Origin of the sequence: Streptomyces milbemycinicus (assembly GCF_002154605.1) — a bacterium.
Lineage (GTDB): Bacteria > Actinomycetota > Actinomycetes > Streptomycetales > Streptomycetaceae > Streptomyces > Streptomyces milbemycinicus.
Window position 1 is genome coordinate 1 of record NZ_MUNE01000227.1, and the last position, 43,906, is coordinate 43,906.

The following is a 43,906-nucleotide window of genomic DNA, read 5'->3' on the forward strand; positions in this document are numbered from 1 at the left end:
CCATGGCGCGGCCCTGGCCCGCCGAGCAGAACACCCCGGGCCAGGGCCGCGCCATGGTGCGCGCCTCCGGCGAGTCCGCCGCCGTGATCCACGCGACGGTCGGCCCCGGCCCCAACTGGTTCACCATCAGCGGCGTCAGCTACGAGCGGGAGACCATGGACCGCATCCGCGCGGCCATCATCAACGGCGGCTACGACTGGCCCACCGGCCGCGTCACGGTCACCGTCGAGACCGTCACCGGCCGCCCCCTGGACAGCACGCACGACCTCGCCATCGCCTGCGCGATCCTCGGCGCGGCCGGACACTACAGCCCGAACGCCATGACCGAGGTCGCGTTCATCGGCGAACTCGGCCTCGACGGCCAGGTGCGGCCCGTGCCCGACGTCAACGGAGCCGCCCGCTCCGCCATCGCCGCCGGTTGCATGACCGCGCTCATCCCCGACGCCAACATGAGCGACATCGATGCTGCCGACATCGGCATCTACAGCGTCGAGAACGTCGACCAGGCCGTGCGGGTCCTTCAGGCCTTCGACCGCGCCAACTCCTGACCACCATCCGGGGCCGGGGGCAGGCAGCGCCCCCGGCCCCACACCCCGACCACCCCACCAGCGGAAGGAACCACCCCACATGACCAGCAAAGCCTTCTGGAGCGAGTACTTCGAGGACGCCTACCGAGAGGCCGGCCTGAAGCGGCGCGAGGTCCTCGACCGCGGCCTGCTCCTCATCGCCCACGTGATCCGCGAAGAACTGCCCACCGCCACGGCCGTCAGCGTCAGGGCAGCCGACCTGACCGCCGTGCACGACGCCGAGAGCACGATCTGGCGCTTCAACGACGAGGCCACGAACGGCAAGCTGAGCGGCCACACCCGTGCCCTTGTACGGGACACGCTCCTCGACATGCGTTCCTTCGCCCACACGGGTGCCCCGCTCCTCGCGGCCGACTGGAAGCAGGCCCTCGACGATCCCCACACGCTCCGCGTCGCCCTGCCCGCCGACCTCAACAAGGACCAGGACCAGGAGCAGGGGGCCCCGGCGGCCGAGGAACGGCCGCACGGAACACCGGGGGAGGACGCCGGAACCTGCGCCCAGTGCCACCGGCTGCTGATCTGGGACGGGACCGGTAAGCGCGTGAACGACGAGTGGGGCGAGTACATCTGCTCCGGCCCCCGCCCGGGAGGCACCGAGTCCAACGTTCACATCCTGGCCGCACCGGAGACGCGCGCAGACCAGCCGACGGTGCAGAGCTGACCGCCATCCGTCCAGCAGCGGGCCGGGGAACAGGCAGCGTTCCCCGGCCCTGCCCCGATCCAACCAGATCCACCCGGAAGGCATCCCATGACCACCAGCGAGACCGCCACCCCGTACGCGGTGGAGACCACCGGCAGCGTCACCCTCGTCATCGCCCCGACCGTGATCGCCGTCCTGGACCGCATCGAGCCCGCCGAGGGCGACGGCCCGGACAGCTACCACGTGCGCGACACCGACGGCGGAGAGCCGTACGTGATCCGAGAGGCCGACGGGGTCACCCTCCGCACCACCAGGATCGGCGTTCTCCACCACCAGTGCGACCACGACATCGAGGGCGCCGCACAGTTCGAGAACGAGGCGGGCGCCCTCATCTACGCCAAGCACGGGCTGACCGCGTGCTGGCCGTGCGACTTGGTTCCCCAGGACTGACCAGCAGCAGACACCCACGAGGCTCAAGGCGCTCTGTCCTGGGCCTCACCTGCATCCAGAGAGAGAACCCCGATGCGCCCCTTCCGCCTGCCCGACGCCCACCTCCCGAGCATCGCCGACGGCTGGACCTGCCGGGCCTGCTCCGCGCCCTGGCCGTGCCCGACGGCCGCCGACTACCTCACCCAGAACCAGTGCCATTGCGGCGCCCCCAGCTACTGGGAGAAGAACGGGCCCCGGAACTGGCACGTCGGCCCGAGCTGCTACACCGCGGCCGACGTCGTCCGTCAGCAGGCCGCCGACCTACGCACCTACCGCGACGCCTACCCGCGCTACCCGCCGAGCCACTACTACCCGAAGAAGCCGCGCCGCCCGAAGTGGCCGCAGCCGGCGTACCAGCACACCCCGGCCGGGCCCGGCGACATCCAGCCCGGCACCTGGACGTGGGTCGAGCCCGGCGGCCTCTACCCCGGTTGGGGCGACATCCACCACCTCGCCATGGTCACCCGGCCCGGCCTCCCCAAGTCCGAGGTGTGGCTGATCCTCGACGGCACCGTGCACGACGTCCGCGCCGACCACCTCATCCTGTCCGGCCAGCCCCGGAAGGCCCCCGCGGACTGGTGGCAGTGGACGGCCGCCCAGCACCTCGAACAGCAGCCGCAGCCTGACCGGCAGACCGAGGACCGTACGGCGGAGCAACTCGACCTGTTCCCCGGCCTCCAGCCCGTCTAAGCCGCTCAACCCCCCGAGCCCTCCACCACCCCAAGCCTCGGCAACGAGGCGGTCACAGGCGAAACTACGGCCCTCCCGTCGGCTCCCAAGGGTTGCTTTCCGTCTCACTCGCGAGGCGGCTTGGGGCGCGGTCAGGCGGGGAGGCCCGCTCGCCCACCGGTCGCCGAGCCTCCGCCAACGGGAACCCCCCTCCTGGGGTCACGCCAGTCTGGCCTGTGTAACTCGGAGGACGCCAACTCGGCGGGCAACCGTCGCCATGTGGCCTTGCTCGAACGGGAGTTGGATGCCGACGGACTCGACCGATCGCTTCCGCCCATGGATCATGGGCTCATGAGGCGACGTAAGGCAGCCCAGGGTGCCGCAAACCAGGTTGCACAGCTGCACGAGTCCTTCTTCGAGGACCTCACCAAAGAAGAGCGTGCAGCCCCAAGCGCTACGGCCATGAAATACGCGCTCGCTGTTTATGGGGACGGTAGCAGGCCCTTGGCTGATGCCAAACAGAAGGACAGAAGTAGATTCTATATCGGCCTTAACGTCGACCCACTGGAATTTGTCGCCATCACCAAGAAGGCGATTCTGGTGTCCGACACGCTCATGCTGTCCCAAGACAGTACTGGGGAATATGTAAAACTGGGAGAATACACTGAGGCCCACCGTATTGCAGATGGTGCAAGCTATGGTGTCCCGATAACTCATCATGCGGAGTACGGAATGCGCTGCACCGATCTAGAAGGTTTGGGCAGGTGGATTCTGGACTCCGAACAACTCATGAAGGCCGGTCTGCTCTGGTTTTTACCACCCTATGTCAGGAGTACGTCATCGGGCACGCTCGGGTGGACTACACAGTCGTCCTTCCGGAGTCCGGTTGACTATCTCGTCAAGGACAGACGGGCTGTTGACGCTTCCGGAGCGACGCCCGTGAAAAGCAAGGTGATCCGACCGATCCTCGAAATGGAGATCCCCTACATCGACGGCGTTTCGTTGCGAGATTTCAGTAAGATTACGACGAATGAGTTTGACTCCTATTCTGCGTTCAAGAATCACCTGCGTCAGAAGCTCCTGGAGATGGACGATGCTATCGAGAATACGCAGTCAGCGACCAGGCTAGCCGCCTTGGAGGAGGAGATTAAGGGCGGAGTGGCAGAGGTCGACGCGAAGATGGGTGTTGCCTCTCGTGCGAGATGGTGGGCCAGTTCCGGCGCTACTCTATGCACGGTCACGGTTGCGCTCACGGCAGTGCAGGACCCCAAATTGCTCCCCCTTGTGGCTGCCACAGGAATGAGCAATCAAGGGATCGGGAACCTATATGAGAGGTATCGCGAGACGAGGAGGAAGCAGTTTCGCGGAGAAAAGTGGTACTACATGTGGACCATCATGAAGGACGGGCGTCCGCTCTAGTTCTAGAGAAGTTCTCCTTCGGGCAAGTGATGTACGCTCTTGATCGTCGACCAGTTGCCCTGAGCAGCAGCGATGACCGGCAGGCGCCGGAGGTGTAACCGCCGCACGGCCCCCATTCCAGGGGGCAGGACCACGTTCAAGTCGTGGCCGACGCTCCAAGTGAAGGCCCTCGCCCACCCCAGGGCGGGGGCCTTCCGCATGCCCGCCGATCCTTGGTCCCGGGAGAAAGCCGCAGCTCGGCTACCATCTCCGCCCGCCTCAGACGGACGACCAAGGAGCGGTCTCATGTTCCACGGCTCGATACCCGCGCCCCTCCGCTCGATCATCTACGAGCACGCCGGGACCTGGCTCGGAGAGGACATCTACGTCGGCTGCTCCGGGAACTTCACGATCGAGCGCGTGCTGCACGCCCGGTTCGGCAACGAGCGGCGCGTCCACGGCAACGACATCCAGGCCTACAGCTGCGCCCTCGGCTGGTACCTCGCAGGGGACGACCTCAGCTACACCCTGCGCGAGGAGTACGAGGAGTCCCTGGGCTGGCTCAAGCCGTATCTGGAGGACCGTACGGACCTCCTCGCCACCCTGATGCTCGGCACCCGCTTCCTTCAGTACGTCGGCAAGGACGGCGCGTACTACCGGCGGATGATGGACGCGACCCGCGACCAGTGGGAGCGGATGCACGACAAGACCGCCACCAAGCTGCGGAACCTGGAAACCCGCCTCGGCTCGTTCTCCCCGGGCGACGTCCGCGACTACCTCGACCACGAGGTGCCCGCCGATGCCCCCGTGGTGATGTTCCCGCCGTTCTACGCTTCGGATTATCAGGCCCAGTTCGCGCCGATTGACGCCGCCTTCGACTGGCCCGAGCCGTCGTTCGACGAGCTGACCGAGGACGGCAAGGAACGCATCATCGAGCAGGTCCAGGACCGGCCCAACTGGGTGCTCGGCCTGCACATCGAACGCCCCGAGCTGCGCCACAAGCTGGCCGGCGTCGTCCAGACCGCGAACCGCGGCCTCCCGATCTACGTGTACGCCGCCTCCGGGCCGCGCCGCATCGTCCGGCCCCGCCAGCCCGTCGAGCCGATCCCCATGCCGAAGATCGGGCAGGGCGAGGAACTCGGCGACCGCATGACGATCCACATGCTCACCGGCGGCCAGTTCGCCGCGATTCGCTCCCAGTTCATGTCGAAGACGATCAAGCCCGGCAGCCCGCTCATCGCGTGTGGGGTCGCCGTCGACGGCAAGCTGATCGGCGCCTTCGCCTATCTGCCGCCGAAGTTCGACCCGAACACCGCCTACCTGATGTCGGACTTCCCGGTGTCGTGGACCCGCTACCGGCGCCTGGCGAAGCTCATCGTCATGGCGGCCTCCACGAAGGAGGCGCAGCTTCTCATCCAGCGCTCGCTGTCCAAGCGGATCGACGGCTGGGCGACAACGGCGTTCACTGACCGGCCCAACAGCGCGAAGTACGGGCGTGGCATCCCCGGCGTGAGGCTCCAGAAGCGCACCGAGGCGAGCAGCAAGGACCCTGGCGACGGCATCCACCGCTACCAGCTCCAGTACGGCGGACCCCTCGGCACCTACGACCTGAACGAAGCCCTGACCCTGTGGAAGACCAAGCACGGCAAGGACATGCGATGACCACCAGCACCAGCGACAAGCGCATCCGGCCCCGCCTCGTCCAGCGCGACCCCCGCACGCTCACCCGCCTCGCCGTCAACGCGCACTACCAGACCAAGGAGGAGTACGACCGGCTCGTAGCGAACATCCGGGAGGACGGCTGCCTCACCAGCGTCCCCCTCATCTACGGGGCCGGCGAATACGCCGAGGGCGCCGAGCTCATCGTCTCCGGCAACCACCGCTGCGACGCGGCCGTGGAAGCCGGCCTCGAAGAGATCACCTGCCTGCTCATCGACGACCCGCAGGAGAAAGACCAGCTCATCGCCCGGCAGCTGTCGCACAACGCCATCACCGGCAAGGACGACCCGGCCACCCTCCAGCAGCTGTACGACCAGATCGAGGACGTGGACTGGCGGGCCTACTCCGGCCTGGACGACGCGCAGCTCCAGCTCCTCGCCGAAGTCAGCCCCGAAGGCCTCTCCGAAGCGAACCTCGACTTCGCCACGGTCTCGCTGATCTTCCTGCCCATGGAGCTGGAAGCCGCCCGCGAAGCCTTCGAGCAGGCCCGCCTCGGCCAGAACGAGAGCTGGCTCGCCGCACGCGCCGACTACAACCAGACCCTGGACACGCTCGCCTCCACCCACGCCGCCCACAAGGTCGGCAACGTCGCCACCGCCCTCCACGCCATCCTCGCGATCGTCGAACGCCACCTTGACGAGCTCCAAGAGGGCTACACGGCACCCGACGGCACCCACCTCCACACCGGGCACGTGGGACTCGAGACCGTCCTCGGTGTCCGCACACTCCCAGCACCCGCCGCCGTCACCATCAACAAAGCCATCGCAGCCGCAGAAGGACGCGGAGAGATCGAGCAGGGGCAGGGCTGGCGCCTCCTCGAACGCCTGGCAGGTGAGTACCTCTCCGGCCCCAACCACGTCCCCAGTGAAGCGGCATGAGCACCCGCCCACCCATCACCCTCGCCCCGGACCTGGACCCGTGGGAACGTCAGCCCAACGAGACCCCCCACAAACACGGCCAGTTCGTCACCTACCGGGACATCGGCAGGACCCGCACCCTGACCGAAGCCGCGCAGAGGCTGACACTCGCGTACGGGCACGTGAGGAACCTGGCCGCCCAGTACCGGTGGCGTGAGCGGGTCGAGGCGTACGACCGGCACCTGGACCGGCAGTACGAGGCGATGTGGCTGGAGGAGCGCCGGAAGGCGGCCGAGACCGACGCCAAGATCCTCGGCGCGGCCATCGGCAAGCTCGCCCAGCGGCTCGGCAGCCTGCGCGCCGATGAGCTATCGGCCGGCGACTTCATCCGGCTGATGGACGTCGCCATGCGGCACCGGCGCGTCCTGTTCGGCGACCCCACGGAAACGATCGCCGTTACCGGGCAGGGCACAGGTGCGCTGGCGCAGCACTTCGCCGACTTCGCACAGATGTCGCCGGAGCAGCGGCGTGCCCGCCTCGGGGAACTGGCGGCATCGGTGAACCAGCGGATCAAGGCTGTCGACGGCAGAGACGACGAGGACGAGGAGGGATAGCCCGTGACGGTGGCCGTGGACGAACTGGAGCACCTGGACGACCAGGAGGTCTACCGGCAACTGGAGGCGGCGCGGCGCGCCATGAGCGCGGACCTGCTGCGTGATCCGGTGACGCTCGCTCGCGGCCTCGACCGCAACTTCCGGATGCGCCCGCACCTGAAGATCATCGGTGAGGCTCTCGCCGAGGTAGGGCGCGGTGAACAGGACCGGCTGCTGATCCTGACCCCGCCCCAGGTCGGCAAGTCCACCACCGTGGCCGAGTGGTTCCCGTTCTGGTGGCTGTGCACCTACCCCATGGACCGGGTGGCAGTCACGTCGTACGGCGATGACCTGGCGCTGCGCCGTGGCAAGAAGATCCGCTCGTACGTCGAGGAGTTCGGCGACGAGTGGGAGCTGTACCTGCGCGCCGGATCGGGGGCGATGCAGGACTGGGAAGTCACCAAGGCCGGCGGCGTCCGCTCGGTGTCGGTCGGTAAGGGCCTCACCGGCCACACGGTGAACCTGCTGATCATCGACGACCCGCACAAGGACCGCGCCGACGCCGAGTCGGAGGCATCCCGCCGGGCGCTGCACGACTGGTACTCGTCGGCCGCCCTGTCGCGTCTCCAGCCGGACCGCAGCGCCGTCGTGGTGATCCAGACCAGGTGGCACCCCGACGACTTCGCGGGGCGCCGCATCCAGGAAGAGGGCCGCATCGAGGACGGCGGCCGGTGGAAGGTGATCCACCTCCCCGCGGTCGCCGACCCGAAGTTCGGGCCCGATCCGCTCGGCCGCGAACCTGGCGAGCCGCTGCCCCACCCGAAGATCGCCAGCCGAAACGTGGCAAGGCTGCGCGGGTGGTGGGCGAACAAGAAGGCAACATCGATCGTCCGTGACTGGCACGCCCTCTACCAGGGGGACCCCCAGCCCGCAGAAGGAGCGCTCGTGTCGGAGGAACTGCTGCGCCTGCTGCGGGACACCACGACCGTCGTGGAGCCGCAGAAGATCGCCGTCGCCATCGACCCCTCCGGTGGCGGCCGGGACGTCGCCGGCGTCATCGGCGGATTCCTCGGCGACGACGGCCGCGTATGGATCACCGACGACGTCTCCGCAGCTATGTCCTCGGCCGACTGGTCCACTGCGGCGTGCCGGCTCGCGCACCGCACGAACGCGTCGATCATCTACGTCGAGTGGAACTTCGGCCGCGACATGTGCGTCCTCGCCATCCAGACGTCATGGGAGAAGCTCCAGAACGACGGGGAGATCCCCAAGAACGTCCTGATGCCCGCCATCGCCCCCGTCCGCGCCAAGCAGGGCAAGCTGCTCCGCGCGGAGCCGATCGCCCAGCAGATGGTTCAGGACAAGGTCCGCTTCCGGGGCGTGTTCACCGACATGGAACGCGAGTGGAGCACCTGGCAGTCCACGGACCCCGACAGCCCCGGCCGTATCGACGCCTCCTGCATCCTCGTGTACGGCCTGATCCCCGAGGCCAACGCAGGCGCCATCGTCCACGCCCCGCTGCCCACCGCCCCGCAGCCGGGCGGCCAGGCGGGCGGCCGGCCGGGCGGTGCGGCGTCGGCGTACGGGCGCCGCATCGGCTGACCACACACCAACGCGCACTACGCACGCAGTTGTGCGCAGTATCCTTACCGCCGTTCCTGACCTGGGATCTTGACGGAGGCGGCCTGTGATCTCTCTGCCCGTGCTTGCACTACTCGGCTTCGCCTCATACCGGGCGACCCAGCTCGGGGTCCATGACTCGCTCCTCGACGGCCCGCGCGAGCGCGGCGCCGCCTGGCACGCAAACAACCTCGGCTCGAAGCCCCGTGCGTTCGTGATGCAGCTGATCAGCTGCATCTACTGTCTCGGGTTTTGGCTTTCCGGCGTGACCCTCCTCGTCTACCTCCTCGCCACCGACAGCTGGGGGAACGCGTCGTGGCTCGTCCACGGCATCGAATGGTTCGCGGTGGCCGGCGTGCAGGCCCTCCTGAACCGCCGCGACGACACGTTCAGCGGGTGACCGTGTCTCCTCGTCAGCTCACCGCGGCGGCCTCCCGCTACAGCGTCAAGACCACCAACAGCAGGGCCGGACGAACCGACACCTCATGGCAGCAAGAGGCGTGGCGGTTCTTCAAAGAGGTGCCCGAGGTCCGCTTCGCCGGTACGTGGGTGGGCAACGCCATGTCCGGCGTCACCCTGTACGCAGGGCGCCGCGCCGACGACGGCACGATCGAACGGGCCCCCGACAACCACCCGGCCAGTGAGATCGTCCGCGAGATCGCAGGCGGCCCCGACGGGCAGTCCAACCTCCTCGGCGACTTCGGCCCCCACCTGGTCGTCGCGGGTGAGGGCTGGATCGTCGTCCGGCCCACCGCCGACGACACGAACGCGATCGACGGCTACGACTGGCGGGTCCTGTCCACGCGTGAGGTGAAGCAGCAGGGCGGCGGGAAGCTGACCGCTGAGGTCGACGGCGAAGACATACCGATCCCGCCGTACGACCCGAACGCCGAACCCGACCCGATGGCGCCGATCGCGATACGCGTGTGGAAGCCGTCCCCGGACCGGCACATTGAGGCCGACAGCCCCGTCCGCTCCAGCCTCGTCCTCCTCGAAGAGCTCCAGCTGCTCAACGCGGCCGTCGCCGCCATCGCCCGGTCCCGCATCACCGGCCGGGGCGTCCTCCTCGTACCCAAGGGCACCAGGTTCCCCACCTCGCCCGGCACGGCCGGCGACGCCGAGGATGACCTGCTTGAAGTGTTCCTCGAGGTCGCCTCCACCGCGATCCGTGAACCCGACAGCGCGGCGGCGACAGTGCCGATCATCCTCGAGGTCCCGGCCGAGGTGATCAGCGACATCAAGTGGCTGTCGTTCGAGTCGAACTTCGACGAGCTCGCCCTGAAGTTGCGGGACGAGGCGATCCGCCGCTTTGCGAACGGTCTGGAAGTCCCGGCCGAAATCCTGTTGGGCTTGTCGGACGCGAACCACTGGTCGGCGTGGGCCATCTCCGCTGAAGCGGTCCGCCTCGGCGTCGAACCCCGCCTGGCGATCGTCTGCCACGCCCTCACCACCCAGTGGCTGCGACCCCTCCTCGAAGACCAGGCCGTCGAAGACCCCGACGAGTGGCTCGTCTGGTATGACACCAGCCAGCTCCGCGTCCAGGCCAACCGCGCCCAGACCGCGCTCGAAGCGTTCCAAGCCGGCCTGATCTCCGCCGCCGCCGCGCGCCGCGAAACAGGCTTCGACGAAGCCGACGCCCCCACCGCCGACGAGGCCACCCCGAACCGCAACGCCGACCAAGCGCCCGCCGACGATGACGAGGAGACGCCGAGCAACGTGACGACCCTGCCCGTTGGTGAGACGACCAGCATCCCCGACACCCTCCCCGCCGCCGCCGTCCAGCCCGAACGCGTCCTCGCCGCCGTCGACGGGCTGATCTGGGCCGCCCTCCAAGCAGCCGGGGAACGCCTGCGGAACAAGCCCGCTTGCCCCCGCAGCGAGCGTGCCCGCGCCCGCGAGATCGTCCCGGCCGAGCTCCACACCGTGTTCCCCGTCGAGCCGGACATGGTCGACGCCTGGCATCTCCTCGACGGCGCCTGGGCCCGCGTCCCCGAGATCGCCCGCCGCTACGGCCTCAACCCCGACTGCCTGGCCGGTGTCCTCGACGACTATGCGCGAGCCCTGATCGCCGCCCGGCACCCGCACACCTACGAGGACACGGCGCGTGTACTGCGCGCCCCGTGCATCGCCGAGGCCGCGTGAACAGCAGGGAAGCGCGCGTCACCGTCACCGTGGCCACCAGCCGGCCACGGCCGAAGTGGTGCCCGGACTGTAAGGCCAACACAGCCCTCGCCGTCGACGTGTACGCGCTCTTCCCCACCGGCGTGACGTACGTGACCACCGTCGCCATCTGCGAGATCTGCGACGACCCAGACGACCCGGAGGTGAACCGTGGCTGACCCGCTCGACGCGCTCACCGCGGCCGAACAGACCCTCGCCGAAGAGGTGCGCGCCGTCCTGGACGACGTCGCCGCCGAGATAGCGGGCGAACTGGCCGATGCGACAGAGATCGTCGCCGCCCGGTTCTCCCTCGCCCGCATCGGCCACATGTGGACGCAGCGTGTGCCCCGCATCGTGCGCCGTCTCCTCGGCGTAGCCGAAACCGCCGGCCAGCACGCGGCGAGCGACGTGGACGCCGAACTACCCGACGGCTGGGACGACCTCCCCGGTCGCCACGACCGTGGCGACGACCTGCCCGCCTCCCTCGGCTCGTACGTCACCGACACCGAGCACCTCCTACGCGCCATCGGTGACCGGCTCACCCAGGCCGCCGTCGCCGAGCTCGCCGCAGGCCTCGACGCAGGCGAGGACATCGCCCAGCTCCGGACCCGGCTGCGCGCCCTGTTCTCCCAAGAAGGCGCCCAGCTCGGCGAGACCCGCGAGGAACGCGTCGCCCGCACCGAGTCCACCCGCGCGTGGAACGCCGCCACCCTCGCCGCCGCCGAAGACCTCACCGGCGAAGGCCGCCCCCTCGTCAAGCAGTGGCAGACCCGCCACGACACGACGGTCCGCGACGCACATGACGACGTCGACGGGCAACTCCGCCTCCTCCACGAGGCATTCACCGTCGCCGGCGTCTCCATGGCCTACCCCGGCGACCCGACCGCGCCGCCCGAGCTCACCGTCAACTGCCGGTGCATCCTGCGACTCGCACCAGAACAGCAGGCTTCCGCCTACGAATCTCAGGAACCCTCATCGGCCGATCTTTCAGATCCACGGAACCCAAGGGAAGAGACGGCCGCAGCAGATGGGAGTCACCTCATGGGCGGCATGATCGCGCTTCTGCCACGCGACGAAGACGCACAGTTCCTCGCCCTCCCCGACGGCGAGGACGCCGGAGAGCTGCACTGCACGCTGTGGTTCCTCGGCGACGACGCCGCCCAGTGGACCGAGGACCAGCAGAACGAACTGGTCGCCAACATCCGCGCCCAGGCCGCCGACCTGACCGGCCCCGTGGTCGCCCGCGCGTTCGGCGTGAACCACTGGAACCCCGACTCCGACTCCCCGGCCTGGGTGTGGGCTATCGGCGACGACCGCGACCACGACGGCCCCAACCTGCACGACGCCCGCGCCCTCGCCGTCCAAGCCCTCGAAGACACCCACGAGCGGCCGGAGACACCGGTCCAGCACTCGCCGTGGGTCGCCCACGTCACCGGCGCCTACTCGGCCGACACGTGGCCGTTCGACCCGATGTGCGAGCGGCTCGGACCGATCACCTACGACCGGATCCGCGTCTCGTTCGCCGACGACCACCACGACATCCCGCTCGGCCCCCCAGAGGAGGAGCCCCCCATGGCCACACCCACGCAGGCGGAGGAAGCGCCACCGTCCCCGCCCGTCCGTACCTGGTCCACCCCGGACGGTGCCGCGCTCGCCTTCGAGAACGAGCAGACCGGCGACGGCCGCGTGTTCGCCCCCAGCGCCCTCTACTGGGACGGCTCCGGCCCGTGGCCGCTCCAGTACGCCGAAGCCATGGGCGAAGGACACCACGGCGCCGAACTCGCAGGCGCCATCCAGACCCTCGGCCGGGAAGGCAACCGCATCACCGGCAGCGGCGTCCTGTACCTGACGCAGCCCGCCGGATACGACGCGGCGCTGCTCCTCGACCAGGAAGCCCCGCTCGGGGTGTCCGTCGACCTGGACGACGCCGACGTGCAACTCGTCGACACAACCGCCAACCCCGAAGACGCAGATGCCGGGCCGCCGTTCCTGGAAGCGTCGTTCGCGTCCGCCAGCGTCATGCGCCTCGCCGACGGCGCGTGGATGATCACCGCCCGCAGCCGCGCCGACTGGACCGCCTCCGGCGTTGAGATGGCCCACAGCGCCCGCTCAGTGATGCTGTTCACCAGCCCCGGCGGCACCATCACCGCCGCGACCGCCCGCCGCGTCTTCGGCGACCAGATCACCGCGGCCGCCGGCGACTCCGACCCCGGCGAGGGCGTCGTCTTCCACGAGGAGAAGTCCGGCGACTACCTCATACGGTTCACCCGGGCCCGGCTGCGCGGCGCCACTCTCGTCGCGATGCCCGCCTACTCCAAGGCCCGCATCGTTCTCGACCCGATCGACGAGCAGACGGCATCCGCCCCCGTGCTGGTGGCGTCCTCGGGCGACGGCCACGAGCGGGTCGTCACCTACGTGCGCACCTCCCCGACACCGGTCAGCCCCCGCCACCTCTCCCAGAAGCTCGGCATGAGCCTCGACCAGGTCCACGCCCACCTCAACCGCGCCCTGGAGGCGGGCAGCGTCGTACGGATCGCCCGAGGCCTCTACGTCGGCGCATCCACCCTCCCCGAGGGTGAGATCACCGCGGCAGCGGTTGGAGACCTCGACCTGCCGGTCCACGACGACCGCGACGCGGCCTGGGACGGGAGCAAGGCCGGTACGCGCATCCTCGACTGGGCCACCGACGACCGGGGCAACGTCGACCCCGACAAGCTCGCCCAAGCGTTCCTCTACCGCGACCCCGACAAGGACCCGGCCACGGTCGGCGCCTACAAGCTGCCCTTCGCCGACGTGTTCACCGACGGCTCCACGCAGCGCCTGGAGATCGTCGCCGACGGCGTGTTGTCCGTCGCCGCTGTTCTCGAAGGCTCGTTGGGCGGCGTCGACCTCCCCGACGACGACCGCAAGGAGATACGCGCCCGGGTCGAGGACCTGTACGCCAAGCTCGCGAAGGACTTCGACGACCCGACACTCACCCCGCCTTGGACGGACGAGGCCACGGCCGCCGCAGCCCTCGACGCCCTGTACGACGAGCGCGGCGCCGAACTTGTCGCGTCCGCCTGGCAGGCGATGCAGTCCGAGAAGCCGATGCCAGCCGCCTGGTTCCGTGAGCCCACCCCAGAGGAACTGCCCCCGGGCAGCGGAGGCGTCCACATCGTCGACGGCCGTGCCTACGGGTGGGTCGCCCAGCGCGGCGTACCGCACGCCGCGCACGGCCGGAAGGTCACCATCGAGAAGCTCGCCAAGCGTGGCCTGGACCTGTCCCACTTCCTTCGGAGCAGGTTCCGTCTCGACGACGACAGCGAGGTTCGCGCGGGTGCGATGACGATGAACGTGGGCCATCACCGCGACGGCTACGAGTGCGAAACGTCGGTCTGCCAGTTCGACGACACCCGCACCGTCGCGGCGGTGGTCACCGTCGGCATGAACGAAGGCGGCCTCTGGTTCAGCGGTGCTGCCGCGCCCTGGCTGTCGCCGTGGGACCGCACTGTGTTCCAGGCGTGCCAGCCCTCATATCACATGACGCAGGGCGCCGACGGGCGGTGGCAGCTCCGCGCCGTGCTCTCTGTGCCGGTACCCGGGCACTCCTCCCCGCTCACAGCCGCCACGGTCATCGATCGGTCGAACCTCGCGCTCACCGCCGCCGCCCTAGTCATCGACGAGGTCACCGCCACCAGTCAGCCCCCGGCCGGCGAACCCGAGCCCGAGCACGGCCGCGCCCACGACCAAGCCCCGGCCGCCAGCGTCGTTGAGCAGGTGACGGCTGCGCTCCTGGAGCCCGGGTTCCTCGACCAGTTCACTGACGCCCTCAAGGCCCGCGAAGAGGCGCGTACCGCCTCCGCGCACGCTGAACTCGCCGAACTCACCGCTCGGCTTGCGCCCGTCCGCGCCGAGCTCGCCGCAAGTGCCGCCCCCCAGCAGGAAGGAATCTGACCCCCATGCCGTGCGCCTGCCAGAAGAACAAGACCCAGTACGAGGTCATCGACGCCGCGGGCACCCGCGTCTTCGGACCCACCCCGTACAAGACCACCGCAGACGCCATGGCCGCGCGTGGCGAGGGCCGCACCGTCCGCGAAGTCGCCAAGAAGTAGGAGGCCCCCTATGGGATGCGGCTGCGGCGGCGTCCGCAAGCAGTCCACCGGCGCACGCGCTGCCACTCGCAAGGGCAAGACCACGTATCAGGTCGTCCTTGACGGCGGGAACGGTCGCGTCGCCTTCACCACCACCAACGTGACACTCGCGGGCAGCGTGTCCGTCAACTACCCGGGCAGCGTCGTGCTCCCGCTCGGCGCCACCAACACCCCGCCCGCGGCCACGAAGGCGTGAGCACACCGCATGGCGGCCAGCCTTGACACACAGGGCTGGCCGCCTCGTCGGCTAATATGCCTGGCAGTCGCTGGTTTAGGGCCGGACTCCTGCGAAGTATCAGGAGTCCCGTACATGGCTGAGCCGTTCGAGCTCCCCCTGCCCGAAGATCTCACCGCCCTGGATGACGAGCAGCTCGCTGCGGCTCTTGAGGGCGCCGTCCAGGCATTCGACGCCAAGGCAAAGTCCAGCCTCGTCACCCCGAAGGACATCGAAGACCTGCGCTCCCTCGCCTCCGGCGTGGAGGCGATGCGCAAGGAGCAGACCGACCGCCTCGACGCCGCCAAGGCCGCCGCGGCGGAGATTGAGCAGCTCGCCGCGCAGGTCCGTGGCGAGGACCCGACGGCCGCCCCGGAGCCCCCGGCCGAGCCCGCCGCCCAGGTGGAGCCGGAGACGCCGGCCGAGCCGGAGCCCACCCCGGAGCCGCAGGTGTCCGCCTCCTCCGCCCTGGTCAGGCGCCCGGCCCTCAACCTCGCCTCCGTGCGCGCCGTACAGCCGCGTGTCCTGCCGGAGCCGCCAGCCCCGGGCACGCACATCACCGCTGCGGTGGATGTCCCCGGCTATACCCCGGGGGCCCCGCTCGATTTCGGGCAGGTGGTGACCGGCATCATCAGCCGCGCCAACGCGCTCAAGACGGCCGGCGGCGGAACTGGCCAGGTGATCAGCTATCGGCACCCGTTCGCGCAGGAGCTGATTGTCACCGACTCCAGCAGCGCGCCGGAGGGCACCACGGTGGCCATCGCCGCGCAGAACCAGGGGCGGCTTCCGAAGGGCGACCTCGTGGCCTCAGGCGGATGGTGTGCGCCGTCGGAGACGCTGTACGACATTACCGGCGTGGCTTGCCCGGACATGCTGTGGGACGCCCCGGAGATCCAGCTCGCGCGGGGTGGTTTGAGGTACTACAAGCCGCTGTCCCTGGACGTCGGCTCCCTCACGTGGGTGCACACTGAGGCCGACGACATCAGCGGCGCCACCAAACCGTGTTTCAAGATCCCCTGCCCGGACCCCGTCGAGGTGCGCTGCGACGCGGTCGGTGTCTGCCTGGAGGCGGGCATCCTGACGCAGCGGCACTTCCCGGAGCTGGTGGCGTGGTACTTGCGCAACTCGATGGTGGCGCACGAGATCCGCCTCAAGCAGGTCCTGTTCCAGCAGGCCCTCAACACCGCCACCCCCGTCACGCTTGCGCCGACCTTCGGTGCCCTGTCCGCCATCTACAACGCCGTCGCCCTCCAAGCCGCGGACATGATCGAGCGGCACAGCCTCTGTGACACGGTCGCGCTGGAGGTCGTGTTCCCCTGGTGGAGCCGCAATCTCTTCTTGGGCGACCTCGCCCGGCAGAACGGCGTCAACATCTGCGACCTGTCCCCGACCTGCATTCAGGACGTGTTCTCCACCCTCGGCGTGCGCGTGCAGTTCGCCCGCGGCCTGTCCCCGGCTGTCCCCGCCGACATCGGCGGCGCCACCGCGGCCACTGAGTGGCCCGCTGCCGTCCAGTTCCTCGTCTACCCGTCCGGCTCTCTCCAGATCGGGCGCGGCGAGGAGATCAATCTGGGTGTTGTTCATGATTCAACCAAGTTCGTGACCAACGACTACACCGCACTTTTTGCGGAGGAATGCACCGCTTTGGTCGACCGTTCGGTGGACACCCGCATCGTTACCGTCCCGGTCTGCCCGGACGGTGCCACCGGCGCTCAGCTGGAGCTCGTCTGCGCCGCCGGCAGCAGCTGACCCCTTCACCCGATGCGCAGCCCCGGCCCCCTGCCCGGCCGGGGCTGCCTGGATGAGAGGAGGTGAGGCAGATGCCAGCAGCCGGACTCCGCCGACGCGTTGAGGCCATTCCCGGCACGCCGCTGCCGCATGGCATCCTCGGCGGCTGCGTCGACATCATCGACGTGGAGGACGTGCACGAGCTCCTTGGCACGGAGTGGATGCCGCTCTCGTGCGCCGCTGCCCACGACTGGGACTGGTGCCCGGAGGACTCCAGCACCCCGGGGCCGACGGCGAAGACGTTCGAGCGGCCCGGGGTGTGCTCCGCCTCGCCGATCACCATCTACGCCGGCGCCACCTGCTCCACGGTCGGCTGGCCGTATGAGGAGGCGGTCCAGCACGCCCGCGAGACGCTGCGTATGGGCTCGCAGCGCGCACTGGAGGAGTGGTTCGCGCGGGACGTGCTCTGTCCCATGGCCGCGGACCTCACCCCCACCGCCGGGGCCGTGTCCATCGCGCAGGGCGTGGCCGCCCTGGAGGGGTGGTTGGTTGAGACATACGGCGGTCAGGGCATCCTCCACGTCCCGGCCGGCGCCGCCGCCCTGCTGGGCTGCTGCAACGTCGTGCACCTGGAGGACGGGGTGCCGCGCACCCTCATGGGCAACTGCGTGATCATGGGCAGCGGCTACTCCGTGAACGTCGGCCCGCCGGACTGCACACAGGCCCCCGCCGGAGAGGCATGGCTCTTCGTGACTGGCCCCATCCGCGTGCGCCGTGAAGCCCCCGCCATCGTGCCGGGCACCGACGCCGAGAGCTTTCGCATCAGCACGAACGACCGATTCGTGCTCGCCGAGCGGTCGTTCGTAGTGGAGGTCGCGTGCTGTGAGGCCGCAGCGATCCGGGTGGTGCTTTGTCCGTGAACATGATCACTGTCCAGCCCACTCGGGCGCTGCGCGTGGACTTCGCCCGATGGGCGGTCGCCCAGACCCCGAAGGTCCGCACCTGCTCCACGACCGAGTTCGCGTTGCCGCCCCACCTGTTCACGTACATGCCTGAGGAGCTGCTGATCGACTCCCTCGTGGATGGCCACCGCTACCGGTCCCCGATGGAAGACGAGCGCCTTACCGCGGTCCCGGAGGTGCGGACGGCAATGCCGGGTGAGGCGCCACCGCCCGTCCCGGACAGCGCGTACGGGCCGGACGCCGTCCCGCCGGCCGAGCCGGAGAACGTGGCCGCCACCGATCCGGCGACCGTCCAGACCGCCGCGACGGCCGCCCCGGTCGCCGAAGAAGACGCCACCGCCGACAAGCCGGCCTGTGACGTCTGCCTCCGCGACTTCAAGACCCGACGCGGCAGGGACACGCACCGCCGCATGGCACACAGGGAGGCATGAACCGATGGCGATCGAGCCTGTTCCCTGCGCGCCCGGCGGAGGCGGCGAGCCGGTAGAGGTCAACGTCACCACGTGCTGCGCCCCGTCGATCGCCTCCACCCCGCTGTGCCGCCAGGACGGGACCGCGGTCCTCCTCGTCGTACGGTCCGGCTGCGCTGCGTGCGGCGAGGCGGCGCCGGACCCGGAAGTCGTCGGCTGGATCGACCCCGCGACCGGCACGTTCACCCCTGGCACGGCGCCAGTAGACGCAGGCCCGTGCGGCGGCGACCGGTGCGCCAGCGCCACCGCGCTACGCCTGTGCGACCAGACCGACGGCGGCGAATGCGTCCCGTTCCTGCGGCACCTTGTGCACGACTGCGACGGCCAGGTAACCGCGAGCACCGACACGGCCATCGACGGCATCACGCCCTACACCCCGGCCGGGGATGTCAGCGACTGCTCCGCCTGTCAGCAGTGCGAACCCACGCCGCTCTGCCCGCAGCTCCTCGGGCTGAGTGGCCCGGAGACGTGGACGATGCCTGAGGGAACCGAATCCGTGGCCCTTCAGGTGGCATGCGGGCCGGTGGTGGTCACGGACTGCGCTGGCAACTCAACGCAGATCAACGAGTGCGGCACGGGCCTGTCCTGGTCCGCGCCGCCCGCGGGCTCCGCCCCGGGCACCTTGTGCACGCCCTTCACGGTCGAAGTCCTGGACGGCGGCGCGGCATACATCAACTTCCTCGGACCCTGCGCGGGCGACGAGTCATGACCAAGAGCGGAGTGAACTGATGCCCGTCGGAGGCAACTTCACGAACTGCCAATGTGGGCCCGGGGCTGCGGTGTGCGAGGCCCCGACGCAGCCTGTAGCCACGGTGGGCCTGTGCCTGCCCGACGGGACCCCGATTGCCGTCTGCGTCGTCCGGGACTGCGCCGGAGGCGTCACGTCCGAGGGATGGATCAACCTGACCACCGGACAGTTCTCGGTCGGCGCACCTCCGGCCGGAGCCATGGCGTGCGGCGACTCGCGCGCCTTCGAGCTCGCCGGGGTGCTGTGCGATATCGCCCCGGCGACGGGTGACGTCCTGGGCCTGGTGCTGCTCCAGTACGCCTACAACCCGGACGGCTCCCTTGCCTCCGTCACACTCCTGGACGCCGCCACCGGCGACCCCTACACCCTTCAAGGGGAGTTGCGGCACTGCCCGGCCGCAGTCGAGCAGCCCGACCTGGATCTCGTCGTGCTGTGCGACACCCAGCAGGATGGCACCCGCACCTCGTTCGTGCGGGACTTCCGCCGGGACGAGAACGGCACGATCACCGGCCACACGGACTACACCCTCGACGGCGCCCCGTACACGCCGACGGGCACAGTCGGTCAGTGCACCGAACCGCGGGTGGACGTCGAAACCGGCGTGCTGTGCCTCATCGATGAGGCATCCGGCAACGTGGTGGGCAGGGTCCTGGCGGAGTGGACCTACGACGACCAGACCGGGGACCGTACCAGGCAGCGGCTGGTGGACCTGGCAACCGGCGCCGAGGCCCAGGTACCGGCCGGCGCAGTGCTGTCGACGTGTCCGCAACCGGACCGGATCACCCGACAGGTCTGCGTGGTGGAGTCCGGCGAGACCGAGTTCCTGACGAACGAGCCGGGCGCTGGCAGCGGCGTTGACTCGGACTGGGTGTGGGCGCCGGACCTTTCCGGCATCTGGTATCCGATGTACCGGGTCCAGCCAAACCCAGCGTGGACGCTGACCGACACGGACACCACGAGGCCCGCGCACTGGGTCGGCCCTCATGCCGACCACACTGTCTGTCCGACCCCTGGGGAGACATCACCGCCCGTCCCGGCGACCTGGTACACCCGCGCCTCGTGGAACCTCCCGCCCAACGTGAACCCGGACACGATCCGGATCGCCGCGACGGTCCTCAACGCGGACAACGACGTCGTCCAGTGGCGGCTGAATGACGGCCCGTGGCAGCCCGTCGCCGCCGCCGGATTCAACCCACCTGCCTGGACATTCCCCCCGACCGCCGTCCCCGGCGGCCGGCCGGGCATGAACGACGTCATCGTCCAGATCTTCGAGGCGCAACCCGCCGCGTGCCCGAGCCCGAACAGCGCCGGGATGATGCTCCACGTCAAAGCGGCATACGACTATGAGCCGCAGGTCTGGACACAGGTGATCGAGCCTGGCGGCCAGGTCTACTACCTCGACGAGACCGGCGCTCGGCAGGACACCATTCCGCCGAACCACCGGCTCGTGCCCTGCGCCGGAAGTGGCGACGGGGCCTGCTGCCCGTGGCAGGACGCCGAGGTACTGACGCTGTGCGACACCGCCGCAGACGGCACCGCGACCGCCTTCCTGCGGCACCTGACCTACACCGAAGAGGCCACGGCCCCGGCCGTCACGGACACCGAGCTCGACGGCGTCACCCCGTACACCCCGGCCGGGACGGTCGGCGTGTGCGAGGGGGCGGAGGAGTCGTGCCGGAACTCCAGCACGCTCCTGCTGTGCGACCTGCCCACGGACGGGACGCCCACGCCGACGGTCACGGACACGGACCCGACCGCGTACTTCAGGAGCCCGCCGACCACCCCCGTGCCCGGCGGCGCACAAGTCCTGTGGGACGGCGGCAGCATCACCATCGGACCGGACCAGGCGCCAGGTCCGCACCCTTCCGGCGTGGTACGGACCGTCGCGGCGATCGTGCAGGCGGCCCGCCCGGCGTGCGATACCGGCATGGCGCACGTGAAGGCATCCGTCGACGTCGCGCAGCTCGGCCCGACGGCCGGCTGCGGCCCCGTCGGCTGGATGTTCCTCTTCAACGGCACCACGCAGGTCATCCACGACGCGCCGCCCAACAACACCCCCTTGGGCTGGACGGGCACGCTGACGGTAGGGGCGGACGTCCCGGCCGCTGACCTCGCCGCCGGTCAGATCGCTGTGGTACTCGGCTTCGACACCTACGACTCCTGCGACGGCATCACCCCGTCCCAGAACTCATGGGAGCTGTCCGGCTTCACGACCGAGACAACGTATGACCAGACCGGCTGCGCTGAGCAGGTCCTGGCGACCGTCGTCACCGACTGCAAGACCGGACAGGTCGAGTCCGTCACGTACACCACGATGGACGGGACGCCGTACACGCCGACCGGCACGATCGGCCAGTGCCATACCGCAGGCGGGGGACAGGCACCCGAGCCGCAGCCGTGTCCCGCCCGCTCGGTTACCGAGGCATGCCGGTGCGACGACACCGACGGGGACGGCGTCGGCGACGTGCTGTATACCGAGCTGTGGGCGGTCGACACGTGCAACGGCGAGCCCCCGACACTTCTGGGCACATACGAGGACGGCGACCTCAGCAAGCCCTACACGCCGACATCGCCCGTCGACTGCACAACGGACGACGAGGCGCGCCTGGACGGCGAGCCGGTCGTCCTGTGCGACGTCGCTCCTGGTGGCGCTTCAGTGCCGTTTCTGCGGCACGTGCGCTATGACCAGACCGGTAACCCCGTTGGCGCGGTAGACACCGCCCTCGACGCCGTGACCCCGTACACGGTGACAGGCACGATCGGCACGTGCACAGCGCCCCCGACGCCGGATGCTGTAGTGGGCACCGGTCTCAACCGGCAGATCGCTGCTGGCACGTTCGACGTCAAGGCCGCGGCCCCGGGCTTGCAGTCCGCTACCGTCACCGTCCTCACTGGCACCGCCCAGGTCACCACCTCATCGGGCACCGTGACGATCCCGGCCGGCCTGTCCCTGACGTGGTCCGTCGCGGACGACGATGACTCGGTCCTGTCGGTGCTGTCGGTCACGGTTGCGGCTGGGGCGGACGTCGTCACGAACTACACGCACAAGACAACGGCATCAGGGTGATCTGAGGATGGCCCGTGCCGCTGGCTGGTCCCGTATCCGTCCAATGAAGGTGGGTGGCTGATGTCTGGAACCGGAGCAGCGCTGTCGCTGGACTGCCCGAGCGACATCGCGACAGAGTGCTGGAAGATCCCCGGGTACCGGTACGTGTCCTACGACAACAGCGGCGACACCCCGTGCGGCATGTCCCGGATCAACGGGGCTCCGGCCGGGGTGTGCACGACGCCGAACGTCCGCGTCACCTCCTGGGTCATCAACGGCCGGAACGTCCTCGCCGCCCCCACCGTCGACGGGTGGGACAACTGCACTATCCCGTGGCTGAACGATTTCGCGACGACCCTCAACATGTGGGATCCGTTCGCCGGGAGCTGGAGCGTCGTGCAGTCCGAGGAGTGCGCGTACTTCGTGCGGTCACGGGCGCTGCCGCCGACCGGTGTGCAGTACGGGCGGCTGACAGCGACGAACACGGACACCAACGAGACGCTGACCTTTGATCCGATCGTCGTGTCCGTGCCGGATACCTACTACCGGCGGATCATGGAACGCGCCTGCGACGGATCTACCAGCGTGCGGTGGACGGACGCTTCGGGGGCGGTCGTCGCGGCGCCGCCGATGGAGCAGGTGATCCAGTGTGACGTCGATGTGCTCCCAGGCGCGCACTCGGTCCCGACACAGCGGCTCCGGCCTCGCGTGAAGCGCTACACGGGCAGCGTCGCCTCGGAAAACTTCGACGACGCTTTCAACGTGCAGACGCTGACGCTGCGCGTCATCACGGGCCCGGTGCGCATCCGGGCCGCAGGCTCCGGGAGCCCCGTCACGTACGCCGATGACGTCACGGTGCCCACCGGGACCGTCCTGACGTGGGGCGTGGAGAACAGCGAGCATGCCCAGCTCGACGGGGCGCTGATCTTCAACGGCACCGCGGGGACGTCCGACTTCCTCATCAACTGGACCGAGACGACGCACACGGACAGCGACTGACGCCACCCCGAATCCACGCGGCCAAACCGACAGCACCTGAGACGGAGACCCTGGTGAGCAAATGCTGCGGCAGCAACCGGCCTTGCACCCATGTGATCAGTAGGTCGCCGCTGGCCACCGGCTGCGGCCTTACGGGCGGCGGCAGCGCCACGAGCCCTCTGACCGCCGCCGTGTCGGCGTGGCCGTACCCATGTGACCTCGACACGCACGCGGGCGGTGTGTACTGCGACACGGCCGGTGTCCTGCGCTCGGAGCCGCGCCCGGTCTATGACTATGCGCAGTCGTCCGTGAACGAGGTCTTCCCCGACAATCCGGTGGTACCGACGACGGCCAACTCTGACGGCACGACGGTGGCTCTGCGGACTCTCGACATCACCAACCCGGATCCGTGCCGTGAGGCGGTCGTGCTCATTGAGGTCGAAGTCGACGTCGATTTCGTGCTCCCGCCAGGTGGACGCGCGGCGTACTTCATCGCCCGAGACGAGATGTACCGAGTCCAGAACACCGGGGGCAGCACGATGTACGACGTGCACACCCAGAACACGAAGGTCACCGGGAACAGGACGATTCCGCCGGGCGGGACGATCACATTCAGCCTCGATATCGGTATGGGCTGGGGTGCCGGAGGCGCGACCTACAACCGCGTTCAGTCGTTCGTCCGCGCGATGATCTTCGCGCTCTAGCCTCGGAGGACCCTCGTGCCAGACACAACCCGCTACGTCCGTACGGCCTCCGGCAGCGTCATGGAGATCGTGGAGTCCGACCCCGGGGCCGCTGGTATGCCGGAGGGCGGCCAGGAGCTCACCGACGAGGAGGGGCAGGCCGCTTGGGCCGAGGCCGAGGCGCGCGTCACCGCGTATGCCGAGCAGCTCCGCGCCGCCGACGACGCGCGCCACGAGGCCGCCTACAACGCGCTCTTGGAGGCCGGTATCCCGGAGCCCGTTGCCCGGGACATCTCCGGTTACCAGCGTGCCCCGGCCCCCTGACGAGACCCGTCGGCCGTCTCCGGCCGCCGCGGGAACAGAGCACGCTGCACCACCAGAACGGGAGACCACATGCGCATCCTGGCCGTCCTGCCGACCTACGGGCGGGTGCCCCCGACGGGAGCGGTCATCACCACCCGCGAGTACATCCGCGGGCTCGTTGGGGCAGGGCACTCCGTGCAGGTCGTCACCACGGGCCGTCAGTCCGGCCGCTCCCGCACCGAGGACGGGGTACAGGTGTGGCCGTTGGGCACCTGGCGGTCGGCCATCCACAAGGAGCGGCCACAGCTGATCATCACCCACCACGGGGACCGGCGGGCCGCGCAGATCGTCCGGCAGCTGGGGAGGATCCCGCACCTGCTGATGGTGCACGGCATGTCGGCGACCCGGAACCTCGGGAGCCCGGCCCTGGCCTGGTTCCCTTCGCAGGCTTGCCGCGACCATTACGCCGACTATGGCGGCCCGGCGCTCGTCCTGCCGCCCCCGATCAACCCGGCCGCGTACGGCACGACGCCGGGGGACATGGCCACCCTGAACGGGGCCACGGTCGCCAAGGGCGCGGACGTGCTCGCCCACATCGCCGCACGGATGCCGGACACGCGGTTCCTGGTGGTGAAGACCGTGGGCCGCGTCCCGGCGAGGATGCCGCGGAACGTGGTGCTGATCGAGCGGGGCGACCCGCGCGAGGTGTACGCCAGCACCCGCGTGCTGCTCATGCCGTCCACAGTGGAGTCCTACGGGCGGGCCGGCGTGGAGGCGATGGCGTCCGGCATCCCTGTGCTCGCCGCCCCGCTGCCGGGCATGCGCGAGGCGTTCGGGGACGCGGCCACATACATCCCCCGCGAGAACATCGACCGGTGGGTGGAGGAGCTGCGCCGCCTGCTGTCGGACCCGGACGCCTACGCCACGGCCTCGGCCAAGGCACGGTCGCACGCGGCCGGCCTGGACTACGCGGGGAACCTGCGCCAGTTCGAGGCCGCGTGCATGAGCGTGCGCCGCCCCGACGCCGGCGAGCAGCTCGCCGCGCGCTCCGCTGACGCCCTGAACTCCCTGCACCAGCAGTCGCCGACGCCGGACGTCGTTGCCTGGATCCACTTCGGGGTGCCGTACCGGCGCGCAGGCTCAGAGACGATGCTCCACACCATGATGCGCGCCCTCAAGGACGCGGGCCTTGACGTGCTGGTGGTGTGCTCCGCCATGCCCGAGGCCCCGCCCTCCTGGGAGGCGGACGGCATCCCCTATGCCGCGCTGGACCCGCTCGCTGCCGACGGCGCGATCCGGTCCATGAGGCCGCGCATCCTCGTCTCACACCACGACTTCGCCGAGAGCTCCATTTCCCTGTCCAAGGGCATCGGGGCACGGTCGGTGCTGGTCGTGCACTCCGACTTCGATATCGCGGCCCGCCCCCTCGCGTTGTGGCCGGACCTGGTGGTCTACAACACCGAATGGGTCCGCCGCTCATTGGCCCCCCGCTACCTCGAGGTCGACCACATCCCATCCCTGGTCGTGCACCCGCCAGTGATCCCGGAGGAGCACCGCGCCCCAACGAGGGGCGACCGCGTCACGCTGGTCAACCTCAACCGGCACAAGGGCGTGGACACGTGGCGCGGGGCTGCGGCCAACCTCCGCACCCGTCCCTTCCTCGGCGTAATCGGCGGCCACGGCAAACAGATCCTGCGCCCGGTGCTGCGGAACATGCGGATCATCCCCCAGACCTCCAACATGCGCGGCGACGTGTGGGCGCACACGCGGGTGCTGATGATGCCCAGCATCTACGAGTCGTACGGCATGGCCGCCGTGGAGGCCCTCGCCTCCGGAATCCCCGTCATCGCCCACCCTACCTCCGGCCTGCGCGAGGCGCTGGGGAACGCGGGCATGTTCATCGACCGGGAGGACGTCCGCTCGTGGGTGGCGGCCATCAGAGAGCTGTACCCGGACGGGGAGCGCCGGGCCGCAGCCGTCGCAGCCGCGTTCGCCCGCAGCGCGTTCCTCGCGAACCAGATGGGCGCGGAGATCAAGCAGTGGGTGGAGGCCGTCCAGGCGCTGCTGTCACGGGAGGTTGAAGCATCGGCTGCGTGATCCACCACAGCTATCCTGTTCGACAACGCCGATGGTTTAGGGCCTGGCTCCTTTGCAGCAAAGGGAGCTATGGCCCATGTCCTGTCCCCTGATCGCTAACGCGGACGTTATGCGGATCACGCGCGTCGACCAGTGTGGAAACCCGGTGTGTGGCGACGACAACGGGTTCGTCTTCGAGTGCTTTTCCAGCCTCGCCATGAACGTGAACTCCGACGACGGCGACGATATCCAGTACAAGGCCGCGAACGGCAAGGTCTGCGGGTTCAAGCGGGGCTGCCCGACCTTCAACGGGCTGGATCTCGAAATCAATGTGTTCTCCGTGTCCCCGGAGATGATCGAGATCCTCACCGGCAACCCGGTATACCTCGGCTACGACGGCACCCCGATCGGCATCGACACCTGCTCCATCCAGTGCAACACCGGCTTCGCGCTGGAACTCTGGGCGGAGGTCCTGGGCGAGGAGTGCGATGACGGCGCCCAGGGCCAGTGGCTGTACTGGCTGATGCCCTGGGTCACCAACGGGATCATCGGCGACCTGGAGATCGGCTCGGAGGCCGTGACGCTCCAAATCACCGGCTCCACCCGTGCGGGCGGCTCCTGGGGCGTGGGCCCGTACGACGTGCAGTCGATCGACAAGGCCGGCACCCCGGGCCCGATGCTCACGCCGCTCGACTCGTCCTGCCACCGCAGGACGTTCATCACGACGATCGCGCCGCCGGAGCCGTCGTGTGACTACACGCCGGTCACCTGCGACTCCATGTCCCTCGCCTCGTAATGGAACTGCCGGACATCGTCGTTCCGGTGCGGGAGGGGGCCCACAACGAGCAGCTGCGGTACGCGCTGCGCTCGTGGACGGCCCACCTCCCGCACCGGCACGTGTGGATCGTCGGCTACCGGCCATGGTGGGCCGCCGGCGCCCGCCACATCCCCACCCACCAGCGCGGGCTCCCCTCGTACATCAACACGACGGCCGCGATGCGCGCCGCGTGCGAACACCCGAAGGTCTCCGACCCGTTCCTGTGGGCGAATGACGACTTCTTCGTCATGAGTCCGCAGCCCATGCCGTTCCCTGTCTTCAACCGCGGGCCGGTGCGTCAGGTGTTCGCCCAGTACGGCACCCGCTCCAGCGTGTACGTCGCGGCAATGCGGGAGACGCACGCCTTCCTCGTCGGCCTCGGGCATGCGGATCCGACGTCGTTCGAGCTGCACGTGCCGCTGCCGGTCCACAAGGAGGGCATGCTGCGGGCCCTGGAGGCCGGGCAGGGCCATGACATCCACAAGCGCACCGTGTACGGCGTACTGAACGGCATCACTGGCACGCCGATGCGGGACGTCAAGGTGGCCCGCCGCGGCCCTCAGTTCGACACCGCCTCCCCGTTCCTGTCCACGATGCCGGACAGCTTCCACAACGGGGCGGTCGGCCGGCTCATCCGCGATGCGTTCCCGCAGCCGAGCCCGTACGAGAAGCGTGGGAGGCGCTGACCCATGCCACTCCACACGGGCCCGTGCGAGCCGTGGCCGTTCGACCCGGTGTGCTGCAACCTCCCGGACGGCGTCGACCAGGAGGTCATCGACCGGCAGCGCGCCATCGCGACCCGCCTCCTGTGGGCGCTGTCCGGCCGACGCTGGGGGCCGTCGTGCCCGTTCACTGTGCGGCCGTGCCGGAAACGCTGCCTCGACTCCTCCCCGCTCACCGTGCGCGGTGAAACGGCCGGCCCGTGGATCCCGTACCTCGGCCGCGACGGAGCCTGGCGCAACGCTAGCGTGTGCGGCTGCCAGTCCGACTGTTCATGCGGTGAGCTGTGCGAAGTACGCCTCGAAGGCCCCGTGTACGACGTCGTGGCCGTGGAGCTCGACGGCGTGATGCTGCCGCGAGACGGTGCCTACCGTGTCGACGCGTCCGGGCTCCTCGTCCGTACGGACGGCGGGTGCTGGCCCGACTGCCAGGACATGGCCGCACCGTGCGGAAACCCGAACACCTTCTGCGTCACCTACCGGATTGGTCTGCCGCTCGATGAGGCGGCGATCGCCGCGTTCAGCTCATTGGTCTGCCACCTCGTCAAGGACTGCTCGGGCGGCTGCGGCTGCAAGGTCGCCTCGAATAAGGCCCTCAGTCGGCTGTCCCGGCAGGGCGTCGACCTGGAGTTCGCGGACCCGACGGTCATTTACTCGGAGATGCGGACCGGCATCCCGGCCGTCGACATGTGGCTGACCGCCGTCAACCCCTACCGGCAGACCTCCCCGAGCCGCGTCTACTCCCCGGACCTGAAGCGCCCGCGCCTCCAGGTTTGGCCATAGGGAGGGGGCTCGTATGGCATTGCATCCGCTCGCGATCCATGACCTCGCTGAGGCTGTCCTCGGCTGTGTGTGCGCGGCGCTGGAGGACACCGCGGCGAAGGTGGAGGGGCAACCGGCCTGCCCGGACTGCCGGACCTGCCTCGTGCCCGGCACACCGGCCTGGGACGGGTGTGAGGACCCGTGCACCGGGGAGGCCGGCGGGCAGCTGACGGTCAACGTGGCCCGTATCTACCCGTCGACCACCAGCTCGTTCCCGGCGGAGGACCGCACCGTGCGGGACTTGCGCGAGTGCGCGCCGCCCCCGGTGACCGCGGTGGAGCTGGTGGTCACGCTGCTGCGGTGCGCCCCGGGTCCCACCGAGCAGGGCTGTCCGCCGTCGTGCGAGGAGGAGGAGGCCGCCGCGCGGGTCCTGCACGTGGACCAGTTCACCGTCTACAACGCGCTGCTGTGCTGCGTGCCCCGCACCGGGGGCGGGCGCCGCGGCCGGCGGTTCGTGCTCGGCGCCTCCCGGGTCATGGGTCCGCAAGGCGGGTGCGTCGGTATAGAGCAGCGGGTCACCGCGGCGCTGCCGGGCTGCGACCCGTGCCCGGCGGGGGGCGGTTAGGGCCGCTCAGGTTTCCCTGCCCGGGTCCCCGGGCGGGGGTGGCTGCAACCGGAAGGAAGGGAGTGGTGACAGTGATCAACGTCCTGAACGACGTCCTCGTGTTCGTCAACGTGTTCATCAACGTGCTCTGACCGGCACGTGCGGGTGCCCCACGGCCTCACCAGGGCCGTGGGGCACCACACCACCAGACCAGAGGAGGCCGCTGTGAGTGTTGAGGTGACGATCGACCCGTCCCGGCTGGCGCGGCTCCTACGCCTACGTGGTGGACGGGCCGAGCGGCGGCTACGCGAGCGCACGGAACGTGTCGCGGACATCGCCCGGCGAGAGGCCCCCGGCAGCATGGGCAACTACATCTCATGGAAGGTGCAGGAGGGGCCGCGTGGCCTTCAAGGTGTGATTGTGTGCGATCACCCTGCGGTCAGGTACGTCCTCGACGGCACCCGCCCACACATCATCCGCCCCCGACGCGCGAGGGCACTGCGGTTCGAGGTCGACGGCCGTGTGGTGTTCTCCGCGTTCGTACGGCACCCCGGTACTCGGGCGAACAACTTCCTCGCTCGGGCACTGCGACTCGGCCGATGACTCTCAGGTGTGTCCGCTCGAATCAAGAACGCTGCGCGCTGACCTCACGAAGTCGAAGCGAGCCGCCTCCAGCGCTGACAGTAGAGGGAGGGGAGCATCGGGATCTTCCTCTTGGGGGTGCCTTAGATGCTCTTGCAGGACGTGCATCCCGTGGACGCGGTGCTCGGGCACCTGACGGAGGACAGCAATCGCCTCCTCCTTCAGCTCGCGGATACGCGAGGGCCCAGTCCCGTTGAGCTCTGCCTCCAGGACCGCGGGATCGCCGGGATACTCCAGGACGAGCGACAGGACTTCGTTGACGATCTCCATGAAGCGAAGCAGCGGGTGTCCCGGCTGGCTCCTCTGGCAGGTAGTCCGCAAGGTGTGCCGGGCATCTTCCAGTCGGGCTCGATACTGCCTGGCGCTGGCATACCGCTTGCAGTCAGAGGCTATGTTCCATGCCTGCACGGCGAGGTCGTCTGGACCCTCCAGTTGGATGACGAGCTTGGCGGCTTGAAGAGCATTGAGTGCTTCGTCAATAGCGGCGTTCTTCGATGCCAACTCTCCCGGCTCGAAGCCCTGTCCATTGCGGATCAGTGAGGCCGCAGCCGCCTGGACGTCATGCACGGCGAGGAGAAACGCCGAGTACGCGTCTCGTCGTAGGCCTCGCCGCCACTGGGAGTGTGCGGTCATGGCCTGTGCTCGAACGGCATCCAGCGCGGCGCTGTAGCTGGCATCAGCTGCGCGCACGGCACCGCGCATCTGCCAACGACCCACCACAAGCGCGATCGGAATGCCCGCTGCCGCCACAGCTGCCGCTGCGATGGCCCCGACCCCCTGCATATCCATGATCTGATCATGCCGTAGAGCGGCGTGCTGAAGGGCCCAGAGGATCGCGCCCGCTACCCTTCCACTGCGCTGCTGGTTTTGGGCCGGGCGAGGAGCGGGAGACAAGGACAAACCCCGTGCGGAAGAGCTTTGCCCTCCACACCGAACCCCACGTCGCCGACATCGGCGGGACAGAGCTGCTGTTCGCCCCGGAGGTCTTCGGGGATGAGTTCATGGACGCCTACGCCGAGCTGCGGGACGCGCAGAAGGCCAAGGGGGTGGACCTGGACAACCTCGGTGAGGCGGACCCCAGCGACGTGCGCCGCACCGCCCGGGGGGTGCGCCTGTTCCTGGCCCGGCAGATGCTGCCGGAGTCCTCGGAGCTGTTCCTGCGCCTGGACGTCAAGGACCAGGCCGACGCGGTGCTGGAGTCCTTCACCGACCTGGAGGCGGCGGAGGCGTACGTCGCCGAGCACCCGGGCACGCGCATCGTGGACGCCCTGCGGCTGCCCACCCGCGTAGTGGTGGAGCTGCTGGAGTGGGTCGTGGAGCTGTATGGGGGTGGTAACCGCCCTACTACGTCGTCTTCCGCATCCTCGACTCCGTCGCGGCAGGCTGGGAGGCGTTCGACGGGGGCCTCGCCCTCCAGGGCGTCAACCCGCACGACTGGCCGCTGAAGCGGCTGCTGAACGCCGCTGAGGTAGCCATGGATTCCGCGGCGAAGGACGACGCGGAACGGCAACGCAACCGGGCCCGGCTGTACGCCCCGCCGGACGGGGCGCGCCGGCGGCCACCTTCCGGGGGCGGACGTCCGCGCGGGGCGGCCAGTGTCGATGCGGGCCAGGCCCGGGCGCTCATGGCGCAGGCTGCTGCGGAGGAGGCACGCCTCCAAGGCCGGTAGGGCGGATAATCTGGAGATCACGGCAGGCCCGTAGGCGCTGCCGCAAGCCGCTGGTTCTGGGCCGGGCAACCACACGCGAAAGCGGGGTTGCCCGGTGGCCGGCGAGGACGAGGACTACGGGTCCGCCCGGATCACGATCACGCTGGACGACAGCGGGATCGTCCGGGACGCACGCGACCTCGGCATCCGCATCCAGCGGGCGCTTGACCGCGCGACGCGCAACGTCGGCGGCCAGATCCGTCGGAACATCCAGCGCGGCTTGAACGCCGCCTCTGTCACCGTCCGGGTCGACCCCGATCTCCGGCAGTTTGACGCGCAGCTCGTCAACGGGCTCCGCTCGCTCGACTCGATCAATGTCCCGGTAGCCCCCGACCTGACCGGCTTCGTCGAGCGGATCCGCGCCCTGCTCGCCGGCGAAGAGGTGAGCATCCGGGTCGTCCCCGACCTCGATGACTTCGACGCGCGGATCCGGGCGCACCGGGCGCCGGATGTGACGGTCAACGTCAACGCCGATGCGGACCGGCTGACGCGTGCGCTGCGTGGGCTGGGGGGTGTGGCGGGGGGCGTAGGCAGGGCGCTGACTGGTGTGCTGCGGCTTGGTGTCTTGGCTACGGCTGTGACCGATGCTGCTGGGGCGGTGGCTGGTCTGGTGTCCGCGCTGGCGCCGGCCGCGGGTGCTATCGCTGCGCTGCCTGCGGCTGCGGGCGCGGCGCAGGTGGCGATGGGCGCGCTGCGGTTGGCGACGCTGGGCGTGGGCGATGCGCTGGAGGCCGCATTCGGGGGCGACGCAGCGAAGTTTGAGGAGGCTGTTCAGAACCTTGCTCCGGCGGCTCAGGATGCGGCGCGGGCGGTCCGTGATCTGGTGCCGGAGTTGCGGGCGGTACAGCAGCAGGTGCAGCAGGCGTTCTTTCAGCAGTTCGCCGGGCAGATTGACGCCGCGGTCCGGAACCTCACGCCGCTGCGGGAGGGCCTATCCGGGGTTGCCACGGAGTTCGGCCGGGCCGCGTCGGAAGGGCTGCGGTTCGCGGCCTCTCAGGACGCCGTGAGGCCCCTTCAGGGGCTCATTGAGGGCACGCGCCGGGCGGTGTCCGGGCTCCAGACGGCGGTTGCGCCGCTCGCCAAGGGGTTTCTCGACGTTGCGGCTGCCGTCGCCGCGGCATTCGGCCCGCAGGTCGGGGAAGCGATCGGCGAGGTTGGTGCGCGGATCGGGACCGCGCTGTCTGTGTCCGCAGCATCGGGGCGCGCGGTTGAAGCGGTACGCGGGGCCGTAGAGGTCTTCCAGCAGCTCGGTGACATTGCGCGGAACGTCGGGGACATCATCGGCGGCGTGTTCCGCGCGGCGGACACGTCGGGCGGAGGACTGCTCACGCGGTTGGAGGAGGTTACGCAGGCGTTCTCCGACTTCGTAAACAGTGATACCGGGCAGACGGCTATCGGGAACCTGTTCGGCACGCTGTCCACCATCGGCCAGCAGCTGGGGCCGATCTTCGCGGCGCTGGTCACACAGGTGGGTGCGATTGCTCCGGCGTTGGCGGGGGTGTTCGAGGCGATTGGCCCGGCGATCACAGGGTTGATCAATTCGGTGGGGCCTGCGATTGCCTCGCTGGGCCCGGGGTTGCAGTCGGTAGCTGAGGGGTTGGCGGGAGCGTTCGAGGCGGTGGGGCCTGCGTTGGGCCCGCTCGCCTCGGCCCTGGGCGAGATCTTGTCGGCTGTCGCGCCTTTGCTGCCGCTGGTGGGGAATTTGGCGGCGACGCTGGCGGGGGCGCTGGCGCCGGTCCTTCAGCTTGTTGCCCAGGCGTTGGGGCCGGTCATTGACGCTCTGGCCGGTGCCTTGGCTCCGGTGTTGCCTCCGTTGGCAGAGGCGTTCACCACGTTGGTGACGGCGTTGACGCCGCTGGCGACGACGATAGGTCAGGCTTTGGCTGACATTCTGACGGCGCTGGCTCCGGCGCTATTGCAGGTGGCTACGTTTGTCGGGCAGTTGGCGGCAGCGTTCGCGCCATTGATTGAGCAATGGGTGTCGGCCCTTATGCCGGTACTGCCTCCGCTGGTGGAGGCGTTCAGCGCGTTGCTGACGGCGTTGCTTCCGATTCTCCCGCCGATTCTCCAGTTGGTGCAGGCATTGACGCCACTGCTCTCGCTGGCCCTTCAGTTGTTGGCGCCGATTTTGCAGATTGCAGCTGCGTTTGTGTCGTGGGTGGCCATTCAGGTGGTGGTGCCGATCATTCAAGGTGTGGTGACGGTTCTGTCGGCGATCGTCACAACGCTGGCAAATGTGATCACGGGTATCTCTGGGTTTGTGAGTAGCGTCATCTCGTTCTTCTCGAACCTGGGGACAACTGTGTCTGGGCTGGTATCGGGAATGATTTCAGCTGTGGTCGGGTTCTTCGCGGGCTTGCCGGGCCGTGTTGGTGGGGCTATTTCGACGGTGGTGAGCACGGTGACGGGAGTGTTCACACGGGCCAAGTCGGCCGCTGTGAGTGCGGTAACGGGGCTGATGTCGAGCGTCGTTGGGTTCTTCCGTGGCTTGCCAGGGAAGATCGGTTCCGCTCTTTCTGGGGTGGGTTCGAAGATCGCCGGAGTGTTCCGGTCGGCGGGGGCTGGGGTGAAGTCGGCGGTGAGCAGCCTGATCAGCGGTATCGCGACTCTGTTCACTTCCCTGCCCGGCAAGATCATTTCGGCGTTGGGGAACATCGGGTCGAAGATCACCAGCGCCATCAAGAACAGCCTTCCAGGGCCGATCAGGAAAGTGCTGCCGTTCGCGAACGGCGGCATTGTCTACGGCCCTACACATGCGTTGATAGGCGAGGCCGGCCCCGAGGTGGTCATCCCGCTCTCCAGGCCGCAGCGCGCCCGGCAGCTCGCCGAGCAAGCGAATCTCTCCGAACTCCTCGGCTGGGACAAAGCCTCACCCGAGAAGTCCAGCAGCGGCGGCGTGACGATCGCGCCGGTCTTCAACATGACCGCCGTCGGTGACCCGGAGATGACCGCCCGCCGCGTGCTGCGCCGACTGTCGATGGCCTACGCGCTCTGACTCATCCACCCCCGCAGGGGTCCCCTAAGCTGAGATCGCTGCTGGTTGTGGGCCGGGCGACCACCGCGACGGAGGTACGCCCGTGCTGGCCGACTTCATCGAAATCGGCGGCGTCGAGATCGTCAATCACGCCCGGTTGCGACAGTACCTCCAGACAGTCGGGTCACCCCTGACGTCCGGGGCCAGCATTTGCGCCTGTGACAGCCTGACAGCCGAAGTGCTGGACCACCTTCCCTACACGACGCCGGAGCAAGACGCCGCCCCCTGGTGGGACCCGGACGTGCCAGAGTCGGAGGACTTCGCCGGCCTCCTGGTGCTCTCCGCCGAGGGCCTGGACGACTACCCGGTCAAACGGACCGTGACGAACGCAGTCGTCGGCGGAGGCAGCATCGGCCCGGCCCGCACACTCCCGCGCACGATCACAGTGACCGGCCTCCTCCTCGGCGCAACGTGCTGCGCTGTGGACTACGGCCTTCACTGGCTCGCGGAGGCGCTGCAAGGCTGCACTGGCGGGCAGTGCGACGGGGACTGCCTCACCCTCTACAACTGCTGTCCTACGGAGGACATGGCCCCGGAGGAGTTCAACGCGCGGCACCGCCGGTCGCTGCGCCGTGTCGCCCTGGTCGACGGGCCGCGCGTCATCTCCCGCACCGGCGACGGCTGCACCGGCGGCCAGTGCTCATCCGGGGCGGACATCGTGACCGTTGAGTTCGTCCTCACCGCCGGCGCCCCGTGGCTGTGGACCGACCCGACGCCGATCCTGGCCGTCACGCCGCCGGCCGACGACAGCGACGAGTGCGTGACCTGGTGCCTGCACGGTGCACCCACGCCGACGTACTGCCTGCCAGTCGCCGAGGACTGCCCGCCCGGCACGGTCGCGGCCGCGGTAGTCGACGGCGGGTGCGGCAGCGGCTGGCCGGTCCACGAGGAGGAGCCGGAAGTCCCGTGCACCGGGTGCCGTTTCGCGCGGTGTCCCGATCCGACGGCTCGTTGCGGGGACCCGTCATGCACGCCACCGGCGCCGCCCGTGCCCACCTTGCCGGAGACCTGTTTCTGCCTGCCGCTCGCCGTGGAGCGCGAGTGCTACGAGATGGATCTCTCCCACCGGCCGGGGTGGTCGGTCGACGCCCCGATGATCACCGTGCGGGCGGGGAGCAGTGACCTGCGGAACCTGACGATCACGTTCTACGAGCGGTCGCCGGGCCACGACGACCTGACCTGTGCCCAGATCGCCGACCTGGAGCGGTGCAACCCGCACTCGGTCTACCACGTGGCTTTCGTACCCGCGGGCGGCGCCCTGACCCTGGACGGTCAGGTCGGCCGCGCCCTGGTCGAGTGCGGCGGCGTGTGTGAGTCCTCCCCGGACGTCTACGGCCGCGACGGGACGCCCCCGACGTGGGCGCCGTTCGGCTGCGCCACGTACTGCGTGTGCATCGAGTCGGACGTCCAGAACCCACCGGCCCCCGATGCGCTCGTGACCGTTGCCGTGTCGGGGCGCGGGTACTGACCTGCCTGCCGCGCCCCGGGGCTGCCGTACGGCCGACGGCTACCCTGGGGCTGCCGCTGGTTGTGGGCCGGGCTCCTTCCTCACACGAGGGGCCCCATGGCTGTTGCCGGGTGCGGTACGCATACCGCGGAGATCATCGACCAGTCCGGTGCGACGGTGTCCGCCGCGGACATCCTCACCGAAGTCGAGTGGACGCGGATCCTGGACGAGACCAGCACGGCGCGCATCGTGGTCACCCCTGATGGGGATTGCTGCGAGCGGCTGGGACGCGTCCGCTCCTGGCGGCACAAGCTGATGGTCTACCGCGACGGGGTGTTCGTGTGGGGCGGCCCGATCATCCAAGTCGAATGGTCGCTCGGCCAGGTCGAGATCTGGGCCGGCGACATCCTCGCGTGGCTGGACCGGCGCGTCCCCCACGAGGACATCGCGTTCGGGGACTCGGATCTCACCGACATCGCGGCCTGGCTCGTCTCGGACGCTTTCGCGCCCGACGACCCCGGGCACTCCGTACAGGTGATCGCCCCGGCCGGGGTCCGTGGCGCGCGCCGGTACATCAAGGACGTGGGGCAGACCGGCGACCACCTCCGCGACCTGGCGGAGACCGGCCTGGACTACACCGCGGTCGGGGACACCATCGTCCTCCTGCCGGAAACCCACACAGCGAGCGTCGGACGTCTCACCGACGCCGACCTCCCGGACGGCCTGGTCGTCGCCGAGGACGGCACAGCTCTCGCCACCCGGTGGGTCGTCGCCGGCGACGATGACGGCGATGTTCTCGGGGAGGCCGGCGGCCCGCACGAGTACTACGGCTTGTTGGAGCGCTACCTCCAGCAGACCTCGATCCCCGACGACACGTCGGCCGCCGCGGCGGCCCGCTCCAAGCTCCGGTCGAGCTTGCCGGTGCCGGTGGTCATCGACTCCCAGGAGGTCACTATCAGTCCGCAGGCGGCGGTCGACGTCCCGAAGCTCGTGCCCGGCTGGTGCCTGGACATCACGAGCGCGCAGACATGCCGGACGATCACGCAGCGCCTGAAGATCACCGGCGTGAAAGTGACAGAGAACGGCGGCACCGAGAGCACGCCGGGCAGCGAGAGCGTCCAGGTCCAAGTGGCCGCGACCGGCGCGGAGGCTGGCTGATGGCGCTTCGTGGAGGCCCGGCCCGCCGGATGCCCGGCAACCCGCTCGGCGGTATGCTCCGCGACCTTGACCGGCGCACCCGCACGACCACGCGCCGCGCCAGCCGCCCCCGCTCCGCAGACACCCTTGCAGAGGCGGCTATCGAGCCGCGCACGGGCCCGCGAGGCGAGCGCGGCCCCGCTGGTCCCCCCGGCCCGCCGGGACCCTCGACAACAACCGTCACGGTCGCAGTGACGGGGGAAGACGGCCGCGCCCGCTGGGAGTTCACCACCCCCTACTCGCAGCCGCCCGTCCTCGCAGCGCTTCCCGTCGACCCCGATCCGGACGGGGACCGCAGCGTCACCGTCACCTTGGAAGAGGTCACCACCACGTACGCGGTCGTTCGGGTCTGGCGGACCCGTCCCCGTTGTGGGCAGGGCGTTGCCAACGCTGCCGGTCCCGGCGTCGCAGTGCACCTGGTGGCTTTTGCGGTAGCGCCACACCGGCGCGGTTAATCCCGCTTCTGGCCATCCGCGTGCTGGCTGCACGCACAGTGGGGGCGATCGATAAGGACGGCGGTGATGGTGGCGAACGCAGTAATCGCCGCAGCGATGATCTCCATGACTTCCTCGCAAAATCGAATTTCAGCGCCGAGTTGCGCTGTGTCATCAGAATGGCCCCGCGCCGGGTGGTGTGCAACGTCAGGGCGGGGATGGTCAGTCGGGAATCATCAATCCGAAATCCCCTATCGGAAAGCACTTGTTGGAAAGGTCCCCTTGTTTGCTGTCGGAACCCCCGTGTTTCATGGGAAAATCTCCGTGTCTCTAAGGGAAACGGCTGCGCCTGTGCTGAAATCGACGTTCATGAATCCGGAATCCTGCGAATCTCGCGGAAATGAAAAGGTTCCGAAGTCGTCTGAAACCCGCATCCATGGCTGGAAAGCGACGCCGGGACGTGGCCTCGCCGCGAGTCGCCATCGCGCGCAGACCGGGGAGCGTGGCCGGCCGTCGCTAGGCTGCTGGGTAGCCGCTGGTTGTGGGCCGGGCCGCCGTTTCTCGTATAGGGGTGCTGTGTGGCCAGCGTGTGCGTGTGCTCGGACTACTTCGTCGTCGATGCGGATGGGGAGCTTTGCCTCAGGCCCGGGAGCATGGGCCTGCGCCAGGTCCTGACGTTCAAGGACCCAGGTACACGCCAGTTCAGGAAGACCGCCTATCCGTGGCTGGCCCGGGTGTTCGTCCGTGTCCAGGGGGGCGGTGGAGGAGCGGCCGGGGCGAACGCTGCGGCGAATGAGTGCATCGTGCGGCCCGGCGGTGCCGGCGGCGGCTACTCGGAGTCGCTGATCGAGGCATCCGCGCTCGGCGTGGTGGAAACCGTCGTCGTGGGCGCGGGCGGTACTGCCGGGACGACCAATCAGGCCGGAGGGGCTGGCGGCACCAGCTCCTTCGGCGGGTTCGTCACCGCGCCGGGTGGAGACGGCGGCGGCGCCGTCCAGACCTCTGGCACGGCGATGGACGTCAGCTCTGCCGTGCCGGGGCCGTTCGCTGGGACGGGGCAGTGGGCGACGGGTGGCGGAGCAGGTGGCGGAGCGATCCGCCTGAACGGTACCAACGGCCTCAGCGGCGGCGGTGGCGATTCGAAGCTCGGGCACGGCGGGTTCGCCCGCGCATCCTCGGGCGCCGGGACCGCGCCCCGCGGGTACGGCGGTGGCGCGGGTGGCGGACTGTCCTACGGCGACGCTGAGACCGGGGCTGCGGGTGGTGACGGCATCGTGATCGTGGAGCTCTACGGCTGACCCCGGACACTGTCCGGACACGCATGTCCGGACGGTATCCGAGCTGGTCAGCGCGGCCTCCGTGCCACTGTCCGGCTATCCGCCACGCGGTGCCCGCCTCGGCGTCCGGATACTGCCCGGACACCGCGGTCGATAGACTCCCTCACGCCGCTGGTTGTGGGCCGGGCCAAGACCGAACCTCCGAAGGAGGGGTGAGCATCTTGGCGCGCTGCGGCTGTGGTGGCGGTCAGTGCAACTGCCTTGTCGTGGCCGGAGAGGGCACCACCGTTGACGGCTCCGGCAGTGTGGCGAACCCCTACATCGTCAGCGCGGAGCCCGTCACGTGCGACCAGGTGCGCCCGTGCTTCTCCGCCGGGGACGGCGCAGCCTACGACGCGGCTACGGGTGTCATCTCCGCCCGCCCCTCCACCGACACGGGTAACGGCCTGGAACTCGGCAGTGACGGCGGCCTCATGGTCCCCGGGGGCGTCGACTGCGACGAGGCGCGCGCCTGCTTCTCGGCTGGGGACGGCGCGGCTTATGACGTGGCTACCGGTGTTATCTCTGCCCGTGCCTCGGCCGACGCGGGCAACAACCTCGCGATCGGCGGCGATGGTGGCCTGTTCGTGCCGACCGGCGCCGCGACGGTGACAGCTGGGTGCGGGCTCACCGGCGATGGGTCCGGCAGTGCTCCGTTGGCGGTTTCGACCGGAACCTGGCCGTACCCGTGTGATCCGGCATCTGTCGGCGGGGTCGTGGTCTGTGACGCGAACGGTGTGCTGCGGTCCGAGCCGCGCGGGCGGGTTTCGTTCACCTCGTACAGCGAGTCGCGGACCTATGCCGATCTCACTGTGCCGTCCGCAGCCGACACCGTCGTCGATACCTTCACCACCACGGCGACGAATCCGGACCCGTGCCGGGGCGCCCTGCTGCTGGTCGAGCGGGAGGTGGACGCCTTCTTCACTCTGCCCGCTGGGGCTGGCGCTTCGTACGGGCAGGACACTGACGGGGTCTACTACTTGCGGAACACCGGCTCGTCGACCATGACAGGCGCCCATACGCAGACGACGAAGCTCTACCAGCACACGCTGTCGCTGGCGCCCGGTGCGACGGCGACGGTCAACCTGCCCGTGACCATGGGCCGAGGGTCGGGCGGGGCGACGTACGACCGCATTCAGGTGTTCATCCGCGCATTGCTCATCAGTCTGTGAGGGAGGATCATGCCCATCGTTGACGGCGCCGAGCCGGCCGGGCACACCGCGACGTATTACGTGGTCTACGACGACGGCACCGCTGGCCTGATCAAGGTCACGGGCGGGCACGAGCCGCCGCAACTCGCGCGGCCGGGCACTCTTGTGCCCGCGACCCGCTACGGGGCGCGCCTCGAGGAACTGACGGCGGACCACGCTGCGTACGTCGCTCAGCTCCAGGCGGCGGACGAGGTCCGGACGCGACAGGACTACGAGGCGCTGCTGGGCGCCGGCGTGCCGGAGGAGAACGCGCGCCGGATGTCCGGGCACATGGCATCGGAGGCCGACGGCCCGCACAGCGGCGATGGCTAGACTCCCGGGCCGAACCTCAGGCGAGGAGGGAAGGGCTGGTATGGCCGGGAGCACAGTCCTCACGAACGGGGTGCAGGTGTGTTCTCTCAAGCGGGACACGCCCCAGCTCATCCAGCAGAACGTGTACGCAGTCGTCCGGTTCCCGTTTGGGGCGGCCGAGCCGAGCGACCGGCTCGGGATGCATCAGGTGATCCAGCCGGATGGCTACGTGGTCACCGCGTGGGACGTTGACGATCGGTCGGGCCTGATCTGGCCGTCGAAATGCGGTTGGGGCCATCTGTACGCCGTGATCCAGTGGGAGGCGCCCACGGAGACGAGCGGCCAGTACACGGAGTTGCGCGACCAGTACGCGCGTGACCCGCTCGGCATCAACGCCGTGATCGACACCACGGCGACGGACCATCGGGCACCCACGCCGGGCGCCCAGTTCTTCACCAAGAGCCACGGCATTTACGTGACCCCCTCGACGCCGCTCGCGCTGCGCGTCAGGCACAACGCATCTGGCCCGCTGAACCTGACGCTCGCGGAGTTCAAGTTGGCCATCCACGAGGCGGCCTGATCCCCGGGCGTCCTCCCTGCTCGTACAGTTGTCCGTAGCTGCTGGTTGTGGGCCGAGCTCCTGAACACAAGGAGGGCTCGCGTGGCCATACCCATGACCGCCGCCCAGTTCGCTGACGCTCTGCGCGCCGAGGGCCTGACCGTCGTTGAGGTCGGCAACTGGGAGATCCACAACCGCAACAGCAAGGGCCCGTGGGGCCCGGTGCATGGTGTGGTGATCCACCACACCGTCACCCGAGGCACCGCTACCACTGTGGACATCGTCCGCGACGGGTACAGCGGGCTGCCCGGCCCGCTCTGCCACGGAATGATCGCCAAGGACGGCAGCATCTACCTCGTCGGCTACGGCCGCGCCAACCACGCCGGGCTGGGTGATGACGATGTGTTGCGGGCCGTCATCGCCGAGCAGGGCCTGCCCGTCGACAACGAGGCCAACACCGACGGCAACCGCGCCTTCTACGGCTTCGAGTGTGAGAACCTCGGCGACGGTGAGGACCCGTGGCCCGCGGCCCAACTGGAGGCCATCGAGCGGGTATCGGCCGCCATCTGTCGGCACCACGGGTGGACGGCCCGTTCCGTCATCGGTCACCTGGAGTGGCAGCCGGGCAAGCAGGACCCGCGCGGTTTCACCATGGCGAGCATGCGCGAGCGGATCGCCAAGCGCCTCGGTCAGGCGGCGCCCTCCAAGCCGCTGCCGACGCCGAAGCGTCCGAAGGTCTCCCTGTCCCGGCTCATCAAGGCCGCCAAGACGGACCCGGGCAAGCAGGGGACGCCGGAGTCGTACGCCGGGACGAGGATCGTTGAGGCGGCCCTCGTGGATGAGGGGCTCCTCGCGCGGAAACGGCTGGATGGCCACTACGGCACGGACACCATCGAGGCCATGAGCGAGTGGCAGGAGCGATGCGGCTACCGCGGCCGCAAGCCCGGACAGGCCGCCGACGGCATCCCCGGCCGCGACTCCCTCACCCGGCTGGGCCGCAAGCACGGATTCGACGTCATCGGCTGAAAGGACCTTGCGACCATGGCAAACGGACCCATCGAACGGAAGGTGAGCGCGGCAAGCGCCGCGGCCTACCTCGCGTCGACCGGCCTCCTCGGCATCCTCGCCGCGGTGCAGGACAACGCCCGGCTGCTGGAGTGGATGCCCGACAGCCTCAGCCCGTTCGTGCTGGCGATCGTGCCCACGCTCACTACCTTTGCCGCCGGGTGGAAGGCCAAGCACACCCCGCGCGACGCCAGAGCCGAGGGGTGATCCCGTGGTGACCGGCATCCCGGCCCTCGACACAGCGCTGGTGTGGGGTGGCGCCGTATCCGCCCTTGCCGCTGTCGGCACCGTTGTGTGGCGGGGACTTCGCGGCGTGCTCCACCTCGGCCGGCGGGTGAACCAGTTCATGGACGACTGGGCCGGAGAGGAAGCGCGCCCCGGGGTGCCGGGCCGCCCGGGGGTCATGGCACGGGTGAGCGCGATCGAGGACCGGCTACAGCGGGTGGAACACGAGCTCTACCCGAACAGTGGCGGCAGCCTTCGGGACGCCGTGGACCTGGCAAACCAGCGGCTTGCCCGGCTGTGCCTCGATGAGGAGGAAGGCGGTACGACCGATCCGCAAGCACCGCCGCCCAGCCCGACAGCCCCCTAACGATCACTTCCGCGGTTGTGTGGCACTGATGAGCGGGGACTACTCGGCCACTGTCACCGTGTTCTGGTCTGGATCGGAGTCGTTACCCGCGGATAGCGGGACGGGGTCCTGCCAACCGTACTTCTGTGCCTGGCGTTGGCTGCGGGGCCGGGCCCGGCGGTCAGGCGGCGAAGGCGAAGTAGGTGCCGACCGTGAGGCCGGAGAAGGTGAGTAGCTGGCGGGGCTTGAGGCAGGTGAAGGCCGCGTGCATCCCGATACCGGCGACAACGGCGTACGGCATCGTACGGGGGAAGAGCAGTGCGGGCGGCAGCGCGATCTCCGCCGAGATGACGGTGACCGCGACCAGGCGCCAGAGGCGGACGTCCCGGTCGGTGAGGTTGCCCGTGTGACGGCGGACGAAGCCGGGGACGGCGTACTGGCGCCGGTAGGGCAGCTGGTCCCTGACCTGCGTGTAGGTATGAATCCACTGGGCAAGGTAGAGGCCGGTACGGAACTGGGGAGAGCGGATTTTCTGCCAGGCGCTGTTCCAGTAGATGTCGGTGGTGACCAGCACGAGGAGGCACCGAGCCCAGGTGTTCGCCGGGCTCAGGCCGTGTTCGACGTGCAGGCCGCGGCCGAGGTCTCCGGCGAGCAGCAGGCAGACGCCGGTCAGCAGGGTGTAGCGGACAGCGTTGGGGCTCTTGAGGTACAGCAGTTCCATCGCAGCCCCGGGCAGGACCACCAGCAGCGCGAGGCGGGGGGCAAGCCCGAGCGCCAGGGCTAGGGCGGCGCATGTACGGACGATGAGCGCGGGCCGGTAGATGCTGATCAGGAGACGGGACCGGGCAGGGCCGAGGCGCCGCTCGGCGATGTGGGCGTTGAGCGAGCCGGGAGTCAGGCGGTCCCAGCCGCCCTGGTCGAAGGCGAGGGCGAACCGCGCGGTGAGCACGGTACCGAAGATGATCCGGAACCACTGGAGGTGTCCGGGGTCGGTGGGGTGCTGGAAGCCGGAGGCGAGGGCGTCAAAGAACCACACGGCTGCTCCTCACCTCCACGGGCTGCTCGCCGCGGGCGGACAGGACGCGGCCGTGGCCGTCGATCCGGTCGTACCGGCCGCTGCCGATGAGGTGGTCGAGGATCGTCTGGAGCTGGGGCGGGCCGAGGATGAAGCTGCCCGGGGAGAGGTAGTCGTAGACGTTCACCGGCTCGGTGCGGCCGTCCTTGGTGCCGGTGAGCGAGATGATCGTGAAGGTGGCCCGGCAGAACATCTTCCAGCGCAGCCAGCGGCCGGGCAGGCGGGTGAAGCCGGTGATCATCCACGCCACCAGGCCGAGGGTGACGGCGATCTGGACAGTGGACAGCACGGATGCGTGCATGGGCAGGAACCTCCGGGCGTGGAGGGGAAGGTGAAGAGGGCGGCCCGCGCGGGGCGGGGCGCCCTCTTCACCTTCCCCTC

The 43,906-nt window shown here is 69.3% G+C and carries 43 protein-coding genes; 40 read left to right on the forward strand and 3 right to left on the reverse strand.

Annotated features, from left to right (window positions below; all coding sequences use genetic code 11):
• From CCN51_RS19465 to CCN51_RS19605, 29 genes are all read left to right on the forward strand, one after another.
• Positions 1 to 548 (forward strand): magnesium chelatase domain-containing protein (locus tag CCN51_RS19465; protein ID WP_086859844.1); only part of this gene is annotated, 548 nt, incomplete at its 5' end.
• A 79-nt stretch (positions 549 to 627) separates the two neighbouring features.
• On the forward strand, positions 628 to 1,248 hold the full coding sequence (locus CCN51_RS19470; protein ID WP_086859846.1) for a hypothetical protein: 621 nt from the start codon (positions 628 to 630) through the stop codon (positions 1,246 to 1,248).
• A gap of 87 nt (positions 1,249 to 1,335) precedes the next feature.
• Positions 1,336 to 1,677 (forward strand): hypothetical protein, encoded by a 342-nt coding sequence (locus CCN51_RS19475; protein ID WP_086859848.1) that lies wholly within the window; start codon positions 1,336 to 1,338, stop codon positions 1,675 to 1,677.
• Between the two features lie 72 nt (positions 1,678 to 1,749).
• On the forward strand, positions 1,750 to 2,406 hold the full coding sequence (locus CCN51_RS19480) for a hypothetical protein (RefSeq protein WP_086859850.1): 657 nt from the start codon (positions 1,750 to 1,752) through the stop codon (positions 2,404 to 2,406).
• A gap of 258 nt (positions 2,407 to 2,664) precedes the next feature.
• Complete coding sequence (locus CCN51_RS54385) at positions 2,665 to 3,804, forward strand: hypothetical protein (protein ID WP_143675843.1); 1,140 nt, start codon at positions 2,665 to 2,667, stop codon at positions 3,802 to 3,804.
• Between the two features lie 285 nt (positions 3,805 to 4,089).
• Positions 4,090 to 5,445, forward strand: coding sequence for a putative antirestriction adenine methyltransferase (locus CCN51_RS19495; protein ID WP_086859856.1), 1,356 nt, complete (start codon positions 4,090 to 4,092; stop codon positions 5,443 to 5,445).
• Entirely contained in the window at positions 5,442 to 6,380 is a 939-nt protein-coding gene (locus tag CCN51_RS19500; protein WP_086859858.1) for a ParB N-terminal domain-containing protein, read from the forward strand. The genes CCN51_RS19495 and CCN51_RS19500 overlap by 4 nt, the downstream gene beginning before the upstream one ends.
• Positions 6,377 to 6,973: a hypothetical protein gene (locus tag CCN51_RS19505; protein ID WP_086859860.1), complete on the forward strand. Its 597-nt coding sequence runs from the start codon at positions 6,377 to 6,379 to the stop codon at positions 6,971 to 6,973. Before CCN51_RS19500 ends, CCN51_RS19505 begins: the two co-directional genes overlap by 4 nt.
• Before the next feature lie 3 nt (positions 6,974 to 6,976).
• A complete protein-coding gene (locus CCN51_RS19510; protein ID WP_086859862.1) occupies positions 6,977 to 8,554 on the forward strand; it encodes a terminase large subunit domain-containing protein in 1,578 nt (525 codons plus the stop codon).
• An 85-nt stretch (positions 8,555 to 8,639) separates the two neighbouring features.
• A complete protein-coding gene (locus CCN51_RS19515; protein WP_086859864.1) occupies positions 8,640 to 8,972 on the forward strand; it encodes a DUF1360 domain-containing protein in 333 nt (110 codons plus the stop codon).
• A 2-nt stretch (positions 8,973 to 8,974) separates the two neighbouring features.
• Positions 8,975 to 10,714 carry a hypothetical protein gene (locus CCN51_RS19520; protein WP_086859932.1) on the forward strand — a complete coding sequence of 580 codons (1,740 nt, stop codon included), beginning with the start codon at positions 8,975 to 8,977 and terminating at the stop codon, positions 10,712 to 10,714.
• On the forward strand, positions 10,711 to 10,911 hold the full coding sequence (locus tag CCN51_RS19525; RefSeq protein ID WP_086859866.1) for a hypothetical protein: 201 nt from the start codon (positions 10,711 to 10,713) through the stop codon (positions 10,909 to 10,911). Before CCN51_RS19520 ends, CCN51_RS19525 begins: the two co-directional genes overlap by 4 nt.
• Positions 10,904 to 14,668, forward strand: a complete 3,765-nt coding sequence (locus tag CCN51_RS19530; RefSeq protein WP_086859868.1) for a phage minor head protein — start codon at positions 10,904 to 10,906, stop codon at positions 14,666 to 14,668. Before CCN51_RS19525 ends, CCN51_RS19530 begins: the two co-directional genes overlap by 8 nt.
• 5 nt (positions 14,669 to 14,673) lie before the next feature.
• The gene (locus tag CCN51_RS55005; protein WP_158104691.1) at positions 14,674 to 14,826 is read left to right on the forward strand and encodes a hypothetical protein; all 153 of its coding nucleotides are present in this window, start codon (positions 14,674 to 14,676) and stop codon (positions 14,824 to 14,826) included.
• Positions 14,827 to 14,836: 10 nt separating this feature from the next.
• On the forward strand, positions 14,837 to 15,061 hold the full coding sequence (locus CCN51_RS19535) for a hypothetical protein (protein WP_086859870.1): 225 nt from the start codon (positions 14,837 to 14,839) through the stop codon (positions 15,059 to 15,061).
• Positions 15,062 to 15,175: 114 nt separating this feature from the next.
• Positions 15,176 to 16,828, forward strand: coding sequence for a major capsid protein (locus tag CCN51_RS19540; protein WP_086859872.1), 1,653 nt, complete (start codon positions 15,176 to 15,178; stop codon positions 16,826 to 16,828).
• Positions 16,829 to 16,899: 71 nt separating this feature from the next.
• Positions 16,900 to 17,727 carry a hypothetical protein gene (locus tag CCN51_RS19545; protein ID WP_086859874.1) on the forward strand — a complete coding sequence of 276 codons (828 nt, stop codon included), beginning with the start codon at positions 16,900 to 16,902 and terminating at the stop codon, positions 17,725 to 17,727.
• A 2-nt stretch (positions 17,728 to 17,729) separates the two neighbouring features.
• Positions 17,730 to 18,200, forward strand: a complete 471-nt coding sequence (locus tag CCN51_RS19550; protein WP_245881650.1) for a hypothetical protein — start codon at positions 17,730 to 17,732, stop codon at positions 18,198 to 18,200.
• A 4-nt stretch (positions 18,201 to 18,204) separates the two neighbouring features.
• Positions 18,205 to 18,948 (forward strand): hypothetical protein, encoded by a 744-nt coding sequence (locus CCN51_RS19555; RefSeq protein ID WP_086859879.1) that lies wholly within the window; start codon positions 18,205 to 18,207, stop codon positions 18,946 to 18,948.
• A gap of 19 nt (positions 18,949 to 18,967) precedes the next feature.
• Positions 18,968 to 22,054: a hypothetical protein gene (locus CCN51_RS19560; RefSeq protein ID WP_143675844.1), complete on the forward strand. Its 3,087-nt coding sequence runs from the start codon at positions 18,968 to 18,970 to the stop codon at positions 22,052 to 22,054.
• 60 nt (positions 22,055 to 22,114) lie between these two features.
• Positions 22,115 to 23,032: a hypothetical protein gene (locus CCN51_RS19565; RefSeq protein WP_086859883.1), complete on the forward strand. Its 918-nt coding sequence runs from the start codon at positions 22,115 to 22,117 to the stop codon at positions 23,030 to 23,032.
• A 287-nt stretch (positions 23,033 to 23,319) separates the two neighbouring features.
• Positions 23,320 to 23,715, forward strand: a complete 396-nt coding sequence (locus CCN51_RS19570) for a hypothetical protein (protein WP_143675845.1) — start codon at positions 23,320 to 23,322, stop codon at positions 23,713 to 23,715.
• Between the two features lie 15 nt (positions 23,716 to 23,730).
• Positions 23,731 to 24,018: a hypothetical protein gene (locus CCN51_RS19575; protein WP_086859887.1), complete on the forward strand. Its 288-nt coding sequence runs from the start codon at positions 23,731 to 23,733 to the stop codon at positions 24,016 to 24,018.
• 69 nt (positions 24,019 to 24,087) lie between these two features.
• Entirely contained in the window at positions 24,088 to 26,094 is a 2,007-nt protein-coding gene (locus tag CCN51_RS19580; RefSeq protein WP_086859889.1) for a glycosyltransferase family 4 protein, read from the forward strand.
• 109 nt (positions 26,095 to 26,203) lie between these two features.
• Positions 26,204 to 26,869 carry a hypothetical protein gene (locus CCN51_RS19585; protein WP_342749384.1) on the forward strand — a complete coding sequence of 222 codons (666 nt, stop codon included), beginning with the start codon at positions 26,204 to 26,206 and terminating at the stop codon, positions 26,867 to 26,869.
• Positions 26,869 to 27,576, forward strand: a complete 708-nt coding sequence (locus tag CCN51_RS19590; protein WP_086859893.1) for a hypothetical protein — start codon at positions 26,869 to 26,871, stop codon at positions 27,574 to 27,576. The genes CCN51_RS19585 and CCN51_RS19590 overlap by 1 nt, the downstream gene beginning before the upstream one ends.
• Before the next feature lie 3 nt (positions 27,577 to 27,579).
• Positions 27,580 to 28,392: a hypothetical protein gene (locus CCN51_RS19595; RefSeq protein WP_086859895.1), complete on the forward strand. Its 813-nt coding sequence runs from the start codon at positions 27,580 to 27,582 to the stop codon at positions 28,390 to 28,392.
• Positions 28,393 to 28,405: 13 nt separating this feature from the next.
• Positions 28,406 to 28,996: a hypothetical protein gene (locus CCN51_RS19600; RefSeq protein ID WP_086859897.1), complete on the forward strand. Its 591-nt coding sequence runs from the start codon at positions 28,406 to 28,408 to the stop codon at positions 28,994 to 28,996.
• Positions 28,997 to 29,200: 204 nt separating this feature from the next.
• Positions 29,201 to 29,578 carry a hypothetical protein gene (locus tag CCN51_RS19605; protein WP_086859899.1) on the forward strand — a complete coding sequence of 126 codons (378 nt, stop codon included), beginning with the start codon at positions 29,201 to 29,203 and terminating at the stop codon, positions 29,576 to 29,578.
• A gap of 3 nt (positions 29,579 to 29,581) precedes the next feature.
• On the opposite strand, the gene CCN51_RS19610 is transcribed toward CCN51_RS19605, so the two are convergent.
• Positions 29,582 to 30,406, reverse strand: a complete 825-nt coding sequence (locus CCN51_RS19610) for a hypothetical protein (protein ID WP_086859901.1) — start codon at positions 30,404 to 30,406, stop codon at positions 29,582 to 29,584.
• Between the two features lie 116 nt (positions 30,407 to 30,522).
• On the opposite strand from CCN51_RS19610, the gene CCN51_RS19615 reads away from it, so the two are divergent.
• The 11 genes from CCN51_RS19615 (at position 30,523) to CCN51_RS19670 (ending at position 42,471) form a co-directional block, all read left to right on the forward strand.
• Positions 30,523 to 31,062, forward strand: a complete 540-nt coding sequence (locus CCN51_RS19615; RefSeq protein WP_086859903.1) for a hypothetical protein — start codon at positions 30,523 to 30,525, stop codon at positions 31,060 to 31,062.
• Positions 31,063 to 31,380: 318 nt separating this feature from the next.
• A complete protein-coding gene (locus tag CCN51_RS19625) occupies positions 31,381 to 34,320 on the forward strand; it encodes a hypothetical protein (RefSeq protein ID WP_086859906.1) in 2,940 nt (979 codons plus the stop codon).
• 217 nt (positions 34,321 to 34,537) lie between these two features.
• Complete coding sequence (locus CCN51_RS19630; protein WP_342749385.1) at positions 34,538 to 35,827, forward strand: hypothetical protein; 1,290 nt, start codon at positions 34,538 to 34,540, stop codon at positions 35,825 to 35,827.
• A gap of 96 nt (positions 35,828 to 35,923) precedes the next feature.
• Positions 35,924 to 36,964, forward strand: a complete 1,041-nt coding sequence (locus tag CCN51_RS19635) for a hypothetical protein (protein ID WP_086859911.1) — start codon at positions 35,924 to 35,926, stop codon at positions 36,962 to 36,964.
• A 1,126-nt stretch (positions 36,965 to 38,090) separates the two neighbouring features.
• Positions 38,091 to 38,735 carry a glycine-rich domain-containing protein gene (locus CCN51_RS19640; protein ID WP_483883443.1) on the forward strand — a complete coding sequence of 215 codons (645 nt, stop codon included), beginning with the start codon at positions 38,091 to 38,093 and terminating at the stop codon, positions 38,733 to 38,735.
• 200 nt (positions 38,736 to 38,935) lie between these two features.
• Positions 38,936 to 39,925: a hypothetical protein gene (locus CCN51_RS19645; protein WP_143675846.1), complete on the forward strand. Its 990-nt coding sequence runs from the start codon at positions 38,936 to 38,938 to the stop codon at positions 39,923 to 39,925.
• Positions 39,926 to 39,934: 9 nt separating this feature from the next.
• Positions 39,935 to 40,276 carry a hypothetical protein gene (locus tag CCN51_RS19650; RefSeq protein ID WP_086859918.1) on the forward strand — a complete coding sequence of 114 codons (342 nt, stop codon included), beginning with the start codon at positions 39,935 to 39,937 and terminating at the stop codon, positions 40,274 to 40,276.
• A 40-nt stretch (positions 40,277 to 40,316) separates the two neighbouring features.
• Entirely contained in the window at positions 40,317 to 40,835 is a 519-nt protein-coding gene (locus CCN51_RS19655) for a hypothetical protein (RefSeq protein ID WP_086859920.1), read from the forward strand.
• Between the two features lie 81 nt (positions 40,836 to 40,916).
• Entirely contained in the window at positions 40,917 to 41,840 is a 924-nt protein-coding gene (locus CCN51_RS19660; protein ID WP_086859922.1) for an N-acetylmuramoyl-L-alanine amidase, read from the forward strand.
• 15 nt (positions 41,841 to 41,855) lie between these two features.
• Positions 41,856 to 42,086: a holin gene (locus CCN51_RS19665; protein WP_086859924.1), complete on the forward strand. Its 231-nt coding sequence runs from the start codon at positions 41,856 to 41,858 to the stop codon at positions 42,084 to 42,086.
• Positions 42,087 to 42,090: 4 nt separating this feature from the next.
• A complete protein-coding gene (locus tag CCN51_RS19670; protein ID WP_245881648.1) occupies positions 42,091 to 42,471 on the forward strand; it encodes a hypothetical protein in 381 nt (126 codons plus the stop codon).
• A gap of 160 nt (positions 42,472 to 42,631) precedes the next feature.
• Here the strand turns inward: CCN51_RS19670 and CCN51_RS19675 are convergent, their stop codons facing one another.
• Both CCN51_RS19675 and CCN51_RS19680 read right to left on the reverse strand, forming a co-directional pair.
• The gene (locus tag CCN51_RS19675; RefSeq protein WP_086859928.1) at positions 42,632 to 43,486 is read right to left on the reverse strand and encodes a hypothetical protein; all 855 of its coding nucleotides are present in this window, start codon (positions 43,484 to 43,486) and stop codon (positions 42,632 to 42,634) included.
• The coding region (locus CCN51_RS19680) for a hypothetical protein (RefSeq protein ID WP_245881649.1) at positions 43,473 to 43,906 on the reverse strand (434 nt) is incomplete at its 5' end. The genes CCN51_RS19675 and CCN51_RS19680, both read right to left, overlap by 14 nt.

Excerpts from the sequence above, each read along its gene's own strand:
- CCN51_RS19470 (WP_086859846.1), top strand. The coding sequence starts at position 628 with ATGACCAGCAAAGCCTTCTGGAGCGAGTACTTCGAGGACGCCTACCGA.
- CCN51_RS19475 (WP_086859848.1), top strand. The coding sequence starts at position 1,336 with ATGACCACCAGCGAGACCGCCACCCCGTACGCGGTGGAGACCACCGGC.
- CCN51_RS19480 (WP_086859850.1), top strand. The coding sequence starts at position 1,750 with ATGCGCCCCTTCCGCCTGCCCGACGCCCACCTCCCGAGCATCGCCGAC.
- CCN51_RS19495 (WP_086859856.1), top strand. The coding sequence starts at position 4,090 with ATGTTCCACGGCTCGATACCCGCGCCCCTCCGCTCGATCATCTACGAG.
- CCN51_RS19500 (WP_086859858.1), top strand. The coding sequence starts at position 5,442 with ATGACCACCAGCACCAGCGACAAGCGCATCCGGCCCCGCCTCGTCCAG.
- CCN51_RS19505 (WP_086859860.1), top strand. The coding sequence starts at position 6,377 with ATGAGCACCCGCCCACCCATCACCCTCGCCCCGGACCTGGACCCGTGG.
- CCN51_RS55005 (WP_158104691.1), top strand. The coding sequence starts at position 14,674 with ATGCCGTGCGCCTGCCAGAAGAACAAGACCCAGTACGAGGTCATCGAC.
- CCN51_RS19535 (WP_086859870.1), top strand. The coding sequence starts at position 14,837 with ATGGGATGCGGCTGCGGCGGCGTCCGCAAGCAGTCCACCGGCGCACGC.
- CCN51_RS19540 (WP_086859872.1), top strand. The coding sequence starts at position 15,176 with ATGGCTGAGCCGTTCGAGCTCCCCCTGCCCGAAGATCTCACCGCCCTG.
- CCN51_RS19545 (WP_086859874.1), top strand. The coding sequence starts at position 16,900 with ATGCCAGCAGCCGGACTCCGCCGACGCGTTGAGGCCATTCCCGGCACG.
- CCN51_RS19550 (WP_245881650.1), top strand. The coding sequence starts at position 17,730 with ATGATCACTGTCCAGCCCACTCGGGCGCTGCGCGTGGACTTCGCCCGA.
- CCN51_RS19555 (WP_086859879.1), top strand. The coding sequence starts at position 18,205 with ATGGCGATCGAGCCTGTTCCCTGCGCGCCCGGCGGAGGCGGCGAGCCG.
- CCN51_RS19560 (WP_143675844.1), top strand. The coding sequence starts at position 18,968 with ATGCCCGTCGGAGGCAACTTCACGAACTGCCAATGTGGGCCCGGGGCT.
- CCN51_RS19565 (WP_086859883.1), top strand. The coding sequence starts at position 22,115 with ATGTCTGGAACCGGAGCAGCGCTGTCGCTGGACTGCCCGAGCGACATC.
- CCN51_RS19580 (WP_086859889.1), top strand. The coding sequence starts at position 24,088 with ATGCGCATCCTGGCCGTCCTGCCGACCTACGGGCGGGTGCCCCCGACG.
- CCN51_RS19585 (WP_342749384.1), top strand. The coding sequence starts at position 26,204 with ATGCGGATCACGCGCGTCGACCAGTGTGGAAACCCGGTGTGTGGCGAC.
- CCN51_RS19590 (WP_086859893.1), top strand. The coding sequence starts at position 26,869 with ATGGAACTGCCGGACATCGTCGTTCCGGTGCGGGAGGGGGCCCACAAC.
- CCN51_RS19595 (WP_086859895.1), top strand. The coding sequence starts at position 27,580 with ATGCCACTCCACACGGGCCCGTGCGAGCCGTGGCCGTTCGACCCGGTG.
- CCN51_RS19600 (WP_086859897.1), top strand. The coding sequence starts at position 28,406 with ATGGCATTGCATCCGCTCGCGATCCATGACCTCGCTGAGGCTGTCCTC.
- CCN51_RS19610 (WP_086859901.1), bottom strand. The coding sequence starts at position 30,406 with ATGGATATGCAGGGGGTCGGGGCCATCGCAGCGGCAGCTGTGGCGGCA.
- CCN51_RS19635 (WP_086859911.1), top strand. The coding sequence starts at position 35,924 with ATGGCTGTTGCCGGGTGCGGTACGCATACCGCGGAGATCATCGACCAG.
- CCN51_RS19640 (WP_483883443.1), top strand. The coding sequence starts at position 38,091 with ATGGGCCTGCGCCAGGTCCTGACGTTCAAGGACCCAGGTACACGCCAG.
- CCN51_RS19650 (WP_086859918.1), top strand. The coding sequence starts at position 39,935 with ATGCCCATCGTTGACGGCGCCGAGCCGGCCGGGCACACCGCGACGTAT.
- CCN51_RS19655 (WP_086859920.1), top strand. The coding sequence starts at position 40,317 with ATGGCCGGGAGCACAGTCCTCACGAACGGGGTGCAGGTGTGTTCTCTC.
- CCN51_RS19665 (WP_086859924.1), top strand. The coding sequence starts at position 41,856 with ATGGCAAACGGACCCATCGAACGGAAGGTGAGCGCGGCAAGCGCCGCG.